Source organism: Gilliamella sp. W8123, assembly GCF_016101085.1.
Classification (GTDB): domain Bacteria; phylum Pseudomonadota; class Gammaproteobacteria; order Enterobacterales; family Orbaceae; genus Gilliamella; species Gilliamella apis.
This window is the reverse complement of the sequence record NZ_JACFRE010000002.1, coordinates 230,685-288,355: the sequence shown is the minus strand read 5'-3', so window position 1 is coordinate 288,355 and position 57,671 is coordinate 230,685. Positions and strand designations below refer to the sequence as shown.

Annotated in this window: 57 protein-coding genes, 2 tRNA genes and 1 pseudogene (2 of these 60 cut by a window edge); 32 read left to right on the top strand and 28 right to left on the bottom strand. The window is 33.3% G+C overall.

The annotated features are described in order from the left end of the window. Positions 1-111, bottom strand: partial view of a cyclase family protein gene (locus H3T56_RS04160; RefSeq protein WP_086356948.1) — the 5' portion only. It extends 627 nt beyond the left edge of the window; the window shows 111 of its 738 coding nt (coding positions 1-111); the start codon lies at positions 109-111; its stop codon lies beyond the left edge, outside the window. Between the two features lie 322 nt (positions 112-433). Here H3T56_RS04160 and uvrA point away from each other — a divergent pair, with 322 nt between their 5' ends. The 8 genes from uvrA (at position 434) to H3T56_RS04120 (ending at position 8,210) form a co-directional block, all read left to right on the top strand. Then, positions 434-3,274, top strand: a complete 2,841-nt coding sequence (gene uvrA / locus H3T56_RS04155; protein ID WP_086361182.1) for an excinuclease ABC subunit UvrA — start codon at positions 434-436, stop codon at positions 3,272-3,274. Positions 3,275-3,311: 37 nt separating this feature from the next. Continuing rightward, positions 3,312-3,911 carry a glycerol-3-phosphate 1-O-acyltransferase PlsY gene (gene plsY / locus H3T56_RS04150; protein ID WP_199283269.1) on the top strand — a complete coding sequence of 200 codons (600 nt, stop codon included), beginning with the start codon at positions 3,312-3,314 and terminating at the stop codon, positions 3,909-3,911. Between the two features lie 200 nt (positions 3,912-4,111). Further along, positions 4,112-4,717: a recombination mediator RecR gene (gene recR / locus H3T56_RS04145; protein ID WP_198192101.1), complete on the top strand. Its 606-nt coding sequence runs from the start codon at positions 4,112-4,114 to the stop codon at positions 4,715-4,717. Between the two features lie 86 nt (positions 4,718-4,803). Beyond that, positions 4,804-5,622 (top strand): pyridoxal phosphatase, encoded by an 819-nt coding sequence (locus H3T56_RS04140; protein ID WP_198192100.1) that lies wholly within the window; start codon positions 4,804-4,806, stop codon positions 5,620-5,622. Between the two features lie 19 nt (positions 5,623-5,641). Next, positions 5,642-6,352: a tRNA pseudouridine(65) synthase TruC gene (gene truC / locus H3T56_RS04135; RefSeq protein ID WP_198192099.1), complete on the top strand. Its 711-nt coding sequence runs from the start codon at positions 5,642-5,644 to the stop codon at positions 6,350-6,352. 225 nt (positions 6,353-6,577) lie between these two features. Beyond that, positions 6,578-6,991: a DUF4878 domain-containing protein gene (locus tag H3T56_RS04130; RefSeq protein WP_198192098.1), complete on the top strand. Its 414-nt coding sequence runs from the start codon at positions 6,578-6,580 to the stop codon at positions 6,989-6,991. Positions 6,992-7,114: 123 nt separating this feature from the next. Then, positions 7,115-7,528 (top strand): DUF4878 domain-containing protein, encoded by a 414-nt coding sequence (locus tag H3T56_RS04125; protein WP_086320116.1) that lies wholly within the window; start codon positions 7,115-7,117, stop codon positions 7,526-7,528. Positions 7,529-7,691: 163 nt separating this feature from the next. Further along, entirely contained in the window at positions 7,692-8,210 is a 519-nt protein-coding gene (locus H3T56_RS04120; protein ID WP_165596300.1) for a YiiX/YebB-like N1pC/P60 family cysteine hydrolase, read from the top strand. Between the two features lie 151 nt (positions 8,211-8,361). Here H3T56_RS04120 and H3T56_RS04115 read toward each other — a convergent pair whose 3' ends face one another. The 7 genes from H3T56_RS04115 to H3T56_RS04085 form a co-directional block, all read right to left on the bottom strand. After that, positions 8,362-9,426 carry a tyrosine-protein phosphatase gene (locus H3T56_RS04115; RefSeq protein ID WP_198192097.1) on the bottom strand — a complete coding sequence of 355 codons (1,065 nt, stop codon included), beginning with the start codon at positions 9,424-9,426 and terminating at the stop codon, positions 8,362-8,364. Positions 9,427-9,435: 9 nt separating this feature from the next. Beyond that, entirely contained in the window at positions 9,436-10,251 is an 816-nt protein-coding gene (locus tag H3T56_RS04110; RefSeq protein WP_086356944.1) for a PTS system mannose/fructose/sorbose family transporter subunit IID, read from the bottom strand. Next, positions 10,248-11,042 carry a PTS sugar transporter subunit IIC gene (locus tag H3T56_RS04105; protein ID WP_065578903.1) on the bottom strand — a complete coding sequence of 265 codons (795 nt, stop codon included), beginning with the start codon at positions 11,040-11,042 and terminating at the stop codon, positions 10,248-10,250. The genes H3T56_RS04110 and H3T56_RS04105 overlap by 4 nt, the downstream gene beginning before the upstream one ends. A 42-nt stretch (positions 11,043-11,084) precedes the next feature. Beyond that, positions 11,085-11,558, bottom strand: a complete 474-nt coding sequence (locus tag H3T56_RS04100; RefSeq protein ID WP_065578902.1) for a PTS sugar transporter subunit IIB — start codon at positions 11,556-11,558, stop codon at positions 11,085-11,087. Between the two features lie 11 nt (positions 11,559-11,569). Beyond that, positions 11,570-12,001: a PTS sugar transporter subunit IIA gene (locus H3T56_RS04095; RefSeq protein ID WP_065612890.1), complete on the bottom strand. Its 432-nt coding sequence runs from the start codon at positions 11,999-12,001 to the stop codon at positions 11,570-11,572. A gap of 200 nt (positions 12,002-12,201) precedes the next feature. Next, positions 12,202-13,053: a MurR/RpiR family transcriptional regulator gene (locus H3T56_RS04090; RefSeq protein WP_086356941.1), complete on the bottom strand. Its 852-nt coding sequence runs from the start codon at positions 13,051-13,053 to the stop codon at positions 12,202-12,204. A gap of 248 nt (positions 13,054-13,301) precedes the next feature. Next, the gene (locus H3T56_RS04085) at positions 13,302-13,601 is read right to left on the bottom strand and encodes a DUF6694 family lipoprotein (RefSeq protein ID WP_065578899.1); all 300 of its coding nucleotides are present in this window, start codon (positions 13,599-13,601) and stop codon (positions 13,302-13,304) included. Positions 13,602-13,999: 398 nt separating this feature from the next. Here H3T56_RS04085 and H3T56_RS04080 point away from each other — a divergent pair. From H3T56_RS04080 to yegQ, 4 genes are all read left to right on the top strand, one after another. Next, a tRNA-Cys gene (locus H3T56_RS04080) sits at positions 14,000-14,073 on the top strand. A gap of 114 nt (positions 14,074-14,187) precedes the next feature. Then, positions 14,188-14,631, top strand: coding sequence for a hypothetical protein (locus H3T56_RS04075; protein ID WP_086319667.1), 444 nt, complete (start codon positions 14,188-14,190; stop codon positions 14,629-14,631). A 209-nt stretch (positions 14,632-14,840) separates the two neighbouring features. Next, positions 14,841-15,053, top strand: a complete 213-nt coding sequence (locus H3T56_RS04070) for a thermostable hemolysin delta-VPH (protein WP_065612892.1) — start codon at positions 14,841-14,843, stop codon at positions 15,051-15,053. A gap of 278 nt (positions 15,054-15,331) precedes the next feature. Beyond that, positions 15,332-16,669, top strand: a complete 1,338-nt coding sequence (yegQ, locus tag H3T56_RS04065) for a tRNA 5-hydroxyuridine modification protein YegQ (protein ID WP_065613457.1) — start codon at positions 15,332-15,334, stop codon at positions 16,667-16,669. A gap of 70 nt (positions 16,670-16,739) precedes the next feature. On the opposite strand, the gene proA is transcribed toward yegQ, so the two are convergent. The 5 genes from proA to gpt all read right to left on the bottom strand — a co-directional run bounded on the left by proA (position 16,740) and on the right by gpt (position 21,760). Continuing rightward, a complete protein-coding gene (proA, locus tag H3T56_RS04060; RefSeq protein WP_086356940.1) occupies positions 16,740-17,993 on the bottom strand; it encodes a glutamate-5-semialdehyde dehydrogenase in 1,254 nt (417 codons plus the stop codon). 10 nt (positions 17,994-18,003) lie between these two features. Next, on the bottom strand, positions 18,004-18,534 hold the full coding sequence (locus tag H3T56_RS04055) for a hypothetical protein (RefSeq protein ID WP_198192096.1): 531 nt from the start codon (positions 18,532-18,534) through the stop codon (positions 18,004-18,006). A gap of 270 nt (positions 18,535-18,804) precedes the next feature. Continuing rightward, the gene (gene proB / locus H3T56_RS04050; RefSeq protein ID WP_086361057.1) at positions 18,805-19,914 is read right to left on the bottom strand and encodes a glutamate 5-kinase; all 1,110 of its coding nucleotides are present in this window, start codon (positions 19,912-19,914) and stop codon (positions 18,805-18,807) included. 26 nt (positions 19,915-19,940) lie between these two features. Further along, the gene (gene frsA / locus H3T56_RS04045) at positions 19,941-21,197 is read right to left on the bottom strand and encodes an esterase FrsA (RefSeq protein WP_198192095.1); all 1,257 of its coding nucleotides are present in this window, start codon (positions 21,195-21,197) and stop codon (positions 19,941-19,943) included. Positions 21,198-21,226: 29 nt separating this feature from the next. Next, the gene (gpt, locus tag H3T56_RS04040) at positions 21,227-21,760 is read right to left on the bottom strand and encodes a xanthine phosphoribosyltransferase (protein ID WP_081298886.1); all 534 of its coding nucleotides are present in this window, start codon (positions 21,758-21,760) and stop codon (positions 21,227-21,229) included. 150 nt (positions 21,761-21,910) lie between these two features. Between gpt and H3T56_RS04035 the strand changes: the two genes are divergently transcribed. From H3T56_RS04035 to serC, 6 genes and pseudogenes are all read left to right on the top strand, one after another. After that, positions 21,911-23,374: an aminoacyl-histidine dipeptidase gene (locus H3T56_RS04035; RefSeq protein ID WP_198192094.1), complete on the top strand. Its 1,464-nt coding sequence runs from the start codon at positions 21,911-21,913 to the stop codon at positions 23,372-23,374. 199 nt (positions 23,375-23,573) lie between these two features. After that, positions 23,574-24,584, top strand: a complete 1,011-nt coding sequence (argC, locus tag H3T56_RS04030) for an N-acetyl-gamma-glutamyl-phosphate reductase (protein WP_065651219.1) — start codon at positions 23,574-23,576, stop codon at positions 24,582-24,584. A 73-nt stretch (positions 24,585-24,657) separates the two neighbouring features. After that, positions 24,658-25,437 (top strand): acetylglutamate kinase, encoded by a 780-nt coding sequence (gene argB, locus H3T56_RS04025; RefSeq protein WP_065651218.1) that lies wholly within the window; start codon positions 24,658-24,660, stop codon positions 25,435-25,437. A 107-nt stretch (positions 25,438-25,544) separates the two neighbouring features. Continuing rightward, positions 25,545-26,759 (top strand): annotated as a pseudogene (locus tag H3T56_RS04020) (argininosuccinate synthase); the annotation flags it as partial. 243 nt (positions 26,760-27,002) lie between these two features. Beyond that, positions 27,003-28,379, top strand: coding sequence for an argininosuccinate lyase (gene argH, locus H3T56_RS04015; RefSeq protein ID WP_086361052.1), 1,377 nt, complete (start codon positions 27,003-27,005; stop codon positions 28,377-28,379). Between the two features lie 156 nt (positions 28,380-28,535). Beyond that, entirely contained in the window at positions 28,536-29,621 is a 1,086-nt protein-coding gene (gene serC / locus H3T56_RS04010; protein WP_198192092.1) for a 3-phosphoserine/phosphohydroxythreonine transaminase, read from the top strand. Between the two features lie 60 nt (positions 29,622-29,681). On the opposite strand, the gene H3T56_RS04005 is transcribed toward serC, so the two are convergent. After that, a complete protein-coding gene (locus H3T56_RS04005) occupies positions 29,682-30,041 on the bottom strand; it encodes a DUF4156 domain-containing protein (RefSeq protein WP_065612902.1) in 360 nt (119 codons plus the stop codon). A 220-nt stretch (positions 30,042-30,261) separates the two neighbouring features. Between H3T56_RS04005 and H3T56_RS04000 the strand changes: the two genes are divergently transcribed. From H3T56_RS04000 to H3T56_RS03990, 3 genes are all read left to right on the top strand, one after another. Then, positions 30,262-30,338, top strand: a tRNA-Ile gene (locus H3T56_RS04000). Between the two features lie 188 nt (positions 30,339-30,526). Next, a complete protein-coding gene (locus H3T56_RS03995) occupies positions 30,527-31,750 on the top strand; it encodes an integrase arm-type DNA-binding domain-containing protein (RefSeq protein WP_198192091.1) in 1,224 nt (407 codons plus the stop codon). An 87-nt stretch (positions 31,751-31,837) separates the two neighbouring features. Then, the gene (locus H3T56_RS03990; protein WP_198192090.1) at positions 31,838-32,815 is read left to right on the top strand and encodes a DUF2806 domain-containing protein; all 978 of its coding nucleotides are present in this window, start codon (positions 31,838-31,840) and stop codon (positions 32,813-32,815) included. A gap of 68 nt (positions 32,816-32,883) precedes the next feature. On the opposite strand, the gene H3T56_RS03985 is transcribed toward H3T56_RS03990, so the two are convergent. The 3 genes from H3T56_RS03985 to H3T56_RS03975 all read right to left on the bottom strand — a co-directional run bounded on the left by H3T56_RS03985 (position 32,884) and on the right by H3T56_RS03975 (position 35,309). After that, positions 32,884-33,951 carry a helicase RepA family protein gene (locus H3T56_RS03985; RefSeq protein WP_198192089.1) on the bottom strand — a complete coding sequence of 356 codons (1,068 nt, stop codon included), beginning with the start codon at positions 33,949-33,951 and terminating at the stop codon, positions 32,884-32,886. Between the two features lie 2 nt (positions 33,952-33,953). Further along, positions 33,954-34,154: an AlpA family transcriptional regulator gene (locus H3T56_RS03980; RefSeq protein WP_144187629.1), complete on the bottom strand. Its 201-nt coding sequence runs from the start codon at positions 34,152-34,154 to the stop codon at positions 33,954-33,956. A gap of 165 nt (positions 34,155-34,319) precedes the next feature. Beyond that, entirely contained in the window at positions 34,320-35,309 is a 990-nt protein-coding gene (locus tag H3T56_RS03975; protein ID WP_198192088.1) for a hypothetical protein, read from the bottom strand. A gap of 388 nt (positions 35,310-35,697) precedes the next feature. Between H3T56_RS03975 and H3T56_RS03970 the strand changes: the two genes are divergently transcribed. Next, the gene (locus tag H3T56_RS03970; protein WP_198192087.1) at positions 35,698-36,159 is read left to right on the top strand and encodes a hypothetical protein; all 462 of its coding nucleotides are present in this window, start codon (positions 35,698-35,700) and stop codon (positions 36,157-36,159) included. Positions 36,160-36,229: 70 nt separating this feature from the next. On the opposite strand, the gene H3T56_RS03965 is transcribed toward H3T56_RS03970, so the two are convergent. Then, positions 36,230-36,535, bottom strand: a complete 306-nt coding sequence (locus tag H3T56_RS03965) for a hypothetical protein (RefSeq protein ID WP_198192086.1) — start codon at positions 36,533-36,535, stop codon at positions 36,230-36,232. Positions 36,536-36,560: 25 nt separating this feature from the next. Next, positions 36,561-37,193, bottom strand: a complete 633-nt coding sequence (locus H3T56_RS03960; protein WP_144187638.1) for a histidine phosphatase family protein — start codon at positions 37,191-37,193, stop codon at positions 36,561-36,563. Positions 37,194-37,419: 226 nt separating this feature from the next. Between H3T56_RS03960 and H3T56_RS03955 the strand changes: the two genes are divergently transcribed. The 7 genes from H3T56_RS03955 to H3T56_RS03925 all read left to right on the top strand — a co-directional run bounded on the left by H3T56_RS03955 (position 37,420) and on the right by H3T56_RS03925 (position 44,710). Continuing rightward, complete coding sequence (locus H3T56_RS03955; protein WP_144187640.1) at positions 37,420-37,683, top strand: helix-turn-helix domain-containing protein; 264 nt, start codon at positions 37,420-37,422, stop codon at positions 37,681-37,683. A 559-nt stretch (positions 37,684-38,242) separates the two neighbouring features. Continuing rightward, complete coding sequence (locus H3T56_RS03950) at positions 38,243-39,310, top strand: acyltransferase (protein ID WP_198192085.1); 1,068 nt, start codon at positions 38,243-38,245, stop codon at positions 39,308-39,310. A 482-nt stretch (positions 39,311-39,792) separates the two neighbouring features. Then, positions 39,793-40,254: a hypothetical protein gene (locus H3T56_RS03945; RefSeq protein ID WP_198192084.1), complete on the top strand. Its 462-nt coding sequence runs from the start codon at positions 39,793-39,795 to the stop codon at positions 40,252-40,254. Positions 40,255-40,437: 183 nt separating this feature from the next. After that, positions 40,438-40,911, top strand: a complete 474-nt coding sequence (locus H3T56_RS03940; RefSeq protein WP_198192083.1) for a hypothetical protein — start codon at positions 40,438-40,440, stop codon at positions 40,909-40,911. Between the two features lie 339 nt (positions 40,912-41,250). After that, positions 41,251-41,457: a hypothetical protein gene (locus tag H3T56_RS03935; RefSeq protein WP_065578823.1), complete on the top strand. Its 207-nt coding sequence runs from the start codon at positions 41,251-41,253 to the stop codon at positions 41,455-41,457. A 416-nt stretch (positions 41,458-41,873) separates the two neighbouring features. Next, positions 41,874-43,787, top strand: a complete 1,914-nt coding sequence (locus tag H3T56_RS03930; RefSeq protein ID WP_198192082.1) for a hypothetical protein — start codon at positions 41,874-41,876, stop codon at positions 43,785-43,787. A 488-nt stretch (positions 43,788-44,275) separates the two neighbouring features. Beyond that, a complete protein-coding gene (locus tag H3T56_RS03925; RefSeq protein ID WP_034903049.1) occupies positions 44,276-44,710 on the top strand; it encodes a hypothetical protein in 435 nt (144 codons plus the stop codon). 156 nt (positions 44,711-44,866) lie between these two features. Here the strand turns inward: H3T56_RS03925 and clcA are convergent, their stop codons facing one another. The 7 genes from clcA to nikA all read right to left on the bottom strand — a co-directional run bounded on the left by clcA (position 44,867) and on the right by nikA (position 52,723). Further along, positions 44,867-46,243: a H(+)/Cl(-) exchange transporter ClcA gene (clcA, locus tag H3T56_RS03920; RefSeq protein WP_370545495.1), complete on the bottom strand. Its 1,377-nt coding sequence runs from the start codon at positions 46,241-46,243 to the stop codon at positions 44,867-44,869. Between the two features lie 149 nt (positions 46,244-46,392). Continuing rightward, a complete protein-coding gene (locus H3T56_RS03915) occupies positions 46,393-47,718 on the bottom strand; it encodes an MATE family efflux transporter (protein ID WP_198192080.1) in 1,326 nt (441 codons plus the stop codon). A 3-nt stretch (positions 47,719-47,721) separates the two neighbouring features. Next, positions 47,722-48,501 carry an ABC transporter ATP-binding protein gene (locus H3T56_RS03910; RefSeq protein ID WP_065578820.1) on the bottom strand — a complete coding sequence of 260 codons (780 nt, stop codon included), beginning with the start codon at positions 48,499-48,501 and terminating at the stop codon, positions 47,722-47,724. Then, positions 48,501-49,367, bottom strand: coding sequence for an ABC transporter ATP-binding protein (locus H3T56_RS03905; protein ID WP_198192079.1), 867 nt, complete (start codon positions 49,365-49,367; stop codon positions 48,501-48,503). The genes H3T56_RS03910 and H3T56_RS03905 overlap by 1 nt, the downstream gene beginning before the upstream one ends. Continuing rightward, on the bottom strand, positions 49,360-50,187 hold the full coding sequence (opp1C, locus tag H3T56_RS03900) for a nickel/cobalt ABC transporter permease (RefSeq protein ID WP_065651264.1): 828 nt from the start codon (positions 50,185-50,187) through the stop codon (positions 49,360-49,362). The genes H3T56_RS03905 and opp1C overlap by 8 nt, the downstream gene beginning before the upstream one ends. A gap of 2 nt (positions 50,188-50,189) precedes the next feature. Further along, complete coding sequence (opp1B, locus tag H3T56_RS03895) at positions 50,190-51,134, bottom strand: nickel/cobalt ABC transporter permease (protein ID WP_034903040.1); 945 nt, start codon at positions 51,132-51,134, stop codon at positions 50,190-50,192. 23 nt (positions 51,135-51,157) lie between these two features. Beyond that, positions 51,158-52,723 (bottom strand): nickel ABC transporter substrate-binding protein, encoded by a 1,566-nt coding sequence (gene nikA / locus H3T56_RS03890; protein WP_086361203.1) that lies wholly within the window; start codon positions 52,721-52,723, stop codon positions 51,158-51,160. Positions 52,724-53,000: 277 nt separating this feature from the next. Here nikA and rhlE point away from each other — a divergent pair, with 277 nt between their 5' ends. Together rhlE and H3T56_RS03880 are read left to right on the top strand one after the other, a co-directional pair. Then, complete coding sequence (gene rhlE, locus H3T56_RS03885; protein ID WP_198192077.1) at positions 53,001-54,305, top strand: ATP-dependent RNA helicase RhlE; 1,305 nt, start codon at positions 53,001-53,003, stop codon at positions 54,303-54,305. Between the two features lie 27 nt (positions 54,306-54,332). Continuing rightward, the gene (locus H3T56_RS03880; RefSeq protein WP_065651175.1) at positions 54,333-54,674 is read left to right on the top strand and encodes a YggL family protein; all 342 of its coding nucleotides are present in this window, start codon (positions 54,333-54,335) and stop codon (positions 54,672-54,674) included. A 65-nt stretch (positions 54,675-54,739) separates the two neighbouring features. Here the strand turns inward: H3T56_RS03880 and H3T56_RS03875 are convergent, their stop codons facing one another. Further along, a complete protein-coding gene (locus H3T56_RS03875) occupies positions 54,740-56,332 on the bottom strand; it encodes an ABC-F family ATPase (protein ID WP_198192076.1) in 1,593 nt (530 codons plus the stop codon). Positions 56,333-56,590: 258 nt separating this feature from the next. Between H3T56_RS03875 and H3T56_RS03870 the strand changes: the two genes are divergently transcribed. Then, complete coding sequence (locus H3T56_RS03870; RefSeq protein ID WP_110447914.1) at positions 56,591-57,448, top strand: carboxylate/amino acid/amine transporter; 858 nt, start codon at positions 56,591-56,593, stop codon at positions 57,446-57,448. A gap of 7 nt (positions 57,449-57,455) precedes the next feature. Here H3T56_RS03870 and H3T56_RS03865 read toward each other — a convergent pair whose 3' ends face one another. Then, positions 57,456-57,671, bottom strand: partial view of an AEC family transporter gene (locus tag H3T56_RS03865; RefSeq protein WP_198192075.1) — the final stretch only. It continues 744 nt past the right edge of the window; 216 of the gene's 960 nt are visible here — the last part of the coding sequence; its start codon lies off the right edge, out of view; the stop codon is at positions 57,456-57,458.

Here is a 57,671-nt window from a genome sequence, read left to right as displayed (position 1 = left end):
GGCTGGATTAAACATAAAAAAATGTGGTGAATTGTGATCAAATGCATGGGTCAAATCAATCCATTTTTTTGATTTTAATAAATTTAAAGCTTGTAATACATCGTTATTCAAAACTATTCCTCACACTATAAAACACAATTACTTGTTTATTGTAAAATGGTTATATTTGTTAAACAAATAATTTTAAGTTATAGAAATATAATTTTTAGTTCTAATCTATTAAGAAAAATTTTGAGGAACGGGGTTTTTGAATGATTAAAAAATACTTTATTTTTGTTATTTAATGAACAAATTTGGTTTATATTATTGAAATTCTAATAACCGACCCTATTGAGCTATATAGTTGTATATTTAATCACTCCATACTGGTATAATATACAGTTAATTTTTTGTCAATTTATCTAAACACTCATATAAGAAGAGATCTATGTCAATTAAAGATATCGATATTCGTGGTGCAAGAACACACAACTTAAAAAATATCAATGTAGTTATCCCAAGAGATAAATTGGTGGTAATTACAGGTCTGTCTGGTTCTGGTAAATCATCACTAGCGTTTGATACCTTATATGCTGAAGGTCAAAGACGATATGTTGAGTCGTTATCAGCTTATGCTCGTCAATTTTTATCACTAATGGAAAAACCTGATGTTGATCATATTGAAGGCTTATCGCCAGCTATTTCAATTGAGCAAAAATCAACATCACATAATCCACGATCAACAGTCGGCACAATCACTGAAATTTATGACTATTTACGTCTGTTATTTGCTCGAATTGGTGAGCCACGTTGTCCAAATCATAATTTACCATTAGCTGCGCAAACGGTTTCGCAAATGGTTGACAGTATTATGGCATTGCCATCTGAAAACCGGTATATGTTACTTGCGCCAGTAGTCACTGAGCGTAAGGGTGAGTTTGTGAAATTATTCGAACAACTTGCTGCCAGCGGTTATATTCGCGTTCGGGTTGATGGTGATGTTTATGATCTCTCCGATCCTCCGACACTTGAGTTACAGAAAAAACATACTATTGAAGTGGTGGTGGATCGTTTTCGTATTCGTGATGATTTGAAACTACGCTTAGCTGAATCAATTGAAACAGTACTTTCAATTACCAATGGTATTGTTAAAGTCGCGAATTTGGATGATCCTAAAGCCGAAGAGCATCTATTTTCTGCCAATTTTGCTTGTCCAATATGTGGCTATAGTATTTCTGAACTTGAACCAAGATTGTTTTCATTTAACAATCCTGCTGGTGCTTGTCCTGAATGTGATGGTTTAGGGGTACAACAATATTTTGATCCAAAACGAGTTGTACAAATGCCAGAAGTTTCTTTAGCTGCAGGCGCGATTAAAGGTTGGGATAGACGTAATTTCTATTACTTTCAGATGTTAAAATCGTTAGCTGAACACTATAAATTTGATATCGATCAACCATATCAAAAATTACCTGAAAAAGTGAAAGATATTTTACTAAATGGTTCAGGTGGTGACGAAATACAATTTGTTTACACTAATGATCGTGGTGACGTTGTGAAGCGTAAACATGCTTTTGAAGGTATTATCAATAATCTTTCTCGTCGCTATAAAGAAACCGATTCGCAAACTATTCGTGAAGAGTTAGCTAAATATATTAGCCATCGACCTTGCCCATGTTGTGAAGGCTCAAGGTTATGTAAAACAGCCCGACATGTTTTTATTAATGATACTAATTTACCAACTATTAGTAATTTAAGTACCCAACAAGCGAAGGACTTTTTTGATAAGTTATCATTGACTGGACAACGGGCACAAATAGCTGAAAAGATTTTAAAAGAAATTAATGATCGGCTGCAATTTTTGATTAATGTCGGTTTAAATTATTTAACCTTATCACGTTCTGCTGAAACCTTATCTGGTGGTGAAGCGCAACGTATCCGACTGGCTAGCCAAATTGGTGCAGGATTAGTTGGTGTGATGTATGTTCTTGATGAACCGTCGATTGGTTTACATCAACGTGATAATAGTCGTTTAATTGATACATTGACTCACTTACGCGATTTAGGTAATACCGTTATTGTCGTTGAACATGATGAAGAAGCGATTATGGCTGCTGATTATGTTATTGATATCGGTCCTGGCGCAGGTGTTCATGGTGGTGAAGTTGTTGCACAAGGTACGCCACAACAGATTATGCAATGTAAAAATTCATTAACCGGTAAATACCTTTCTGGTGAAGAAAAAATTGAAATTCCTGCTGAGCGAACCAAAATCGATAAGAAAAAAATGTTATCAGTAATTGGTGCGACGGGAAATAATCTTAAAAATGTTACTTTGAATATCCCAGTTGGCTTATTTACCTGTATTACTGGTGTCTCTGGTTCGGGTAAATCAACTTTGATTAATGATACTTTGTATCCTTTAGCCCAAAATGAACTTAATGGTGCGGAAAAAAGTGACATTGCGCCTTATGAAGCAATCAAAGGATTAAATTATTTTGATAAAGTTATCGCAATTGATCAGAGCCCTATAGGTCGAACACCACGTTCAAACCCTGCTACATACACAGGCTTTTTTACTTCGATTCGTGAACTTTATGCTGGTGTGCCAGAAGCTAGAGCACGAGGTTATAATCCAGGAAGGTTTAGTTTTAATGTCAAAGGTGGACGCTGTGAAGCTTGTCAAGGTGATGGTCTAATAAAAGTCGAAATGCATTTTTTACCGGATATTTATGTACCTTGTGATCAGTGCCATGGTGCAAGATATAATCGTGAAACATTAGAGATTAAATACAAAGGTAAATCGATTAATGAAATCCTAAATATGACGGTTGAAGAAGGGCGAGAGTTCTTTGATGCAGTACCTATGATTTCACGTAAATTACAGACTTTAATTGATGTTGGTCTTGCTTATATCACCATTGGTCAATCAGCAACTACTTTATCTGGTGGTGAAGCACAACGGGTGAAACTTGCAAAAGAGTTATCTAAGCGAGATACTGGTAGCACACTTTACATACTTGATGAGCCAACTACAGGTTTACATTTTGCCGATGTAAAACAATTGCTCGCTCAATTACATTCTTTAAGAGATAAAGGCAATACTATAGTCGTGATTGAACATAATTTAGATGTTGTCAAAACTGCTGATTGGATTGTCGATCTAGGTCCTGAAGGAGGAAGTGGTGGTGGTGAGATCATTGCTGAAGGTACCCCTGAAGATGTTGCTAAATCGAAAAAATCCTATACAGGTCAATATTTAAAACCATTATTGCAACGACAAAAAGATAAATAATCTGGACTAAAACTACGGTAACCATAGGAGAGTTATTTTGACATTACAAATTATATTAATGATCATCATTGCTTATCTCTGTGGTTCACTGTCTGGTGCCATGATTATTTGCCATGTGATGAAGTTACATGATCCTTCCTTGCATGGCTCTCATAATCCGGGCGCAACCAATGTATTAAGAATTAATGGCCGTTTACCTGCCGTTATCGTATTAATATTTGATATGTTAAAAGGAGCGATTCCTGTTTATATTGCTTATCGACTAGGGATATCACCTTTCTTTTTAGGCATAATTGGTATTTCAGCTTGTCTTGGTCATATTTTCCCTTGCTTCTTTCATTTTCGTGGTGGTAAAGGCGTTGCGACTGCTTTAGGCATGATGGCGCCTATTGGACTTGATTTTACTGGCTGTTTTCTTTTAACGTGGTTTTTGGCGTTAATTATTACTGGCTATTCATCAGTGGCTGCAATTGCCGGCTTTCTTTTTGCGCCTTTATTTGTCTGGTTTTTCAAGCCCGAATTGACGTTACCTGTGACAATGCTCTCTTGCTTAATCATTATTCGTCATAGTAGTAATATTATGCGACTATTTAAAGGTGAAGAGCCAAAAAGCTATACTAGGCATAACAAAAAATAGCTTAATGGGATATTTATTTTTAACAGCTAATCATTATTAATGATGAAAATTTAAAAAGTATAAAACAAGTAATTTCACGTTAGATTTTTTAAAGTTTAATTAATTTGGAATTGAAATAATAGAATATTTCTTGTTTTATACATAATTGAAACAAGGTATTATTGATTAATTATTATAACTATATGGTAACAAAATAATTCATGCAAATCAGTCCTTTACTCGAATCACTTATTAGTGCACTGCGCTGTTTACCTGGTGTTGGTCCAAAATCAGCACAACGAATGGCTTATCATCTATTACAACGAAACCGTCAAGCAGGACTTCATTTAGCTCATGAGTTAAATGAGGCAATGAATAACATTGGCCATTGTAAAGCATGTAGAACTTTTACTGAGCAAGAGATCTGCACTATTTGTGCTAATGTTCGCCGTCAAAGTAGTGATCAGCTCTGTGTGGTTGAATCTCCAGCAGATATTTTTGCCATTGAGCAAACTGGGCAGTATAGTGGTCGTTACTTTGTTTTACTTGGCCATTTATCGCCACTAGATGGCATTGGACCAAGCGATATTGGTCTTGATTTACTAAAAAACCGATTAGCGTCAGAATCAATTCATGAGGTTATTTTAGCAACCAATCCAACAGTTGAAGGTGATGCAACAGCTAATTACATTGCTCATATGTGTAATGAGTTTAATATCGTTGCGACTCGTATTGCCCATGGCGTTCCTGTAGGTGGTGAACTTGAAATGGTGGACGGAACTACCTTATCGCATTCATTTGTTGGTCGACAAAAGATAGATTTTTAGGGTTATTTTATGGTTAATATCAATAGATAAATAGATTATTTAGTAAATATTCGTGGATTTCAGCAAAAATTAGAAAGAGAGATGTTATGAAATATAAAGCAGTTGCTTTTGATATGGATGGTACTTTACTGGCGAGTAATCGTTTAATCCTTCCTGAAACAGTAGAGATGATCCAAAAAATTATGGATAAAGGCATTAAAGTTATTTTAGTCTCTGGTCGTCATCATACGGTAATACATCCTTATTATTATCAACTCAAATTATTAACACCGGCAATTTGTTGTAATGGATCTTACTTATATGATTTCAAACAACAACAAAATTTTGCTGCAAAACCGATGACTAAACAGCAAGCAAAAACTTTATTGAACTTAGTCAATCAGTTTGGTATTCATACCATGATTTACACAGATCAAGTTATGAATTATGAAATTCTTGATGATCATTTAGAAGGATTCTTTGGATGGTTGAACTCATTACCAGAATTTTTACAACCAGAAGTTAAAAAAGTTGATAATTTTGAACAAGTCATTGAACAGGCCAATATGATTTTCAAATTTGCTACCAGTAGCCATAATTTATCTGCCTTAAAACAATTTTCAGATGCAGTTGATGCACTTGATGAGTTCTCATGTGAGTGGTCATGGTCTAATCGTGCCGATATTGCGGTTAAAGGTAACACAAAAGGTAATGGTTTAAAGCATTGGGCTGAACATGAAAATATTAAATTAAGTGAAATAGTTGCTTTTGGTGATAGTTATAATGATATCAGTATGTTTGCTATTGCTGGACTAGGTATTGCTATGGGCAATGCTGATGATGAAGTTAAAGCCAAAGCCAGTTATACAATTGGTGATAATAATAGCTCCAGTATCGCTAATGAGCTTAAAAAATTATTTTTATAGACAAATGGATTAATTAAAAATGGTTTTTGAGGTTCTTTATCAGGACAATAATTTAATAGCAATAAACAAGCCAGAAGGGTGGTTGGTACATCGTAGCTGGCTTGATAAAAATGAAACAGTGGTTGTGATGCAAACGTTACGTGATCAAATTGGACAACATGTTTATCCTATCCATCGTTTAGATCGACCAACCTCTGGGGTATTAGTTTTTGCCTTATCTAGCGATATCGCTCGTTTATTGTCACAACAGTTTGCGGAAAAACAGATCGAAAAAACTTATCATGCTATTGTGCGAGGTTATATTGATGGCGAAGATACTATTGACTATCCATTAGTTGAAGAGTTAGATAAAATTGCTGATAAATTTGCCAACAAAGATAAGCCTGCCCAAGAAGCAATAACCTTTTACAAAGGTCTTAGTAAAATAGAATTACCTATAGCGGTAGGCAAATACCAAACGGCAAGATATAGTTTTGTTGAGTTAAAACCGCAGACCGGTCGAAAACATCAATTACGTCGTCATTTAAAACATATTTTCCATCCAATTATTGGTGATAGTAAACATGGTGATCTCCATCAAAATCGTGCTTTTAATCATTATTTCGATATTAAACGTCTTATGTTACATGCTAGCACTATCAAAATGATGCACCCCATCACCTATGAACCATTAACTATCCATGCAAATTTAAGTGAAGAGTGGTTAACAATATTAAAAAACTTTAGATAAAATTAATGGCTTTATTGATAATTAATTTGATTTTATTAGTGGTATTTGATTTTTTATGTGCAAAACAAATTTTATTGCATTATTGATTTAGTTACTATAACCTTAAGCCGCATATCTAAATATTAAACAATATCTGCAGAGTACTTATCACCATGCTTTCAAAATATTGTTAACATTTTCAAGTATTAATAATAGTTAAATTTAGTAAATTATTTAGGAAAAACAATGAAACGATTAACTCAGTATGTAAGTATCTTCTTTTTAACTTTATTCGCTATCGCGTGTTCATCAGGTGAAAGTTCACTAGAAAAAGTCGCAGAAAAGTATGTATCAGCCATGTATAGTGGTGATGCTGATGCAATAATAAAAATGATTTATATGCCAGATGAAGAGAAATCTTCGGATGCGAGCACGATGATTAAGGGTAAATTGCAAGATGCAACAATAAGAGCCAAAGCTTATGCTGAGCAACACGGTGGTATTGCTAAAGTTGAATATCAACCAACTAAATATCTAAATGATGATAAAAGTCGTGCTATTATTGATATAAATGTAATATTCAAAGATAATACCAATAAAAATGAAGATCTTAAATTAACCAAAGTTGATGGAAATTGGTTTATTGAAGTCGGTTTTTAATTTTAAACATAATATATTACTACTCGTTTAAATATAAAAAAGAGTAAAGTAGCTTTTACTCTTTTTTGTTGTTCAATGAGAATACCAATTTATTGGATAAAAAATCAAAAAAGGAAATAAAATATGAAATTGTTAGTTAAATTTTTAAGTGTGTTTTTATTAGCATTAGTCGTTACTGCTTGTTCTTCAGATGATAATACACCTGAAGTGGCTGCAGAGAAATTTATTAAAGATTCTTACAGTGGTAATGTTGATGGTATTCTCGATGCTTTATATATTCCTGATGAATTAAAAACTAATGGTGTAGATATTAAAGTATTAATGAAAAGTAAAATGAAAGTAGCTATTGATCAAGCTGTTGCCACTGCAAAACAAAATGGTGGATTTGATCAAGTCAAAATATCTTCAACTGAATATAATAATGATAAAACTCAAGCTACTATCAAGACAATCATTATTTTTAAAGATGGAACTGAGAATAATTCAGCATTATCATTAATCAAAGTTGATGGTAAATGGTTAATTAATATAAAATAACTCTTATAATTATTTGATAACCTAAAGAGGTGATTCTATCCTTTTTAGGTTATAGATAACCAATCTAAATTTTATGAAATTTTCATATTATATTTTTATTTTTTTCCTCTTTATCATAAATCCAGTTTATGCTCAAGAATTAGCAAATTCCGATAATTCCTATATGGAAAAGACTTCATTAATTAATGTTGGTGATTGGATTTTTCGTAGTGGTGTTCAGACAGATAGTTTTATCGTTAAAAAACTTGATGGTGGTATATTTTCTCATATAGGCATGGTTGTCGCGATTGAACCGGAAATAAAAGTTATTCATGCCACGACAACTGATGATGAGAATATTCCAAATCAAGTTATTATTTCAAGTTTGGCTGATTTTACTGCTCCAGAATTAGCTGAGAAATATGCCATAGCGCGACCAAACTTTTTAACAGATGAGCAAAAGTTACAAATTATTGCCGAGTTGTTAACTAAACAAGGAGAAGAGTTTAAACTTGCTTCTCGTGAGGAAGACCATCTATATTGCACAACGTTATTGTATGACGTTATTATCAAATATAAATCTGATTTTAACCCAGAATGGAAATATGCTAATTTCCCTTTATTGCGTGGTCATTATCTATTTCCGAGCGCTTTTGCCAATTATTCAGATGTTACTTGGATATATAGTTATCCGGAAAACTAACTAAGTAATTGCTGGAAGGTTTATAACAAAATCAAGATTAATTAATCACGATTAAGTGCATTTATGATTAAAAATTTGCCTTTGGCTAAAGACTAAAGTGGTTCTAAAAAAGCGTAATGGGTTATTACGCTTTTTGATTAAGGGTATTAAGTTAGGATTCTAAATAAATAGCCTGCATTTTTTCAAAATCTTGATCGGTGAAACCAAGTTCTTGTTTAATGTAATTGCTTGGTGTTCCAGCAACTTTTTTCATCGTATTGAGTATTTCTAATACGAAACTTTCACGAGTATCAATTAGACTTAGCAGATATCCTAAAACATCCTCATTATCGGTTATTTTTCGATAAGCTTCCATTTTGATTTTATTGCGCTCTAAACGGTTATCATGAGTTAGCATATAATCATAAATAATATCTGACTCAGATACTCCTAACATTATCTGAATAAGTAATACGCCATAGCCAGTCCTATCTTTACCACCACGACAGTGTTGAATACTTGGACTATTGTGGCCATCTAATACCACTCTCAACATTTGTCGATAAGCATTTTTTGACTTTTCACTCAATACAAAGTTACGATATTGTTCAAGAACTTGGGTGCCTTCACCATTGACTAATTCTTTCGGAATATCTCTTAACACACTCTCAATTAAAGCTTGATCTTCATTGCTTGGCTCGGCTGCAAATTGAGCTGCAAGTTCTGCTGTTTGTGCTGAAGCATCAAAATTAAAGGTTTGTTTTTCACCAATTGAAGAATTCGGACTAGTTTTAATCTCATTTTCACAACGATAATCTATAATTGTTTGGATGTTTAATGTTTTAATATATTGTTGCGCATCTGGTTTTAAACCATGAAGATGATTAGAACGATATAATAATCCCCATTTTACCCGTTTCCCATTTGCACCAATATAACCACCAAAATCACGGAAATTATTTAGACCTGTAATTGGTAAAGTTCGTTCAGCAACTAAATATGAGAAATCATTACCAATTTGTAAAATCAGATAAATACGACGTTTCGCTTGTAAAGGATCTTCAAAACTAAACGGCGATTTTATATCTTCACTGATTAATGTTTTATTTGTTGTATTAACATTTGCTTCTTCTGTCCAGTATAAATCTACACGATGATCTGAATTGTTTTCAAATGAGACAGTTAATTGACCTTGCTTATTTCGTTTTAATGAAGCTGTTTTAATTTTAACTACCATATTTATTCCTTACTTTAAAATACCATACATTGAAAATATTACGCCAATCACCATTACCGCCAGTATTAAGCTAACTGTGTATTTTCCTTGAAACTTCCTAACGATGAAGAATGTGGCTAATGCAAAAAGTAAGGTTAAAAAATTTGGCATGACTTTGTCGAACATTTCTTGAACTTTAATTGATTGTTCGCCAACATTTATTGTTAGTGGTGTAGCAACTTTGACCGTTGATGCAATGAGCGAACCCAAGACCATGACACCAACAACATTAGCCAAGTTACTTATTCTTTGAATAATGTTTGAATTTTTTGATTGCTCAATTAAATCTACACCCTTGTTATAACCATAATGAATAAAGAAATATTTGCTTAACACATTAACAAGGTTATAAATTAAAAACATTAATATAGGGCCAATGATATTGCCTTGCAACGCAAATGCTGCGCCAATACTGCCGCAAATCGGCATCCAAGTGAATTTAAGTAAACTATCACCTAAACCTGCAAAAGGTCCCATTAAGCCAGCTTTAACAGAGACTACCGCATCTTTTTCTTCTTCACTGGTTTTCTCTTCCATTGCGGCGGTGACGCCCAAAATTAAAGCGCCAGCATTAATTTGTGTATTGAAAAACTCTAAATGGCGTTTCATTGCTCGGATACGAGTTTCTTTATCTGCATCTTTATATAGTCGATCTAGTACAGGGATCATACAATGAGCAAATCCTATCATTTGCATTTTTTCATAGTTATATGAAAATGACATTGTTTGTAAGTTCCAAAAGATACGATTCAGATCTTTTTTGGTAATTTTATGTAGAGTACTCATAGATCATATTCCTCTTCAGTGTTGCTATTCATTGATGTTTGGTTATCGGATTCATTATTATTACTGTTTCTGCTATTAGTTGACGCCATGTCATATAGGACTGCGAAAGCTAGAGCGATAAAGGTCACAGGAATAATTGGTAATTTTAAATAGGTAGTTAGCATGAAACCTAATAGGAAAAAGAACCACATTCTGCCTTTGAGTAACATCAGTAATAAAATACAAATACCCACTGCTGGAATTAATTTGGAAGCAACGCCCATACCATCAATAATGCTTTTTGGAATCGCATCTAAAATAGTTTTAACTAAATCACTACCAAAATAAATTGCAATAAAACAAGGGACTGCACGAATTAAAAACCAAACTGGTGTTGAGAAAAAGTGAACTTTAGCCAGCGCTTTATAATTACCATTTAAAACAGAACGTTCTGCCCAAGGATTTAAAAAACATGCGAATGAACGCCATATAATGAGTAATTGTTGACATAACAATGACACAGGCACGCCTAACGCAATACCAGTAGCAATACCTCCGCCAGTGGTGATACCTAGTGAAACCCCGATAATGGCACCGGCAACAATGTCTGGTGCTGAATATGCCCCTACATTACCAATACCCATCCACATTAATTCAAGTGTTGCACTAATTGCTAACCCTTGAACCATATCGCCCATAATAATACCTGCAATGGTACCTGTTAATAATGGGCGACGTAACATCTGCGGACCAACATCATCCAAAGAACAAATTCCCGCCCAAATGGCGACAAGAATAGCTTGTGTTAACATATGTTAACCTCCAAATTAAAAATAAATATTTCAATAGATTATTTAGTTAAGTAATGATTTCAGATCGACTATTGGATCTTTAGGAACCATCTGCACCTCAACTGGAATATTCTTAGCAATAAGATTTTTGAATGCTTGTTCCTCTTCTGGTGTTACCGAAACCGCTCTTGATAATTGATGTCGGCCATCTTGCATTCTCATTCCGCCTACATTCACTTTTTCTAGCGATAGTCCACCTTCAACTAAAGCATTAACATCAATACTATTCGTGAAAAGTAACATGGTTCTTTTTTTGATAGGGGTCTTTTTTAGAATTTCGATAAATTGTTGTACCCCAAATACTAAAACTTTTAGACCAGGAGGTGCCGACATAGTGAGTACCGATTGCTGAACTTTATCTTCAGCGACTTTATCATTAATAACTAATACTTGTTCAATGTCATAGTTTTTTACCCAAGTAGTAATAACTTGTCCATGAATCAAGCGATCATCAATTCTTGCTACATTTATTGGCATTAGTCTTCTCCTTACAACTCATTAGATTGTTCTTGTTGAACATTTAGAATCTGCCGAACATCTTTACAGCTTTCGGGAAAAGTTTCCTCAATAGCCAATTTGGCATCATTTAATGTCCCTTCACGATTATTTAAAACTTCAAGTAATACCGGAATATTAAAACCACAAAATAACAATACATCGTCATGTGATATGAGTAGTTCGGTGGCTAGATTGCAGGGTGTTCCCCCCATGATATCCACCAATATAATTACGCCATTACCTTGATTTAGTTTTTTGTAACTACTTTGCATTTCTTGACGTAGATTATCGATATTACTATCAATTAAAACTGATATAACATGAACATTGTCTTGTTCTCCCATAAGCATTTGTGCACACTCTAAAGCGCCTTGAGCAAATGGGCCATGACTGGCTAGAATGATGGGTAAAGGTTGTGGCATAGAAATTTCCTTGTTTTGTAATTTTATTACTAAATATTTTTATTTATTTAGTAATAAAGTTACATCTACAGGGGCAAATAGTCATCTATTTTTTAAGAAATTTTTATGATTTTGTGAACGAGATCAAATTTATGCAAAGAAAGATGATGGTTATAACTGACGAGTTAGAGCTAAAGTACTTGTGTTTTCGTTTTTTGTGTTTATTTTGTTGTTTTGGCTGGATATTTACGTTTTTCTCTATTTTGAGTTTGTAAGAGTAAACGTTCATCATATTGGCGAATAAATAAGTTAGTTAAGAGCATATTTACTACAGATATTTGAGAGATTTTAGATCGTATTGGTATTAATCTTGAAGCATGCTCCATCGATGTAGTATGTAACACTAAGGTGGCTAAGGATGAAATCTGACTTTGTCCCATTTTAGTGATAGCAAGAGAAGGAACCGAAGATTGACCTGCTAGTTTTAATAACTCAACACAATCAGGCGTTTCTCCTGAGTGTGAAATAATAATAACAAGATCATTTTTATCTAATGTACTGATGAGACTTCGAGTAATGTGAGCATCGAAGTGACAATTGACATCTTTCTTTATTTTGATAAGTTGATATTCCAATTCTTTACCAACTAAGCCACTACTGCCAACACCAAATATAACTATTTTTTGACAATTAATAATTAAATCAATGGCACTATTTAATGCATGAATATTAACGATAGAGTGGGTTTCATCAATTGAGGATTTTTCCATTGCTTGGACTTTACTATTCACATCAGCAAGAGAATCGTTCAAATTGATATCATCTTGTAATATCTCATTATTAAGTTTTTTAGGGATTGAGCCAATCAGATCGACCTTGAAATCACTGAATCCTTTATATCCTAATTTATTACATAAACGTAAAATAGTGGTGGTACTTACGTGATTGAGTTTTGCTAAAGTTTGGATGCTCATATTCTTGAGTGCTTGGATATTATCAATAATATAGTAAGCAACTTTAAGCTCTTTAGTTGATAAGTCTTTTTTTACTTCTCTAAGCTTTAACTCAATCACTAGATACCTCAAATTTACTGTTCTATTGCTATAAGTATATAAAAATTGTTCAGGAAATTAAAAAAAAAATTAACTTCAATAGACTAAATTATATACAAATCAAGTTGTCATAATCAAAAGTAATTCAATTAAAATAATGGTAATTGGGTATATAACGATATGTATTATTAAAAATAAATTACGTAATGAGGTGAAATTTATTTATAAAAAAACCCGCTTATGCGGGCTTTAGCGCTAATCAGTTAAAATTATTTATCAAATTCGCTGATAATTTCTTTAGCTGTTTTACCATTAAGTTTGCTTTTAAGATCTGCAGTTACTTTAGCTTCATCGCCAGCATTAGCTGGATTAGTTGCCGCAGCAGTTGTTGCTTTAACAATGGCACGAGCAAAAGCAATTTTATCGTTATCACTTAATTTTTCACTAGCTGTTTTTACAGAACTAGTAAAAGTTTCTTGTGTTGTAAAATCAATTTTAGGTGCATCACCACCACCACAACCAATTAACGCAAAACTTAATAATGATACAGCTAATAGTTTTTTAAACATTTCCATTCCTTAAAAATAAATATTATAAAAGCAGAGCTATTTTTATACTAAAAGAGTTAATTTTCAAGCAATAAATGTCTTTTAATTGAAAATAATTTATAACGTTGTCAGTTTGAATTTTAAGATTGTGAATTTAGTGCAGCATATGTTTTTTTATGATAAATAAAAGCGTTACTGGAAATTATGTCTCATTTTACCCTTAAAAAAGCCCGCTCCTCAAAATTTTTATGATTTTAGTTGTAAATAAGCTATATAAATTTAACTCATCCTTCTTATTGATGTCCTATATTTAGGACATTTAAAATATTCTATGCGACTGCTGTATTTATAACCTATTAAAACTTGACGATAAGGTAAGCCAATGCTAATATTTGCCACCTATTCAGATAGACCTCTTCGGCGCGTTGGCAGAGTGGCCATGCTGCGGATTGCAAATCCGTCTACCTCGGTTCGACTCCGGGACGCGCCTCCATTAAAAATCGATAAGTTACCTACAGTATTTGCTCGAATAAACTATCAAGTTAATAGAGATATTTATTCTTTATATGATATAGTTAATGATAATTATAGCGAATTGAGTATTATTATGACGGTAGAAAAACTTAGATATTGGTTATCATTTATTATTGCTTCAGTAGCAGTTTTCTTTTTTATTAATCAATTTGACCTATTTGATAAAAAAAATATTGAAAAGCAGTTAGTTACCATGTCAAAAGAAATAAATAAAAATACTCCATATCAGTTAGATCAGTTTACCATTTTAGATTCAACTATGGCATATAAAAATACAATAGTTTACAAAATGACAATTTTTAATATTAATTTTGAAGATTTAGAAATGGGTTTTGTTGAAAATAAACTTTTTTTGACGGTAAGAAACCTTCTTTGTACTGAAGAAAGTACAAAAAAAGCAATAAATAAAGGGGCGATTTTTAAATACATGTATAATGAAGAAAATAATAAATATTTATTTTCTTTTACTATAGATAGTAAAGACTGTTTGGAAATGTTAAAAGATGAATCAAAATAACCATTCTTTAGTAATCTTAAAGCTGAATATCATCATTAAAGTCCATTTGTAGTTCAGGTATTTTTGTAATTGTAAAAATATTTTCGATTTTTAATGTTATTTATTAAATCATTAGTCAATTAAACAATCAAAAAAGTACCCATCATTTATTGTAAACCATTGATTCAGTTATGCCCACTTATAACGTTTATCAAGAAACAGGATAAAACATGGCATATTTTAATTATCATGCTAAAGCCAAAAAACTGATCTCACAAGGGTATTTGATACACTATGAGTTTGTCGATAATTGGAATGGTATCAAACCCGCATTAGTTTTATATTTTGACAATGCTAACCCAATGCCGATAAGGGAATATCGTTGGCAAGAATATTTACCATTGATTGGACTAGTTACCGAAGACCTAGACAACTCAAATTAATGGTTTGGGTTAGTCATTTTAGGTTATAAATCACCAGTGAATATTTCTGACAAAAATAAAGACCATTTACCTTAATGATTTAACAATTAAGAGAAGATAACAGGTAATTATTAAGAACTTTTTCTAGACTGTTTTGCTCACTATTAAGCTGTTATTGATTGTTATAACAATAAATTTGCCAATCTGATAGCTAAAGCGTAAAATGCCCATCCTATTTTGCTTAACCTATTACCTATAAGGTAATACTGACTTGAAATCAGAGGCATTTGTTAATGACAATGTTATATCCAAAACCAGAATTACTTTCACCAGCTGGTTCACTTAAAAATATGCGTTACGCGTTTGCTTATGGTGCTGATGCAGTTTATGCCGGGCAGCCACGCTACAGTTTGCGAGTGCGCAATAATGAATTTAATCATGAAAATCTTGCTATTGGCATCAACGAAGCTCATGCTCAAGGCAAAAAGTTTTATGTGGTAGTTAATATTGCCCCTCATAATTCAAAATTAAAAACCTTTATTCGTGATTTAGAACCAATTGTTAACATGAAACCAGATGCATTTATCATGTCTGATCCGGGTTTAATCATGTTGGTTCGTGAACATTTTCCGGAAATGGAAATTCACTTATCTGTGCAATCCAACGCGGTTAACTGGGCGACGGTAAAATTTTGGCATAAGATGGGATTAACGCGTGTTGTGTTGTCACGAGAGTTATCCATCGATGAAATCAAAGAAATTCGAGAAAAAGTGCCGGAAATGGAACTTGAAGTTTTTATTCATGGTGCGCTTTGTATGGCCTATTCAGGACGCTGCTTGTTATCTGGTTATATTAATAAACGTGACTCAAATCAAGGTACCTGTACTAATGCTTGTCGTTGGGAATATAAAGTATCTGAGGGCAAAGAGGACGAAGTAGGGCAGATAGTCCATAAATGCGAGCCGATTCCTGTACAACAAATTGAACCGACATTAGGTATTGGCTCAACAACCAATCAGGTCTTTATGTTAGAAGAGTCTGGTCGTCCTGGCGAATATATGCAAGCTTTTGAAGATGAACATGGTACTTATATCATGAATTCAAAAGATTTAAGAGCGGTTGAATTAGTCGAAGATTTAACTAAGATCGGCGTACATTCACTTAAGATTGAAGGGCGAACCAAATCGTTTTATTACTGTGCAAGAACCGCTCAAGTCTATCGTCAAGCTATTGATGCCGCCAGTGAAGGTAAACCATTTGATCCACGCTTATTGGCTGAACTTGATTCTTTGGCTCATCGAGGATATACCGAAGGCTTTTTACGTCGCCATAAACATGAAGATATGCAAAATTATGTGCACAGTCATTCTGTATCTGATAGACAACAATTTGTTGGTGAGTTTAGTGGTCAACGTCTAAATGGCTTAGCTGAAATTATTGTTAAAAATAAATTTTCAGTAGGGGATAGTGTTGAAATGATGACCCCTAAAGGTAATATGACCTTTATTATTGAACGAATGGAAAATAAAAAAGGTCAACCAGTTCCAGCAGGACTTGGTGATGGTCACATTGTTTATATTCCAATCGCCGAAGATATTGATTTAAATTATGCGCTTTTAATGCGTAATTTTGATTAATCTATTTAACTTATATAACTAATAACTATATAACTAACTGTTCTGGGTTATGAACAGTTAGTTGTTATCATTACTGACGAACTAAATCTTCGCCATAACCAATCCATTTATACGTTGTTAAGGCTTCAAGGCCCATTGGTCCTCTGGCATGTAATTTTTGCGTACTAACTGCAACTTCAGCACCTAAACCGAATTGTGCACCATCGGTGAATCGGGTCGATGCATTAACATAAACTGCAGCAGCATCGACTAAGTTAACGAATTGTTCTGCATTTATAAGGCTTCGCGTTAAAATGGCTTCTGAATGACCACTACCATATTCGCGAATATGTTCCACCGCCAATTCCAATGAATCAACAATGACAATATTCAGATCTTTGGAAAGCCACTCTTGTCTTAGTTCATCATCCTCAACGGCAAAAACATTTGCCACTCCAGCATTCAAAATCTTATAAGCATCGGGATCGGCATGCAATATCACCTGATTATCGGCCATGATTTGACTAAGTTTTGGTAAAAAAGTATTGGCAATTTCAGTATGAACAAGTACTGTTTCAACAGTATTACAGGTACTTGGTCGCTGAGTTTTTGCATTAAGTATTATTGATAGCGCTTTATCAAAATCAGCACTTTCATCGACAAAAATATGGCAAACACCAATTCCACCAGTAATAACAGGTATGGTTGAATGTTCTCGACAAAGTTTGTGTAATGCTGCGCCACCTCGAGGAATAATCATATCAACATATTTATCAAGTTTAAGTAATTCAGTGATATATTTGCGATCAGGATTATCGATAGATTGAATTGCTGTTTCAGGTAAACCGACTTGTTTTAAAGCTTGCTGAATGATAGCTATAATAGCAGCATTGGTATTAATCGTCTCTTTACCACCACGCAGTATCGCTGCATTGCCGGTTTTTAAGCAAAGAGCCGCAATATCAATAGTCACATTAGGACGAGCTTCATAGATAACACCAATCACACCTAATGGCACCCTGTGACGTTGTAACTTTAATCCGCTTGCTAATGTCGAACCATCAATAACTTGGCCAATTGGATCGGTTAAAGAAACAACATTTCGAACATCATTAGCAATAGATGATAATCGTTCGGAAGTTAATAACAGACGATCGAGTATTGCCTCGGTCAATCCTTGTTCTTTTGCCATAGCCATATCTTTTTGATTAGCATCAAGAATCTTGTCAGCATTTAGTTCTAATAAATCGGCGATATGAATTAAAGCCTGATTTTTAATTTTTGTTGCGCATTGTGCTAATTGATATGAAGCAAGTTTGGCTGCTTTACCCATTTCGTTTATCATTGCTTAACCTTTATTGATTTTGTCCACAAAGTTTTTTAATAGATTGCATTTTTTCTAAATATAACTGCTTTTCTGACTCCAACATCATATTTAGGTCGATAACATAATCCTCAATAGTATCGTTTGTCTTATATTTTATTATTATGGTATTAGGATTTTTTTCTGAGATATTAATAATATTCTTAAATAGGATACAGGTCATTTTATTTTTATCTTTTCTTTTTAAAAAGACATAAACAATAAAAAACATGGTAAACAAGATAAGATCCGTAACGGTAAATTGACTATTCCTAATACTAATAAATGTTTTACCCAAAATGATATATTTTTCAGCCCATTGTAATAACAAAAAAACAATCATTAATAATAAAATGAGACCGAGGTGAAAAGGGATTTCGATTATGTGAGAGAAAATAAAGAATGCTATAAAGCAGGCAAGTAAAATTATTATAAGTGGTTCAATATATTTACGTCGATAAAACACTAAATCCTGATCATCTTTTTGCCATTTTTCGCGATAGCTATTAACTTCAATACTCAATTTTATAAACCTTTTATCTTATTCATCTATTTTTTTATTTATCGATAAGATAGGTAATCTATCCAGAACTCTATGTTATATATTAAATCATCAATATATTTTTATATTATAAAAATATAAACATGCCAATAATAACCTTCTCTGATGTTAGTTTTTGCATAGACAAAAGCTTGATTGTAGGCATTATTATTAATAAAGGATAATACTGAACACAACGCTATAGAGTAAGTTTTTGTAACGATTTGGCCGAATGTCTCTATCCTAAATCTATTATTTAATCAGCATATCATCTCGGTGTACGGCAACAGGACCATATTCATAGCCAATTATTTGGCTAATTTCTTGTGAATGATGTCCTGCTATTTGTCGTAATGCATCACTATTATAACGGCTGACTCCTCGAGCTATTTGCATACCAGATTTATCACAAATATTAATGACTTCACCACGTGAAAAATCTTTTTCGACTGCGATAATGCCTTTTGGTAATAGCGAACTACCATTATTTAAAATGGCGTTAATCGCACCATCATCAAGTATCACTTTGCCTACGTTTGGTGCGCCATATAGCCAGTGCTTTCGATGTTCTAATGGGGTTTTTTGCGGTAAAAAACGGGTACCAACCGATTGATTATTGACTGCATCAACAATCACATTGGCTTTATTTCCTGCAGCTATAATTACTTCTATGCCAGCACTCCCAGCTACTTCGGCAGCTTGAATTTTTGTGCTCATGCCACCGGTTCCTAAACCTGAAACACTATCACCGGCGATACTGCGCAGATCATCATTAATCTGACTTACTTCTTTTATCAATTGTGCATTGCTATCGCTTCTTGGATCGGCTGTATATAAACCTTCGATATCGGTAAGCAATATCAATTTATCTGCTTCAGCTAAAATTGCGGCAAGTGCTGATAAATTATCGTTATCACCAACTTTAATTTCAGCAGTAGCAACTGCATCATTTTCATTAATCACTGGGACAATATTATTCTCTAGCATTGCTTTTAATACATCTTGAGCATTTAAAAAGCGTTCGCGATCTTCAAGATCTGCGCGAGTTAATAGCATTTGTCCAATATAAATTTTATATATCGAAAACAGCTGTTCCCAAAGTTGGATTAATTTACTTTGACCAACTGAAGCAAGTAATTGTTTTGTGGCAACAGTATTGGGTAGGTTAGGATAGTTGAGGTATTCTCGACCAGCAGCAATAGCACCCGAAGTCACGATAATAATTTTATGACCAGTTTGATGTAAATAAGAACATTGTCGAATCAGTTCTACTATTCTCGCACGGTCTAACTGTTTAGTTCCTCCAGTTAAAACACTGGTACCGAGTTTAACAACGACAATTTGTTGTTTTTTATTATTCATAACAATACTCTTATTCAGATTAGTTATTACAAAATAGACTCCATCCATTTAACTGATTGAGTAAAGGCGTTTTGTAAACCTTTTTGCAATGGTGTTTTGGGGATTGTGACAATTTTGCTTTGTTTTGTTGATTGAATTAATTTTACTTCACTCAAATTACTTAATTTATCATCTTCAAAGATAATATTCATAACCGGTACAGGACAAGAATGGGTTAATAACCCTTGATTTTTAAGAGAAAAATAATTCAATTCGGCCGCTAATTGTTGATTTGATACAGAAGTTAAACCTAAACGACTGGCCAGCATATCTTTATAGCTATTAGGTAGATTTTGTTGTAATGCCTTATCAACAAAGAGTTGGTGTATAAATGGAGTAAAATTAAATAACCCTTTTATTTTATTAGGCATTAAATAGGCAAGTCGTGTTGCAATATGTGAACCAAAGCGGAATCCAGCAACAATCACTCGATTACTATCAACCCATGGAACCGATGGTAGTTGTTCGATCACTGCTTGATGAATTTGGCTACTATTTTGGCTCAATACAAAATTACGACTATATCCAACGGTTGGTAAATCGACAGTTAACATAGCAAAACCTTGTGGAGCAAGATATTCACTAAAGTAACGATAATAATCAATTTGTAAATTACCTAAACCATTGCAGATTAAAACGACAGGACAAACACCACTATTACTATTGTTTGGTAAATGCAAAATGGATTTGATAACCCGATTTTCAACCTTAAACTCTAACTGCTTGGTTGAATAAGGTGAATATTCAAGTGCCTTCATATATGATTGATAGGCACAGGTTTGAGCATACATCGCTAGCTCATCATTCTTAAAATGAGGATAACTGGCAATGCTGGCGTATTCGCTGGCAATGAGATAATCCTGATGTAAACTATTTTTTGATTCTTCAGTTAAATTAGATTGAGCGGCATTATCAGCTTTAGCTTGCCACATTGCAGCCTGATTTAAAAATTCATATATCCAGTTGCCAGATTGATAACCAATAACTGAATCCAACCATTTATCATTAGTATGGCGCTTAGTTGAAATAGCGATTCTTGATAAAACCGCTTCGATTTCTAACTTAGGAAGGCCGCGCCAATACCATAAAAGAGGGTTAATGATTCGATACCATTTTGAATCAATTTCACCATCAAGAGGACTAATACTGCTGCCATTGCTGCTGTCAAGACGATTGATTAGCGATGATGTTTCAGGGTAGTCATATTGTGGTTTGAATATCTTTTCAGAAAGGTTTTCAGTCATAACCATAGCAACCTATTTATATTAGATGATTATTTATTATCACTAATTGGTTTAACAAACATGACACCAGTATCCCATGGTTGTTCAATCCATGTATCTTGTGCGATGTCGACAACATAATCATCAACTAATGGTTTACCTGCTGGTTTAGCAAAAATAGTGACAAAGTGAGCCTTAGGATACATCTCACGAATGGTATGTGCAGTGCTACCAGTGTCAACTAAATCGTCAACAACAATAAAGCCTTCGCCATCACCGTTTGCTTGTTTTAAAATTAATTTTTCACGTTGATGATCATGATCATAGCTAGAAATACAAACTGTATCGACATAACGAATACTAAGTTCACGAGCTAAAATAGCTGCTGGTACTAAGCCACCACGACTAACTGCAATGATGCCTTTCCATTGATTGGCGGGTAATAATCTCTCAGAAAGCTGACGACCATAAGCTTGTAGCATTTCCCAAGTGACATTGAATTTTTTCTTTTCAGCGATAATCTCTGCTTTATGCTGTTTTTTGGCTTTGATTTCTTCTTCTGTTAAAGTTTGTTCTATTGACATGTGTAACCTGCAATTTTAATCGAATATACGAATTTAATAAATTAATATTAATGGGCTAAAAATAGATGTAAAATTGCACCTTATTATAGAGTGGTTAGATAAAAAAAACCACTTATTAATTCATTACCCACCTAATATTGAGGATAAAATATGCTATCGACCTTAAATCCAAAATTTGTTTGGCAGATTTTTAATGATATTTGTAAAATTCCCCATCCTTCTCATCATGAACAAATGATAACTAAATATATAGTCGATTTTGCAACTATTCATCATATTGATTGTCAGCTAGATAAAGCTGGTAATGTTTTACTGCGTAAAGCTGCTACTAAAGGGATGGAAGATTGTCCATCAATCGCTTTGCAAGCTCATATGGATATGGTTCCGCAAAAAAATGAAGGTACCCAGCACGATTTTCTTGTTGATCCAATTCAAGCTTATGTTGATGGTGATTGGGTCAAAGCTAAAGGAACCACATTAGGTGCAGATAATGGCGTAGGTTTGGCATCAGCCTTGGCTGTATTGATTGATCCTTCAGTTGAACATGGACCTCTTGAAGTATTGGTTACAACTTCGGAAGAGACGGGGATGCATGGCGCTTTTGGTCTACAACCAAATTGGTTGAAAAGTCATTATTTGATTAATACTGATTCTGAAGATGAAGGCGAAATATTTACTGGCTGTGCTGGTGGTGTTGATTTTACGACCAGTTTTGCCATCACATATGCGGTAATGCCAGAAATACATGATTGCTATATTCAACTCTCGCTAAAAGGTTTGAAAGGAGGACATTCTGGTTGTGATATTCATCTTGGCCGTGGTAATGCAATAAAATTACTAGCAAGATTTTTAGCGGAATATGGACAAGATCTCTCATATCGATTAGCAGATATAAGAGGGGGTTCTTTACGTAATGCAATACCTCGAGAAGCATTCGCTGAATTAACCTTAAATAAACAAGATTTGCCAAAACTAGAACAGATTGTTAACCAATATAATTCTGTTTTACAAAATGAGTTTGGACAGGTCGAACCCAATATAGAATTAACCCTAAAAGAGGTTAATAATGATCACATAAAACGAGTCATCGCCGTTGAACAGCAAAGTAAAATTGTCAATTTATTAAATGTTGCGCCAAATGGTGTGGTGAGTATGAGTACGCAAATTCATGGTGTTGTTGAAACATCTTTAAATCTAGGTATTGTAAATATTAGCGATAATCAACTAAACGTTAATTTCTTAATCCGTTCTCAAGTTGATAGTGCGAAAGATGCTGTCGTTGCAACATTAATCTCGTTAAGCCAATTAGTTAATGCCAATTACGAAATTAGTGGTGGTTATTCGGGCTGGGAGCCTAATTTAAATTCCAGTCTTTTACAATTAGCTAAAGATAAATATCAAGAGATTTTCTCAAAACAAGCAAAAATTATGGTGATTCATGCCGGCTTAGAATGTGGTCTATTTAAACAGTCTTATCCTGATATGGATATGATATCAATAGGACCGACCATTGTTTCACCTCATTCACCTGATGAAAAAGTTAATATTCAAAGTGTTTATCGTTATTGGGAACTACTTATAGCAATCTTAAAATCCGCCTGTTATTTAAAATAAACATTAATCGTCCTCCTACAACTCTTATATGTAGGAGGACGACATTTTCACCTCACTGCTAACGTTAAAATCGTGGCAGTAATTGTCTTTTTGAAAATAAATTCACAAAAAGTGAATAAAAATTCAATTTTCTCTTGTTTTGTTGCTTTAAATCGCCTACTATACTGCATAAAAATCTGAATGATAGATAAGGAAAGATATGTTAAAAGCAATAATTGTTGGGGCGAGTGGTTATGCAGGTGCAAAATTAGCTTACTATTTAACAAAACATCCAAATATTGAATTAGTCGCTTTAACGGTATCAGAAAATAGCCTTGATGCGGGTAAACTTATTTCTGATAGATTTTTATACCCGCAATTGAAAGGTGTTGTTGATTTACCTTTAATTGCCACGGCTGATTATTCTTCTCTTGTCAAAGATATTGATATTGTATTTTTAGCTACTGAACATTCTGTTAGTCACGATATCGCACCATTCTTTCTTGAAAATGGTTGTACAGTATTTGATTTATCGGGTGCGTTTCGAGTCAACTCTCCCTCGTTTTATACCCAATTTTATGGTTTTGAACATCAGCACCAACAGTGGTTAGATAAAGCTGTTTATGGTCTAGCTGAATGGAATTTTGATGCGATAAAAAATGCGCAATTAATCGCTGTACCTGGTTGTTATCCAACCGCATCGCAACTGCCACTAAAACCATTAATTGAAGAAGATTTACTAGACAAAAGGCAATGGCCTGTCATTAATGCTGTGAGTGGCGTTAGTGGTGCAGGCCGTAAACCTTCTACAAATAATCTATTTTGTGAGGTTAGTTTACATGCTTATGGCATATTTACTCATCGTCATCAACCTGAAATTGCGATACATTTAGGGCAGGAAGTTATTTTTACTCCACATTTAGGTTGTTTTAAAGATGGTATCCATGCCACTATCACCTGTCAGGTGAAAGAAGGGGTGAGTGAGGAAGATATTCTTACCGCTTTAAATAAATATTATGATGATAAACCATTAGTAAGAGTTTACCAAAAACAATGGCCAGCCCTAAAATCGGTAATTGGCTTACCTTATTGTGATATTGGTTTTGTGCTTAAAGGCCAACATCTGATTTTAATTTCTGTGGAAGACAATTTATTAAAAGGTGCAGCTGCGCAAGCAGTACAATGTATGAATATTCGATTTGGTTTTGATGAAACAACAGCCTTATTATAAAGATAGATACTAATTTGTTAATAATGACAAGTTTATATCAGTGAACTTTTATTAGAGTGAATAGGAAATAAAAATGAAACCATTGATTATTAAGTTTGGCGGTGTATTACTCGATAATAAAGATGCATTAAGTAAATTATTTATTGTTATTAGCGAATACAAAAAAAATTTTAAACGTCCTTTAATTATTGTTCATGGTGGTGGTAGTGTGGTTGATTCATTAATGGATCGGCTCTCCTTACCTGTCGTTCGACGTAATGGTTTACGCGTTACACCGGCAGATCAAATAGATGTCATTGTTGGTAGCCTTGCTGGTAGTGCGAATACCACAATTTTGTCAGAAGCTAAAAAATTACAAATAGCCAGTATTGGACTCTGCTTAGCCGATGGTGATAGCGTAAAAGTTAAGCAAATTTCTGAAGAATTAGGTTATGTAGGTGAAGCTGAACAAGGCGATCCGGCCTTAATCAATTTACTCCTTAATAATGGTTATTTACCTATTGTTAGTTCAATTGGGATTACCGATGAAGGCAAGATGATGAATGTCAATGCCGATCACGCAGCTGTTGCCTTGGCAAAAACTTTAAATGCAGATTTAATTTTACTATCTGATGTATCTGGTGTGTTGGATGAAAACAAACAATTAATCGAATCGTTAACACAAGCTGAGGCAGATCATCTAATTGCTCAAGGAATTATTACCGATGGAATGATCGTGAAAGTGAATTCTGCATTTGAAGCGGCTAAAACATTAGGTCGACCAATAGATATCGCTAGCTGGAAAGAATCAGATAAACTCATTGAATTATTTAATGGAAAATCAGGCATAACGGGTACAAGAATTATTGCTTAAATATAAATCAGTCAGTATATTAAACAAGTATATTTATTGTTAGATATACTTGGATTAGTGTTTAAAACATTTATTTTTTTCGTCAGTAAATTATGAAAGGGTATAACATGAAAAAAAGTGCAACAAAAAAAGTAGTTTTAGCCTATTCGGGTGGCTTGGATACATCAGCTATTATTCCTTGGTTGAAAGAGAATTATGGCGATTGTGAAGTTTATGCTTTAGTCGCCAACGTTGGACAAGATCCTAAAGAACTAAAAGATGTGGAAAAAAAGGCCAAAGCATCTGGCGCAGTAGCGTGTAAAGTTGTCGATTTACGAGAAGAATTTGTTAAAGATTATGTTTACCCTGTTTTAAAAACTGGTGCGTTATATGAAGGAACTTACTATCTTGGAACTTCAATGGCTCGCCCAATTATTGCGAAAGCGCAAGTTGAATATGCATTAGAAGTTGGCGCCGATACCCTTTGCCACGGTGCAACAGGTAAAGGTAATGACCAAGTTCGTTTTGAAACAACCTATACCGCTCTAGCTCCGCAACTTAAAGTTATTGCACCTTGGCGTGAATGGGATTTACGTTCACGTGAAGCTTTAATTGATTACTTAAAAGTACGAAAAATTCCAACGACTGCAACAGTTGAGAAAATCTATAGCCGTGATGAAAATGCCTGGCATATTTCTACCGAAGGTGGTGTGCTTGAAAGTACTTGGAATCAGGCTAATGCAGATTGCTGGGCATGGACTGTGTCACCCGAAGATGCACCAAACAAACCGGAGTTTGTTACTATTGGTATAGAAAAAGGTGAAGTTGTTTCTGTTAATGGTAAAAAATTATCACCATATAACTGTGTTGCAACGCTGAATAAAATTGGTTCAAAACATGGTGTAGGTCGAGTAGATATTATTGAAAATCGTTTAGTCGGCATCAAATCTCGAGGTTGTTACGAAACCCCTGGTGGAACTATCATGATGACAGCGTTACGTGGTTTAGAACAACTGATCTTAGATCGTGATAGCTTCAAATGGCGCGAACAACTTGGTTTAGAAATGGCTTACGTTGTTTATGATGGTCGCTGGTTTGCACCATATCGCCGTTCTCTTCAAGCCGCTGCAGAAGTGTTAGCAGAAGATATGACTGGTGAAGTTGTAGTTAAACTTTATAAAGGTAATGCAACCGCAGTACAGAAGAAATCACCAAATAGCTTATATAGCGAAGAGTTTGCAACCTTTGGTGAAGATGAAGTTTACGATCACAGTCATGCCGGTGGTTTTATTCGTCTATTCTCCCTATCTTCACGTATCCGTGCTTTAAATGAAGGTAAGAAAAATCAGCCGACTAAAAAAGCTAAATCGTCAGCGAAAGAAACCACAAAATCAAAAAGTAAAACTAAAACTAAAAAGTAATTTTTAAGACTTTTTAATTAGATATAAAACATAATATATACAGACTTTGGTCTGTATATATTTTTCGATAGTATTGTTGTAGATAAACTTATCATTAAAATTATTAAAAAAACAATAAATTTTAATTGTTTAGGACTGATTTGAAATAAAACATTTGAGGTGATTATGGCATTATGGGGTGGGCGTTTTAGCCAAGCAGCAGATCAACGATTTAAACACTTTAATGATTCTCTGCGCTTTGACTATCGGCTTGCAGAGCAGGATATCATTGGATCAATTGCATGGTCTAAAGCATTGGTCACTGTCAACGTTTTATCTCATGATGAACAACAACAGTTAGAACAAGCGTTAAATGAATTATTTAGTTCGGTACAACAAGATCCGCAGCAGATCTTGCAAAGTGAAGCTGAAGATATTCATAGTTGGGTTGAACAAAAACTAATAGAAAAAGTTGGTGATTTAGGTAAAAAACTTCATACAGGTCGCAGTCGTAATGATCAGTCAACCACCGATCTGAAATTATGGTGTAAAGATGAAATTGCTCATCTTATCTCTGCTATCAATCAATTACGTAAAACACTGGTGTTAACTGCAGAACAACATCAAGATGCGGTTATGCCTGGTTATACTCACTTACAACGCGCTCAGCCTATAACTTTTGCGCATTGGTGCTTAGCGTATTATGAAATGTTAACGCGTGATGAAAGTCGTTTACAAGATACTCTAAAACGCTTGGATGTTAGTCCTTTAGGCTGTGGCGCTTTAGCGGGGACAGCTTATCCTATGGATCGTGATATGTTAGCCAACTGGTTAGGTTTTGCAACTGCAACCAACAATAGCTTGGATACGGTGTCTGATAGGGATCATGTACTTGAACTACTCAATAATGCATCAATCGGAATGGTTCACCTATCACGTTTTGCTGAAGATTTAATTATTTTTAATAGTGGTGAAGCGGATTTCGTTGAATTATCTGACCGCGTTACCTCAGGCTCTTCATTAATGCCACAGAAAAAAAATCCAGATGCATTGGAATTAATTCGTGGTAAAGCAGGGCGAGTAATTGGCGCACTAACTGGAGCATTAGTTACATTTAAAGGATTACCGCTGGCATATAATAAAGATCTACAAGAAGATAAAGAGCACTTATTTGATGCACTTGACAGTTGGCAAGAGTGTTTAGATATGGCGGTATTAGTACTTGAAGATATAAAAATCAATTATCAAAATTGTCAAAATGCTGCTAAACAAGGTTATTCTAATGCGACAGAACTTGCTGATTATCTGGTTGCTAAAGGTATTCCGTTTAGGCAAGCTCATCATATTGTTGGTGAGGCGGTAGTAGCAGCGATAGCTAAACAAAAAGCATTAGAAGAGCTAACTATAGATGAATTAAAACAATACAGCCAAGTCATTGAGGGTGATGTTTATCCTATATTATCTTTAGAATCTTGCTTAGCAAAACGATCTGCAAAAGGTGGCGTATCACCGCAACAAGTAAAATTCGCCATCGAAAACGCTAAACAGCAACTAGCTCTCTAAATTTCATTTTCTTTGCGACAAATGCCGACTAATGTCGGTATTTTTATGCTTCAAAAACCCCGTTCCTCAAAATTTTTGCTAAAAATCTGATTGTATATTGGTTCATAGAGTGTAAAAATAGATTTTCTATTTTTTGATGGATGAAAGTGAATCGCAATGAGTAAAAGTTATAATTTTAGTGCAGGCCCAGCCAAACTACCGGCGGATGTTTTAAAGCAAGTACAAGCTGAATTATTAAATTGGCAAAACACCGGTGCATCGGTGATGGAACTAAGTCATCGAGGTAAAGAATTTGATGCATGTGCGATTGAAGCAACTAACGATCTTCGTGATCTTTTAAATGTACCAGAAAATTATAAAATCTTATTTTGCCAAGGTGGAGCTAGAGCTCAGTTTGCTGCTGTACCATTAAATATTTTAGCTAATAATACTCACGCTGATTACATCAATAGTGGCTATTGGAGTCAGTGTGCAGCGAAAGAAGCGGCAAAATATTGTAATGTAATTGAGCAAAATGTAGTTATCAAAAATGCAGGAATAACCTCGATCAAACCGATGTCTGAATGGCAATTAAGCGATAATAGTGCTTATGTTCATTATTGTCCAAATGAAACCATCGACGGAGTTGAAATATTTGAACAACCTGACTTTGCCGATAAAACTGTCGTAGCAGATTTATCTTCTTGTATTTTATCACAACCTATCGATGTTAAGCGTTACGGTATTATTTATGCCGGTGCACAGAAAAATATCGGCCCATCAGGAATTACTATTGTCATTGTTCGTGAAGATCTGATAGGTTATGCGCAAAAAGTGTTACCTTCAGTACTTGATTACAAAATATTATTAGATCATGATTCAATGTTTAATACTCCACCAACTTTTGCCTGGTATATGTCAGGTTTAGTCTTCAAATGGATTAAGAGTTTAGGTGGCTTAAGTGCGATGCAACAACGAAATCAAGCAAAAGCACAATTACTTTATCAATTTATTGATCAGTCAGATTTTTACCGCAATACTGTAGCGGTTGAGAATCGTTCTATTATGAATGTAACCTTTTTATCGCCAAATGAAGAACTCGATAAAAAGTTTGTAAGTGAAGCTACTCAAGCAAATATTATCGGTATTAAAGGTCACCGAATTGCAGGCGGAATGCGCGCATCAATTTACAATGCAATGGAAATTGAAGGAGTCAAATACCTTATTGAATTTATGCAACAGTTTGAAAAGCAAAATGGCTAATTATTTTGGCAAATTTTACTAAAAGGGATATCAAAATATCCCTTTTTATTTGCTAATTAGCTATTTACAGCTGAAAACTTCACCAACCATAACTGCATCTGTCGGGGCAATATCGGAAACATATTGTAAAGATGCATCTTGAGCATTATAAATTACGTTACCACCCATAGCTGCAGCCTTATTCATTAAGTCAGTTGCTGCATCACGGATTAATTCACTATGCGTTTTTAAGCCAGAAAAGAAAGTACTACGACGGCCTTCAGCTTTACCAATAAATTGACAAGTTGCGGCTGGTTTAGTATCAATAAATTGAACTTGGCGACCAGCAGAGGTAGCTTGATAATCTGAACTACTACAACCATTTAAAAATAATGTCACTGACAGTGCAGCACTAATAAAAAGAGTTTTTTTGATAGACATAATATTTCCTCAACCAATAAAAAAACATTAGTAATAATAATATAAAACATTGTATCAGGATAATTGATTAAAAAATATCGCTTATTATAAATGATGCTATTATGACAAATGTCAGCTTAATAATTAACCAAATCAACCTATTTAGTTAATTAATTGTAGCAAATTAATTTTAACTCTATTATAATCGCAACCCTACTAAGTCAGTAGCACATCAGAACACGGCCCCTTAGCTCAGTTGGTCAGAGCAGTCGACTCATAATCGATTGGTCACTGGTTCAAGTCCAGTAGGGGCCACCATTCAAGATTTCATAACCATTCTTTTGTTTTTATTTTAATTATTAAAATCATTGCGTTACATTAAAAATAGAACATTTACTGTTCATTTTAATTCATGCTAATTTGCCGTATATCACCATTTTTAGTAATATATTTAGTAATAGACATCACATATTACAATAGCTGTATTACTAAAATCGAGGTGATTTATGGCCAGAATAGTAAAACCTTTAACTGATAAACAAATTCAATCGTCTAAGTCGCAAGAAAAACAATATCAATTATCTGATGGAAAAGGTCTTTTTTTATTGATAATGCCTACTGGTGCTAAATTATGGCGTTTTAATTATATTAATCCTATCAGCGAAAAAAGAACGGCATTGGGTATTGGATCTTATCCTGAGTTATCTTTGGCTATGGCAAGGCAAATTAGAGATGAATATCGAAAATTATTAGCCAATAAAATTGATCCTCAAGAAAACAATAAGCAGATACAAGATAGTAAAATAACTAATCAAAGTAATACCTTTTATAAAATGGCTGAGCAATGGAAAAATAAAAAAGCTTCGCAAGTTAAAGAATATTCAATTAAAAAATCTTGTGAGAGACTTGAAAAACATGTTTATCCTTATATTGCAAACGTTCCAGTTAAAGAGTTAAATCGGCAACAGATTATTGATTTTTTAAGGCCGCTTGAAGAGTGTGGGAAATTAGATACGTTAAAACGAGTTGTATCGCTAATTAATCAAATACTCGATTTTTCAGTTGATTGTGGCGCTATTGAATATAATCCTTGTTTAAGAATAATTAAAGCCTTTGCAGTACATCAAGAACAACATTTGGCCACTATTTCATATAAAGAACTCCCTGAATTTTTAGAAAAGCTTCATTCAACAGATAAAGTGAGTTTTGTTGTTAAAAATTTAGTCATGTGGCAATTATTAACGATGGTTAGGCCAAAAGAAGCGGTTAGTGTTGAATGGAGTGAAATTGATTTTGAAAAACAAGAGTGGACTATCCCTGCTGAAAAAATGAAAGGGAAAAAAGGGCATAATAATTATCACGTTGTTCCATTATCAAAACAGGCACTCATTATCTTGTCGGAATTACGGCCTTTTTCTGCACATAGTAAATTTGTGTTTCCAAATAGAACTAAGCGCAATGATCATATGAGTTCTCAAACTGCCAATATGGCAATAAAGAGAGCAGGGTTTGAGGGGCGTTTAACTGCTCATGGACTGAGAGCCTTAGCTAGTACAACACTAAATGAAAAATCAAGTGAGTTAAATTTTAACCCTGATGCGATTGAAGCATGCCTAGCTCATAAAATAGCCGGAGAAGTCCGTAAAGCCTATAACCGCTCAACCTATCTAGATGAACGGCGTAATATTATGGATTGGTGGGGCGATTTTATCTATTCAACTGATACATAATAAATATATAAAGTAATTGATTTATGCTAAATAACCCGATATTTTAATTAAATATTATGATTTTTATTAAGATATTGTGAGGAATATATGGGAGATGATTCTAAAATAAACGTTGATATAAAAGCTGAAGTTAAAGCCGATTTTCAACCAATTTTAAAAAAAACACCAAATGCTATTAAATCGATTTGTTATCTTATATTTGGAGATAAGCTTATTAATTCTGAAAGAAAGCGTATATTGGCCGCGGCTCAAAATGAGGCTGATAAAAAGAATATTTTATCAGGAAAAGCGATCTTTAGTTCTGAAACAGGGAAGTTATCTTCTAGTAGTGACAATAATATTATTGACATTATCTCTGCAACAATAAAAACAGATGAAGTAAAAAATATTATAAAATGTATAGTTAATTCATTTGATTATATAGAAAGTGCTAATGATACAGATGAAACTCCTACTGATGATTTTTTGAATAGATGGAGAAATGAGGCTAAATTTATTTCTGATGAGACACTTCAATATATTTGGGGACGAGTTTTATCTGAAGAAATTAATGAACCTAAAAAAATAAGTTTAAGAACACTTGACGTAATTAAGAATCTTTCAAAAGCTGAAGCTGAATATTTTTCTCAATTATCTAGTTATATAATTTTTGGTAGTTATCTTTTAAATCCTAAAATAAACGATACATATCTATTCAAAGATGAACTGTACTCATTGAGAGATGCTGGGTTAATGGTCTCTTTTACTCCTGGACAGTATGTATCTTATCCGTGGCCTACAATTTTATTAAATGGAGAGAAAATTTATTATGTTACTAACTCTACTCACATATTTTTTGTGTATGAAAAAGATGTAGCTAAAACACCAAAATTTATTGCTTGGGAACTGTCTAAAGCAGCAGAGAATATTTATTCTATTACATTAAGTGAACAAGCTAATAAGGATGCAGTGAACAACATAATTGAAATTTTATTAAAATATAATAGTCTCAATAAAATATATTATGGTAATTGGGATTCAAACAACAAGGAAGTAACGTGTATAAATAAGATTTTGAACTACTAATTTAAAGATAACATCACTTTTCACAACTATAGGTATACAAAAAGTGATGTTGTTTGTTTTTAAAGTTATTATTTGATTAATTCAATAGATTGATTGTCTATGATGGAAATTTTAATAACATCTTCTTTAATCAATTTTTCCAACCATTTATAATAACCTCCATCAATATTTTTGATGCCTTGTTTTTTTAACGATTGTTTAATAATATTTTTTGTACATATTTGGTTTTCATTAAGTTGCTTTTTTATCGTTTCAAATAAAACAACGTGGTTTTTAGTTAAATTATTAATTCCTTTTAGCTCATTAGGTAACTGTTGTGTTCTGGGTTCATAAGGCTCATCGACAACGGTAAGAGATGAAATTAACTCTTGGTCTTGATCATAATAAAGCTCAATATTTTTTAATGCATAAGCTTTTCTTGGTGGTGGTTCCATGTCTTTCATCTTTGTACATTCAACAATCAAAGATTGATTGTTGCCATTTTTACCATCTTTTGAAATAAAAAACTCACAATCTAAAGAGGCGGTTAAAGCACTTGAACCTCTGGCTCCTCTCGATTCATCTTTGCCAGTATGATGAACAATTAAAATAGAAGCACCTGTATCTCCCTTCAATTTGTCACAGCCTGAAATGAATGCTCCCATATCTTTTGCGGAATTTTCGTCAGCAGAGCCAAGACATCTGGCCAATGTATCTATAATAATGAGTGATACTTTCATGCCAAATTCATTTTCAGCATCTAAACAAGCAAGTTTTAATTCATCTACATCTTCTTTCACTAATGGAAAAACGGGGCGATTTATAACAAAAAGGGGAATTGAACTATTTATATTATGATAATCAAACCATGCTTTAATGCGTTTAGGAACACCAGTCCCACCTTCTCCTGCAATATACAATATTGCACCTTGTTTTACTTTGTTCCCTGACCATTCTTTACCACAGGCAATACTACATCCTAAAGATATAGCCAAAAATGATTTGAAAGTGCCACTTTGCCCATAAATACAACAGAGCGATTGCATGGGTAAAATATTTTTTATGATGTAATTTTGGATTGAGTTGTATCCCTCAAAACCAATAGATATAGGTAATGATGATTTTCTTTTATAGCCTGATTTAGTAACTATAGACATGACTATCTCCTCGCCTTATTAGCATCAATCCATGCTTCAATTTCAGCTAAATCCCAACGAATACAATTTTTTGCGAAACGTATTGGCTTTGGAAAATTAGGAGATTCCATTAAATAATATAGTTTTGTTCTGCCTAATCCTATTTTTTCTAATACTTGCTTTGTGGTAATTAGAATAGTGTTATTACTTCCAATATTAGTCATATTAATCCTCATATAAATCAAATTTAAGTTTGATGAAAGCTAATGATTTTCTTATCCATTTCATTCATTAGCTGTTGCATGAGTTGATATCAACACGAATATTGGAACATGTTTTGTTATGGTATTTTGGAAATTTCCAGCAATTTCCAGATATTGTTTGAATGCCTATTTTTTTATGAAAGGTATATCAACATTCTTAAGCCAACTTTCTACTGTTTTACCTGATACATTCACATCAATTCTTTTTTTATCAAATGTTTTCTGTATTACTCCATCTTTTCCTGATCCAGAAGATTGATCATATATTTCTTTTCTAGGTGAGTTAGCAACGTTTTCATCATAATGAACATAAAGCAGTGATTTTATGAAAACTTTCATTTTGTTGCTGGTAGATTTATTTTCTAGTTGTTCTAACTTCTTTTTTAATTCTTCATTTTCTTTTTTTAGTTGGTCTATTTCGTCTTCGTCATTAATTGTTTTTTTGAAAGATATTTTATGATTTTTCATAAATCGTAATAGCTCATCTTTGGCTATATATATTTGAGAGAAATCTAATTTAATAATCGGTAATGTAGTTTGATTCTTGGTTGTATTTGGTGTGGCTAGACATAAATTAATCGATATATCATTAGATTTTGTAGTACTAGAAAAATGTGTAAAAAAAACATTATCAAAATTAATAGAAAGTAGGTTGTTATATAAATCACAATTTTGCAAATATGTTTCATAAGGAATATCAAATAAACCATAAAATTTACAATTTGCCTGAGATAATCCCCAAGAAATATCAAATTTATCATTTAATCGTAAATCTTTAAACTCTGATAAATTTTGAACTCCTAAAAAATCAATTTTGATAAATGAATCTTCTAACGAGCAAGTATTAGGGTATTCATTTTTAATTAATACTTTTTCATTATAGGCAAGCCAAGAAGGTGATTTAATTATAGGTAGGTGATTATCTAAATAAGATGATCCTATTTTTGTTATAAACTCCGAATTACCTTCAACCATAACCATAGTATTTAAATTTTGATTTTGGATATAATATATTAGTTCCTTTAATGAAATAGTATTTACACAATTAGATAAAAGTTTCATGATTTCATCGATAGAGTAATAATCACAAATTAAATTTTCTTTTTTTATTGTCATATCACACCCATAAAATAAAAGTTAATAAAAAAACTAACGCCCTTCGGTTGTTCAACGCTTAAAACTAATTAAAACAAGTTTAATCAGTTTTAAGCGTTTTATGATTTTAGTTTTGTGTCTAATTTAAGCTCGTAGAGATTATTCGGTTTAAAAGGGCACCTTTTGCACCATCGACTATAAAAATTGAAAATTTTGTATACAGTCGGTAACGTGCCTATTTATTAAGTTCTTTTTTATAATTTTTTAAACCAAAATAACAACCTATGAACAACAGACGTTTGACATACATCAAAAGGCATTATAGCCTATTTTATCATTATAAAATATACAATTAGCTTACAAGTGAATAACTTATAACATACAATCAACAGACAACTAAGGAATGTTAATGCTAAAATCGGAATTAAACGAATTAATTAATGATTTAAATAATACTCACTATATACAGCGTTGTTTTGATAATCATTTCGATAAATTACACATCTTAATGAAAGTGGGGTATAGACGAAAAAAAATTTATTTGGCTTTATCTAATGAATTGGATTTTGAGTTAAAAGAACCAACATTTATAACTTCTATGGATAGAGCCAAAAAGAAATTTCACAAAAAAATAATATCAAAAATTGAACCTAACCTAACAGTTGATTTATCCAATGAACAAGAACCGAAAAATTATTCAGATGATTGGAGTAAAATCTATTATTTACAAAATTCATCACTCATAATAGATCTTCAAAAGGCAGGGTATACACCAGAAGATGTTTTGTCATGGAATTTACTTACAGAAAGAGCGTTGAGAAATAAATTAACTGATTTAATATCTCAAAACAAGAAATCAAAATTTCGGTAATTGGTTAGAAGAGGATGAAAGGAATTTTGTATTCCTTTCATCTCGTTTTAAATAACCGTAAAACGATTTATTATTTCTTAGTCCACAATACCTTTTTATTATTACCTAAAGCAAGTTCTGTAGGTGAGACTAAAGTATACTCGATACGATTACTGCTTTTAGTTCTTAAATAATCACCATCTTCGGACACATCAAAAGTGGAATCTCTTCCAAGCATAAGATCTACATGATGTACTTCATAATGATCGCCTTTATTAGTAATTGTCACTGTGCTAGTTGGTTCAACCCATTGCCCAGAAAATTTGCCGGACACTTCGTCTTTACAAGCAGATAATATTATTGAAAGTAGTAATACCATAAAGATTTTTTTAAACATTTTAAGTCCTATCGGTTAGCTGTAATTACATGAAATTATCAATATATTTCAATTTACAAAATTGCAAATCATCATTCCAAATAAAATGGTAAAGAGCTGTGTTAGGTATAGGTAATCCTAGTTGAAATTTTCTAAATAGCTGCATTTCTGTTGCTCGTTCACATTTATTGCTAAAACCAAGTTGTTGCCAGATATAAAGAGCTAACCACATGCCATGACCAAAGATAACACTATTATTAGGGATATGTTTTATTTCTTTATTAAATGAAGATACTTGTTGATAAAACTCATTAAAAGTTTGTGCGGTTTCTCCGTGTCTTAAATCTGGAATAGAATCTTGCCAATATTTTATTGTAATGGGTAATCTTTCTTCTCCATTAAGTCCGTTAATAGCTTTGTGACATAGAGTATTGAACTCATTTAAGCAAGGTAATACAGTAGCTGATAAATGATGTTTTTGTAGTAGTGGTGCTGCTGTTTGTTGAGTTCGGTAATACTCGGAAGTGAAAATTTCTGTTGGGATAACATCAAAATTTTGAGCAATTTTTTTTGCTTGTAACATTCCGTCTGCCGTCAGATTTATTTCTTTGTTTGGTTTGGTTATACCTCCAGTATTTGCTTCACTTTGGGCATGACGTATAAAATAGATATTTTTCATGTTACCTTCTAATTATTTTCTGATTCTAATGGAAAGTATTTTACTTAAAAATAAAAATTTATATAAGTTACCTAAACTTTCCTTTCGTATTATTGAATATTCTATTTAATTGTAAGTATAACTAAAATCCCATTCTAATTATTTTATCTTAATACTACGATAAGCGTAGTATGCAAGTCAATAAAAAATTACGATTATCGTAGCTTCTAGATAAAAGGAAGCTACAGTGAAGAATGAAAATAAATATCGTCAAATTTTTTGCAAAAGACTTAAAGAGGCTAGAGTTACTAAGGGATTATCTCAAAAACAGCTGGGTATTGTAGCTGGCATTGATGAATTTGTTGCAAGCACAAGAATTAATCGTTATGAAAAAGGAATATACGAGCCGGATATTGAAACAGCAGGGAGGTTAGCTGAAGCTTTAGATATTCCTTTAGCTTACTTATATGCTGATGATGGATTAGCCGAAATCATAAAATGCTCTTCGTGATTTTTTATGACTTACCGATTTGTTATGGAAAAAGAAAAAATTAGATAATTATTAGAATAGCAATATGCTTAACTTGTCCAATGCTAAATCGCGGGGTTCCCTTCCAGGGTTCCGATTTAGTATTTGACAACTCACTATAATTATTATGGATGTAATGATGAAAGGAATACAAAATTCCTTTTATCTTGGTGAACAATAAAAAAAACTATAAATTTATGAAACCATTTTTAGTAATATATTTAGTAATACAAATAAATGTAAATTTGATTAATTTATTGAATTTTAAAAACTAATTAATCAAAATTAAGTCCAGTAGGGGCCACCATCACGTAATTCAAGACACTTCACTAAACATCAATGAAATTCAACGAGATTTAAAATTTTTAGTTATACGGTGTTAATATAACTCAAATCCGTATAACTAACACGATATAACTATGGCCAGAAAAACCACAGTAAATCAGATTTAGTTTTTTAACACGGTCAATAAAATAAACGCTTGAGTTAATATTATGAATAGCTTAATATTTTGGCACTTTAATTTTATGTAAATGTTACAATGAATAATATAACATCTTTTAATAGTTTAAGATTTTTGTTGGCTTTGTTTATTTGCTTATTTCACACTCAAGTAATACTAGCTAATGGAACAGGATATAAAATTTTTAGATCGGCTTATTTGGCTGTTGACTGTTTTTTTGTTTTATCTGGTTTCTTGCTGGCTAGGACGTATTATTTAAAATCGCTATATACAGAAAACCCAAAAGGGTTAATAGATTTTTTTATATCTAGAATAAAACGGCTGTATCCAGAATATTTATTTTGTATGATTTTATTATTTACTTTAATGAGATGTTTAAACGTTAACATGGGTAGCGGTAAAGCGTTTTTTTTAAATTTTATTATGATTACTGATGTTAGCGGAATTGAGACGATGTTGCTAGGTGCTTGGTACGTTGTTGTCCTATTTTGGCTTAGTTGTTTATTGTATGCATTAATGTACTTTTTTAAAGAAAAGGCACTCCAATTATATATCCCGTTATTATCATTTTTTTGTTTATTTGCTATAACATCAAACACAGGTCCAGTTGTAGGTTTAGGTTATTCTGTACCAATGGTATTAGGTTTTTTGTCACAAGATATGGTAAGAGGTTTTTTAGGTCTGTCGGTAGGTATTTTTGCTTATATGATTTCAGATTATATAAATAAAAATGATTGGAACTGGATAAACCAAAAAAAGCTTCATTTCATTCTGATTCTTATAGAGTTACTATCTATTGTAGGGCTATTGATTCTATTGTGTAGTAGTAAAAAAGATAGTTTTCAATATTTTAATATCTATTTCCCATTTGCATTTATTATAATATTGCTCTTTTATAAGAAAGAATTTTTTCTGCGATTTTTATCTAATCCAGTTCTGGCAAAAATTGGCAATATATCATACATACTGTACTTATCACATATTACACTAATGTTTTGTTTAAAAAAATACTCAGTATTTTCAGGTATAAATGTTGTATTACTATTTGTTTTATCAATTATTATTAGTATGGTTTTTGCGACAATTTTATATTTTTCTTGTAGATTCTTGAAATCATTTATAATAAAACAACTTGTTATAAAATAGAGTATTTATAACTACAGGATTGCTGAATTGCGCCTGTAGTTACTATTTAATATATTGAGTAGTAATCTATATTCCGTATCTATCTTCAATTTACAATATTCAATGGCGTCATAGCGTCACAAAATCTGCGATATCAAACATTTTTTTATCATTTTGATAGAACACGTAATTGTGATTGTCACGTCATGACTATTTATTATGTAGCATTTTATTAGTTAGAATAATTTTGCCAATTCAAAGGGCTGCAAGACAGAAACTTGCAGCTCAATCTTAAACAAAAACAAGTAAAAATTTGCTAGGGGCTATTTTGTTTGCACACTATCAGTGACAGTAATTTTTTAAAATATAGATATCAATTTCACCATATCTAAATTGCTTTTTGAATAATATTAAAATATTCTAAATCCTTAAAAAAAACATTATTAATAAACAATTCTCCAACGGATTAACAGGAAGTTTAATGATATTTTCAAGGATTAGGTGTGTTAAACGTTATTAAATATTTGCTTAAAGATTCTGTATTGATCGTTCTCTTCTTCATATTCTACTTTAGTATGGACATAACATATTATGTAGTTTTAGAAAATCGCCACTCGTTTATTAGCAATATAGGTAAGCCAATTGTTGATGTTTTATTTGCTATAGCGGTTGTAGTTGAAATTATTTTCTTTCTCTCAATGTTGATAAAACTATTTGTTGTTAATAGTACACATTGGTTAACCTCTTATTTAGGATTAATATTTGGGTTAGCATTTTCTTTTGTTTGGCTATTTATTTTATATGTTTATTTCAACCAATATAATGGTGGGGGATGGGATGGTTTAGGGTTTCTCGTTTGGGCGTTTTTGCCTGCGATTGGCAGTTTTATGAGTTATATTATTTTAATACTTATCAGAATGTTATATTTTTTATCTTGTGTTTTATTTGTTGAAAGTTCTAAATAATATTTTTTTTATTAACTGTTATTTTTAGATATTGCTTGAGAGAATTATTTAGCCATCTAAAGTAGAATGCATAACTGATTATTAAGTAGTTAAATATTAATTTTATCAGAGTGTCACCATATCTAATTGGATGGATTTTTTAGGTTAGCAGTAAAGTTAACTTAAGTTTTTAAGGAATTAATTATGCCAACAGTTATTAAATATTTATCTAAAGATAAATTATGGATCTGTCTTTTTTGGGTTACTTATTTGGCATTTATAATTACTTATAATATTTTTTCATTAAAAAGCATATTCTATAGTAGTCATGTAGCTGAATATGTCCTTCAGATAATATTTTGTATAACAATAGTTTTTGAAATTGTTTTTTTCCTAATACAATTAATAAAATTATTTATTACACCTCGGACACATTTATTAACTTCTTTTATAGGATTATTTTGTGGATTAGTTTTCTCTTTTGGCTGGTTTGGTTTTTTAAATTTTTATTTTGATTATTTTGATTATGGTTATAACAATGATTTGGGATTCATCCTTGCGGCGTTTATTCCTGCGCTAGGTTGCTTTTTAGGTTACATTATTTTAGTTTTGATTAAAATTTTAAGATGTTTATGTTGTTTTTTGCTTGTTAAACAATCCAATGATTCTTATCCATAAAGTAAAATATATTAAGAAAGCCTTTTAAAAAATTAGCTGCATTTTATTAAGTATTCGTCAGTTATTTTAAGATGATTGAGTACTTTTTCTTATTTGTTATTTGTTAATTGCTTTTAATACGCCATTATTATCAATTTGAGATAAGACAGAATTACATTGCTCATTTTATCGAGTATTTAAACTTAAAAATCTAAATTTTTTATATTTTAAAGCTCTTTTAGCGAAGATACTGAGAGTTTATTCAATCTTGACTTGATTTTTGTTTCAATCAGCGTTTATATATAACTGTAATAAGCTAATCGGCTTATTATTTTTAACATTTTACTGGAGGAGCTTATAATGGTACAAAAATTTGCTGCATACGGTAGTGATGTTTCAGCTGGCACTTATAAATGTGCTGATTGTGGCTATGTATATTCAAACCAAAGTAAAAAATCGTTACCCCCTTGTCCTGATCATAATAAAAAACCGCATAGTAAGAATGGTTGGTATGTGGTGAGTGGTCAAGGTGATTCAGTTAAAGATCCTCATCATACTAAAAAATAGCACTTGTTCTATGTTGTAACTTTGAAAGGTAACACTAAGTGTTACCTTTTTGGTTATTAAGTATCGTTATTAAATTTTATTCTCGAATTTTTGGCTTTTGCCAATAAGTTTATTTTGAAATTGTGATCTTTATCACGTCGAAAAATAAAAGCAATATTTCATTCATTGCTAACCCTACCTTTCATTATTACCTATGGCTAATTTAGAAATGACTTGATTTATGGTAATAAAAAACTAGTTGTAATCATTTCCCGCCAAATATATGTCTTTCAGTAAAAAGGAAATTCAGTCATTTTTTGGCAATTTAGCGATTCTAATAAACTGCAAAGAAGATCACAATTTCATCAATATTTGATGTTTATACTAAGTCTAATATGTGCTTATTGAAAAAATTGTTTGTCCTTCAGGAGGTAATAATGAAAAAAAATATGAAAAAATTGGTTGTGTTAGGTGTGTTATCTGCATTGTGTTTACCAACAGGTGCAGCTTGGGCCAAAGATTATCAATTATCAGGAAAAAATGCTCAAGTTAAATTAGCTAAGGATGACAGTCAAAATAGTATTACAGCACTAAATATTATCAATCCAGTGACTAATGATTCGGTAAAAATTGAAACGTTGTTTGAAATTGTTTTGGCATCCGGAGATAAGTTAACCGATAAAGATTTTTCACTGGATAAAGTGCAACAACAAGATACAGGCATGACATTAAATTACACTGGTCATGATATGTCGATTGAAACTGTCGTTAATCTAAATGATGATAAACATTTTGCGAGTTATGAATTAAGAATCACGCCTAAAAATAAAGCACTTTCAATGTCATCAGTTTCATTAATGCCATTCCATTCACAGGCACCATTTGTGTATGGTTCAGTAGTAAGTTCACCGATTATTAGTGATACTTTTTTTATCATTCCAGAAAATCCACTAACCAATACCGTTGCTTATGAAGGTGGTGTATCACAAAAAATTCCACAAGCTATTCCATTACAAGCTGAACATACTTTAAGTTATAAAACTTACATTGGTACTTATGAAAAAGGTCAGTTAAGACGTAACATTAACCAGTTCATTGATAGTGTTCGTCAACGTCCATATAGTCCTTATTTACACTATAACTCATGGCTAGATATAGGATTCTTTAATCCTTATACTGAAAAAGAAGCCTTATTGAGAATCGATCAATATGGTGAGGAATTGGTAAAAAAACGTCAGGTAAAATTGGATGGATATTTATTTGACGATGGTTGGGATAATCTAAAAGGGAACTGGGGATTTAGTGCGAATTTCCCTAATGAATTTAATAATTTGAAAGCAGCTTCTGATAAGTATCAAACGGCACTCGGGATTTGGTTATCACCATGGGGCGGTTATAATAAACCACGTGATAAACGTGTTGCTAACGCGCCTGAATTTGGTTATGAAACTATGGACGGTAAATTAGCCTTGTCAGGGCCAAATTATTATACTAACTTCCATAAACGAATCCTCGAATTGATTAATAACCAAAACATAACCATGTTTAAACTTGATGGAACTGGTAATGCTGATAAGGTTATTGCTGGTAGTCAATTCACTAGTGATTTTGATGCTGCTATCCATTTAATTGAAGATATGCGCAATGCTAATCCAAATCTCTACATCAATTTAACCACCGGTACTCAAGCAACGCCTTCATGGTTATTCTATGCCGATTCAATATGGCGAGGTGGGGATGATGTTAACTACTATGGACCTGGTAACAAAGTGCAACAGTGGTTAACTTATCGTGATGCAGAGACTTATCGTTCTATAGTTCTAAAAGGCCCTCTATTCCCGCTTAACTCCTTAATGTTGCATGGTATTGTCTATGCAAAACAGGCGAAAAATCTTGATAAAGAAAGTGAAACAGATTTTGCCGATCAGGTATGGAGCTACTTTGCAACAGGTACCCAATTGCAAGAAATGTATATTACTCCTGAATTATTAACGACCCAAAATTGGGATACGCTAGCTACAGCCGCAAAATGGGCAAGAACTAATAAAGATGTTTTATTCGATAGCCATTGGATAGGTAAAGACCCGACAAAATTAGGAGTATATGGTTGGGCTGGTTGGAGTAAAGATAAAGCAATTATCACTTTACGTAATCCATCTGATAAACAGCAAGTTTACTATCTAGATTTACAAAATGATTTAGAATTACCAAATAATGCAACTGATCGTTTTCAAATTAAAATTGATTATGCTAGTAAGTTACATGCAAAGAAACCAACAACTATTTCGAAAACAGCAATGTTAACGCTTGAACCTTTTGAAACAGTTATCATGTCATTAACCCCACAATAACCTATAAAGTGCCTTACTATGTAAAGGTAAGGCACTTAATTTTCAAGATTTTATTTGGAATTATGTTTACTATCAATAGATAAATTTAGTAAATAAATTTTGTCAAAAAAAAATTCAATTTATCCTCTATAACCTATATATTTAGGTATCTCAAAATTAAAGCTTAAAAATCCCCATATCTAGTTAAATTTTGGTTTAAAGATTATTAAATTCAGGAAAAATTTTTGCTGAGTAATTGGCATTAGTGATAAAAATATTCAAAGTTGAAATGATCAATATTTGTTTAATTTCATTTAAATTTTTACAATAAATTGTTAAGTTGGCTTTTTTTATCAGAAATATTGTGTAAGATAGCAGATATTTTTATTAATCATTATTATTTAGACCATTAAATAAATTAAAATATTTAAGATAACAATAAAAATATAATTATTTATTAATAGTTTTGATTAGAAATAGAGTTATAAGGTATAGAGTAAGGAAAAATGATGAAAAAAGTTATTAAATTGACAGTGTTGCTTTCAAGCCTTTTTATGTTTACGACCGTAAATGCAGCTACAGCCGATAAAAATACGGGAGTAAAGGTTACTAAAGCATTAGCAGATAGTGCAAAACGCTCATTGTTAGGAGAAAAAGGTAAATTTCCTATTCAAGTAGAGGCCGGTTATGAAGTTACCAATATTACCGCGAATATTAATAATGTGGTTTTTGAATATAAAATGCCTTCAGATAGCCAAAATACCCCTTTGAATGATTTTATGGAGAATGTTAGATTAGGGCTTAATAGTCAATTTTGTGATAAACCTGATGTCGTAAATGTCTTAAAAACTTATGACATTCGTTTTATTTTCCGTTTCCAATTTTCTGATGATCGTAATATTCCTACCACTTTATCAATCAAAGAAATCTGTGAGTTAGATTAGGTAAATATTAGATTATTAGCTATTAGATGAATTTTAGTAATGAATCGAAACGTTGAGGTATTAATTTTGATTCATTACTAAGTTAATGGCTTAACTCAAATCTTGTTCTTATTTTTCAATCATCCTCAACAGCTAGTTTACTTATGCTGTAATTTATCAAGAATTACTTGCCGTTAGCTGAGTAGTGTTATCTGATTGAAGTTTGTTTCTTAATAAGATTTTTTCCAAAATAGACGTATATAATGGCATTCCTCCTAGCGCTTGCGCTATGAGTGTCGCACCTAAGCAAGTAATAATCATCGGTAAAATAAGCTGATAGTTATCTGACATTTCCATTACCAAGACAATCCCTGTGAGGGGCGCACGTACGGTTGCTGCAAATAATCCTCCCATTCCAATGATAGCGCAAGCACCAAGTTCAATATGATAATTTGGGTAAATTTGTTGCGCAATCACCCCAAAAGCGATCCCAACCGTTGTCCCTAAGGCTAAGGTAGGGGCAAATATGCCACCTGGCGCACCGGAACTAAAGCATAAAACGGTAGTGATAAAGCGTAAACATAAAATAATCATCAATGTATTGATAGCGTAATTGCCAGAAACGGCATCGGGAATAAAATCAAAACCACTACCAGTTATTTCAGGGAGGATGAAGCTTATAACTCCAAATAACCCTGCCAAACAAAATCCAGTGATAACAAAGTAGTATTGATTAAATTGATAAAATTGTTTGAATCGCTCTTGTAAGGTCAATATGCACTTATTTGATAAAACACCAATAACGCCAAAAAAAGTCCCTAACAAGAGATAGAGCCATAAAGATTCAATAGGAACGGCATTAAAGTGGCCGATCTGAAAGACTGATTCCTGATTATATAAAAATTGATACATAATGCTGGCCATAATCACGCCAACAAAAATGGCTTTTATTGAGGTCAAATTGTAGCGAAACTGTGGTCGCATCTCTTCAATAATAAACAGTATGCCTGCTAAAGGTGCATTGAATGCTGCAGTAATGCCTGCGGCGGCTCCGGTTGCTAAAAAAGTATGTCGATAAGCTTTATTTTTAATTTTGAGCAGATCGGAGACCATGGCACCAATATTACCACCGAGTTGAACAGTAGGGCCTTCACGACCTAACACCATACCTGAGCCCAAAGCACCAATGCCACCAATAAATTTAACTGGTAGGACGGATCGCCAACGTACTGGACGTAAATCAAGTAATGCACCTTCAATTTCTGGTATACCTGAACCGCCAGATTCAGGGGCAAAACGTTTGACTAAATAGTAAGCTAACCCGCCCATTGTTCCTGTGATAGCAAAGATTAATAGATAATTAATTACTAGATTGTCGACCAGATTAAATAATAATGTTTTACGCAGCGAGATAACCCAATTCACCGCATACTGAAATAATACGCCAACAATACCAGTGATAGTGCCGATAACACCGGCAACTATTAGTACGATTAGTGGAGCTTTATCCTGAAAACTACGTATTTTATGATAAAGTTGAATTCTTTTTTTGATAGCAGAATAACTAGGCACAATATTGACTGTAATTAGAACAATGAAGGCAAATTTTACGCCTGTTTAATCGAAAAAGATAGTTTCAAATTTGCACTAAAATACTTGCTACTAGGACGATTATCTGATTGAAAACCTGCGATAATTCGCCATTAAGCAGTAATATAGCTGCGCGATTTTTTAATCCAAATAACTAAAAATATTGTTCGGCCAAAACTAAATAAACTGTAAGACAGCCATAATCCATGATTTCCCCAAACTGGTACTGCAAAATATTGTGTTATCAACCAAAGCAATAACGCTAATAACATTGAATCACGGATGGATGAAGTGTAACTAATACCGGAAAAAACACCATAATAGATCAATCCTCCCGCGGCAACGATAGGGAATATAATTAACCATGTTTGATATTGCAGAGTTAGATTTATAATTTCCGTTTGATTAGTAAGTAGCTTGATAATTGAGGTGTCAAACGCCAACCAAATAGCAATTATTATAATTGGGCAAATAAAACAGGCTTGCAATGACCAGCGTAAAGTTTGGTTATAGAGCTTCATACTTTTATTGCCCTTCGCGCGACCACTAAATACACTTGATGCATTAGCAAAACCATCAAACAGATATGCCATCATATAATGGATCTGAAATAACACGGCATTAGCGGCTAATACTTCGGTATCGAATGTTGAGCCAATCGAAATAAAATGATTGGTGACTATTAATAAACAGATAGTCCTTATCATAAGATTGGTATTGACTAAAATGACCCCTTTTAATGATTGCCATGACAAAATAGCTTTTAAGTCGGTTTTTTGATGCGTTTTCGGTAGATATCGATAGATGAACAAAATCCCGATTAAAGAACAACTTATTTGGGCGATTAACGTTGCGAATGCGACTCCTTTGATGTCCCAACGAAACCACCAGACAAAAAGCATCGCCATTATGATATTAAGTACATTGATGAAAACTTGCAAAAATAATACTGCTTTCACTTTAGAGATACCCATTAACCAACCAACTAACACATAATTGATAAGCACAAAAGGAGCTCCCCAAATTAATACGGAAAAATAGCTATCAGCATAGTGTTGAACTTCTTGATTAGGATTAATGATCTGCATTGAAGCAGAAAAAATGAACTTTTGAAAAATAATAAATACCAAACCTAAAAAAATCGCAATAAAAAGGGGGCGAATAAGCGAAGATTTTAGTAATAATGCGTTATCCAAGGCTTGAGCTGCGAAACCTGTGGTACTGACTCTTAAAAAGCCAAATAACCAGTAAATGGTATTGAATATTACTGTTCCTATGGCAATGCCAGCAATAAAAGCAGGATTAGGTAAATGACCAACTAAAGCAGTATCAACTACGCCAAGCAGGGGAGTGGTGATAGTTGACAGTACAAAGGGAATCACTAATTTAAGATAATCAATAAACTGATACTGTTGATTTGATATTGATGCGTTTGCCATTTTTTAAAAACCTAAAACTGATTCGAGAAGTTGGATAGAGTAAGGGTTTTTGACTTGATTAAGTTTGTCTATACTATCAATATATTCAATGATCTCACCTTTATAAAAAAATGCCACTTTGTTACAAAGATAAGTAATGGTCGTTAGGTCGTGGGTGATAAAAATACTGGTAAGATTTAATTGCTTTTGTAAATCGGCAAGTAGTGACAATATTTGGGTTTGTACTGAGATATCTAATGAACTCACAGCTTCATCAAATAAGATAAATTGCGGAGAGCAGGCAATTGCTCTGGCAATGCAAACACGCTGTAATTGACCACCACTCATTTGGTGTGCAAAACGATTATAAAAAGAGCTGTCTAAACCGACTTGTTCTAATAAAGCGTTAATACGCAGCTTACGGTCATTTTTGGCTAGTTTTTCATAGATGTCAATCGGTTCAGCAATAATCTGGGCTGCAGTAAAATACGGATTGACTGAGGCATTATAATCTTGAAATACCGCACTGATATCTTTACGCATTGCTGACTTTTTCCAAGCCCGTTTAGCTATATCCTGACCATTAAAATAGATGTTACCACTATCAGGTTTTTCTAAACCTAAAATCAGTTTACCTAATGTGCTTTTACCACTACCACTTTCGCCAATAATGCCAAGACATTCACCTTGTTTTAGTTCGAATGAAACGCCATTGATGACGGTATTCTTTTTTCGGCTAAACAGATTTTGATTCGGTTGTAAAAAAGATTTTTTTACATTTTCAACTTGTAATAACGGTGGCATTAAGTTGTCTCCGTGATCAAATTTGGATTATTGAAACCAATAATAGCATTGAACTTATTTAATAACTGTTTACGTGTGTCTATCAAGTAACGAGTATAGTCATGTTGAGGATGGTAAAAAATTTGTTCACGACTACCTGATTCCACAATCTTCCCTTTATTCATCACAATAATATCATCAGCAATATGATGAATCACACCTAAATCATGAGAGATAAAAATCACGGTTGTTTTCGAGTTCTGTTTTATCTCGGTAAACATTTTTAAAATATGAAATTGGCTAATTGAATCAAGTGCTGTAGTGGGTTCATCAGCAATGATGAGTTCTGGTTCAAGCATTAATGCCAAACCAATCATTATTCTCTGTAACATGCCACCACTTAATTGATGAGGATATTTTTTATAGATCTCTTGTGGATTATTAAGGCCAATATTTTCAATCATTTCTAACGCTTTTGTCATGGCTTGCTTTTTGTTAATATCTTGATGTGCTTGCAGTGTTTCAACTACTTGCTTGCCAATACAATACAGTGGATCAAAAGCACTCATAGGATGTTGTAATATTATCGAAATTACCTTACCACGTATCTGCTTTAAGGTTTGTTTATTCTGTTGTAATAGATCACCATTATTAGCTAAGGTTAGTTTAGCTTGGTGTGGCTTAAATAATATTTGACCTGACACATCAAAATAGGGCTCTAACAATCCGATAATGGCTTTACATGTTAAACTTTTGCCACTGCCACTTTCACCAACGATACCTAAACATGAATGACGATTAATTGTAAATGAGACATCATCTAATAGCTTGTTACCATTGTCGAGGGTAACCGTAAGTTTATTCACTTCTAATAGCGAGCTACTCATGCTTTTGGTCCTTAGGATCTAAAATATCTCTTAAACAATCACCTAACATATTAAATGCGGCAACGACAATTAAAATTGCAATACCAGGAAAGACCATCTGCATCGGATGTTGGGTCATGACATTTTTCGCTTCGCTTAACATTAACCCCCACTCGGCAGTAGGTGCTTGAACACCTAATCCAATAAAGGATAGTGCTGAGATATTTAAAATTACCCAACCTGTATCTAAGGTTGCTAATACCACCAGCTCTGACATAACATTAGGTAGTAAATGACGGCAAATAATAAACGAATGTGGTGCGCCAATTGCACGTGAAAAAAGGATATAATTTTTTCGGCTATATTTTATGACTGAACTACGAATCATGCGGCTATACCATGCCCATTTAACCACAATATTGGCGATAATGACGTTTTCAATACCTACGCCTAATACACCAACAATCGCTAAAATCATGACTTGGCTAGGAAATGACAGCATAATGTCACAAAGGCGCATAATGCATTCATCAAGTTTGCCTCGTTGATAACCTGAGATAAGGCCGATCAGACTACCAACCACGATAGTAATGATCATGGTAAGTAAGGATAAAAACAGGGTAGATCGGATACCATAAAGCAAACGCGATAAAATATCGCGACCAAGATGATCACAACCAAGCCAATGTTGACTAGACATGGCGGCATATTTACGCACAATACGAACTTTATTGGGATCATACGGTGCAATATAAGGTGCTAAAATACCTAATATAACGATTGTGGTGATGATGATTAAACAGATTAAAGCTGTTTTATTGTTAATCAATTGTTTAGCTATATTCATACGGCACCACCATTATCTCGTAATCGTGGATCTAACCATTGATGAATGATATCAACAATAAAATTACAAACTACAAATAGAATAGCCATGATAAGAATATAAGCTTGAATGACCGGATAATCACGGTTCATGATGGCCGCGATACATAAACGACCAAGTCCTGGCCACGAAAAGATATATTCGACGACAAAAGATCCAGCTATTAATTGCGGAATAGTCATACCTAAAGCCGTGATAGTCGTATGCAGAGAATTAACTAACACATGCTTAACAATTATCGTTGTTTCTTTTAAACCACGGCTACGAGCATAAAACACCGAATAATTATGCATATTTTCCAACATATTATTACGGATAAAACGAATATAAGTTGAGATATAGACAAATGATAAGGTTAAGGTAGGTAAAATGAGATTTTGCCATGTTCCGTAACCGTTGGTTGGCAGTAAATCTAAATAATTGGCAAACAGCCAAATAAATAGCAAACCTAACCAATAACTCGGCATTGCAGTACCTAGAAAGATAATGATACGAACAATATGATCGAATGCTGAATTGGCAAAGATGGCACATAAAACACCTAAAATTAAACTGATGATAAGTGTTAATGCAAATGCCGACATCGCTAAAATTAATGTTGGAATTAAACTGCGGATCATCTCATCCCAAACGAGTCTATCTCGATGAATAAATGAACGACCAAAATCAAGATGTAAAACATCATATAGCCAAATAAAATAGCGTTCTAAAAAAGGTTTATTCAATCCCAATTCTTGACGCATACTTTCAATAGCATCTGGTGTTGGCATGATTTCGTTTAAGCGTAATGCAACTTCTGCAGGATCGGATGGAGCTAAATTAATAAGAAAAAAAGCGATAAAAGAGATACCGAATAATATCGGTATCATCATCATTAAACGTTTAATAATATAATTTAACATTATTCGCCAATAATATTAGTTTATTAAAAATGCATTTTCTCAAATGGAATATCAAATTGAGAAGGGGCGAACTCAATTCCTTTTAGAGATTTAACCGCAATCGCACGATTACGCTCATAAGTCAGCGGAATATAAACCGCTTCATTATGCAAGGTTTCTAGCACATAACGGAATAGATCTTGTCGCTCTTTTTCATCAGTTGAAATTAATGCTTTACTAATACTCGCATCAATTTGTGGTTTTTCTTGCAAGCCTTGTTGCGCCATATAATCACCATAAACCGGTAATTTCATTCCTGACAAAAATGATTGCGGATCATATGGTGTTCCCCATGAAATATCGAATACCATATCAAAATCACCCGCTTTTTGGCGATCACGATAACCTTGCTCTTCTTCACCATGAATATTAAGCTTTAATCCCACTTGCTCAAATTCGTCTTGCATATATTGGGCAATAGTTTTTTGAGAGGCAGTATTACTATCATAATAAAGAGTGATCTCAAACGGTTTACCATCTTTTTGGCGATAATCTTCACCTTTAACTTTTAGCCAGCCAGCTTTATCCAGTAGTGTTTCAGCTAATTTTGTATCGTAGACATAAGGTTTTAAACCAATGTTGGCATAAGGAATATTGGTTGCCATTAACGTATCCGCTGGTGCTTCGCTATTATTAAAAATACCTTCTGAGATATCTTTCTTACTGATAATATGTTCAATAGCTTGGCGGACATTAACATCACTCAATTGGTTTCTCGTCGTATTCATTAAAACAATTCGACTGGAAACCGGTTTAGACATTAAGGTTTGAAACTTATCCATGCTAGAAAAACGCTCAAATGAATCCGCATCAACCATATTTTTACCATAAATCAGATCGATTTCACCTTTTTCAAGAGCCATTAGTCGACTTTGATTATCTGCGATTACTTTCATAGTCACTTTTTTCAGTAACGGTTTAGTACCCCAATAAGTTGGATTGGCATTAAATACTGCATACTGATCTTTCTTATGATCACCTAAAACATATGGGCCGGTACCAATATAAGATTTCACGCCATTTTTAGTTTCACCATCAATCATAGAATTTGGGGAAATAAATCGCATAGGGCGAGTGACGGCAATTTCAATCATGAAAGGGTAGTAAGGCTCAGAAAGATTAACCTCAAGAGTATAATCATCTACCGCTTTGACTTCAGTTATTAAACGCACCATTTCTAACCAAGTATGACGAACTTTGTTAGATAACACGGCATCCCAATTCAGTTTGGCACTGTGCGCATCAAATTTTGCTCCATCACTGAATGTGACATCTTTTCTTAATTTGAAGGTGTAAGTTTTACCTTCGTTAGTGATAGTCCAGCTTTCTGCCAGCCATGGAGAAAAAGTGCCATCTTCATTATAGTGAACTAATGATTCATACAACATATTTTGTGCCCACATTTCACCTGAATATAAATGTGGATTTAAATCACGAATATCACGAAAATTTGCGAAAGTAATATCATCTTTGGCTAAACAATTAAGGCTAAAGCAACTTAATATCAAGACGATAAGTAATTTTTTTAAATGAGGAAAGTTAAAAGACATACCTATTCCATAAAATAATTATATTTTGGGGTAGCAACAATACAATAAACGATAATGATAATCAATATCACCTATACAATTTGCTTAAAATATAAGCAAAATACTATGAATAAATTTTAAGCAACAAATAACTCTAAACTTTATAGGATTATTTACTAAAATGGTAGCATATATTAAATAACTAGCAATGAAAAGATAAAATAATCAGACAATTATTATCAAATTGCTTTATAATGTTTACGATTATTCATTTTTTCGATTATTTAGGAATCATTACATGTCATTTGACTCTCTTGGCTTAGATGCCAAGATTTTAAAAGCTATTGAAGAGCAACACTATACCGATCCCACTCCTATCCAACAACAAGCTATTCCCGTAATACTGTCAGGTAAAGATTTAATGGCTAGTGCCCAAACTGGTACCGGTAAAACTGCTGGTTTTGGTTTACCAATATTGCAAAAATTGCATCAAATGCAATTAAGAAATTCAGCTAAATCAGAACCGAAAAAAGGTAAACGCCCTTTATATGCCTTAATTTTAGCTCCAACACGTGAGCTAGCCGCGCAAATAGGTGAAAATATTCGTGATTATAGTCGTTATTTATCTATTCGTTCATTAGTAGTATTTGGTGGTGTTAGTATTAATCCTCAAATGATGAAACTTCGCGGTGGGGTGGATATTTTAATTGCCACTCCAGGACGATTATTAGATTTAGTGCACCAAAATGCTGTCGATCTTTCGCCAGTAAAATTTCTAGTTCTTGATGAGGCTGATCGTATGTTAGATATGGGCTTTATCCATGATATCCGCCGCGTGATTGCTAAATTACCGAAAAAACGCCAAAATTTACTTTTTTCTGCCACCTTTTCTGACGAGATAAAAGGATTAGCGAATACCATCTTAAATTCGCCTGAATCGATTGCTGTGGCGAAAACCAATAGTGCATCTGAGCAAATTACGCAATATGTGCATCGGGTGGATAAGCGTCGTAAGCGTGAATTGCTCTCTTATTTAATTGGCAAAAATCAATGGCAACAGGTGTTAATTTTTACGCGAACCAAATATGGCGCTAACCATCTAGCAGAACAGTTAACCAAAGATGGCATTAAAGCATCAGCAATTCATGGTAATAAGAGTCAGGGCGCCAGAACGAAAGCGTTAGCTGATTTTAAGTCGGGACAAATACGAGCATTAGTCGCTACAGATATCGCCGCCAGAGGATTGGATATTGAGTTATTACCTTATGTTATTAATTATGAGCTGCCACAAGTAGCAGAAGATTATGTTCATCGAATTGGTCGAACAGGGCGAGCGCAAAATCAAGGCCAAGCTATATCGCTGGTTTGTATTGATGAACTTCCTCAATTAAAATCAATTGAGAAATTACTTAGAAAGCCGATTCCAGAAATTTTTACTCAAGGATTTGAAGTCGATCCTCGAATTAAAGCGGAGCCAGTCAAAAAAGCGCCAGCCAGACGAGCTCCAACAAAAAGAAGAAGTGCTGATAAATCTCGAACTTCTAAAAATCATCAGAATAGTATGAAGCAATCAAGCCATCATACACATTCTAAAACTAACTAAATTATTAAAAAGCAGAAGGATATTATTATGGCTAAGGTTAATCGCAGTCGTCGTTTAAGAAAAAAATTACATATTGAAGAATTTAAAGAGTTAGGTTTTACTGTAAGCTGGTCATTTGACGAAGGTACCAATGAAGAAACCATCGATAACGTTGTCGATCAATTTATCGTTGAAGCAATACAAGCTAATGGTTTGGCTTACGAAGGAAGTGGTTATTTGACTTGGAAGGGAATTATTTGTACCCAAAAATTAGGTAATTGTACTGAAGAGGACCGTGACAATGTCACTAAATGGCTTGAGAGTCATGGTTTAAAAAATGTTAAAACCAGCGCTTTAATCGATATTTGGTGGGATGAATTAGATTTTTAATTCTTTAATTATCATGAATAAAAATAGCCACTTATGTGGCTATTTTTATTGATTTGCATGCTGCTTTATTCTATGCCTTGACTTCGTAAGTAATCTTCATAGTTTCCGGTATAATCAATCACTTTTTCTGGCGTGATTTCAATAATACGGCTAGCCAGTGAGCTGACAAATTCACGGTCATGCGATACAAAAAATAACGTTCCTTGATAAAGCTCTAATGCCATATTTAATGATTCGATCGATTCCATATCAAGGTGATTGGTAGGTTCATCCATGACAATGATATTTGGTCGTTGCATCATCAATTTGCCAAACAGCATACGGCCTTTTTCACCACCAGATAGAACTTTAACTTGCTTTTTAATATCATCTTGGGTGAACAATAATCGACCTAAAATACTTCGTACCGCTTGTTCATCATCATTAGGTTGTTTCCATTGACTCATCCATTCAAATACAGTTAAGTCCTGTTCAAACTCATATTCATGATCTTGCGCATAATAACCAATATTGGCATTTTCTGACCATTTTATATCACCTTGTTCTGGCGTTAATTCATTCATCAATGTTTTGAGTAGGGTAGTTTTACCGATACCGTTAGTCCCTAAAATTGCTACTTTTTCGCCAACTTCTACCATGAGATTAAGATTTTTAAATAAAGGACCATTGTCGAAACCTTTAGTGAGGTTTTCTACCACTAGTGCATTACGAAATAGTTTTTTATCTTGCTCAAAGCGAATAAATGGGTTTTGTCGGCTGGATGCCTTGACTTCTTCCAATTTTATTTTTTCAATTTGTCTTGCTCGTGATGTTGCTTGTTTTGATTTAGCGGCATTAGCGCTAAAGCGACTGACGAAGGATTGTAATTCACTTATTTGTGCTTTCTTTTTCGCATTATCAGCTAATAAACGTTCTCTTGCTTGAGTAGCAGCAGTCATATAATCATCGTAATTGCCAGGATAAATACGAAGTTCACCATAATCCATATCGGCCATATGGGTACAGACCATGTTAAGAAAATGGCGATCATGCGATATGATGATCATGGTGCTTTCACGTTCATTTAAGGTATCTTCCAACCAACGGATAGTATCAATATCTAAGTTATTGGTTGGTTCGTCGAGTAATAAAATATCCGGATTTGAAAATAGCGCTTGGGCTAATAATACCCGTAGTTTCCAACCTGGAGCAATTTCACTCATTAGGCCATAATGTTGTTCGATAGGAATACCAACTCCAAGCAATAATTCACCAGCTCTCGCCTCCGCACTATAACCATCCATTTCGGCATATTGGGTCTCTAAATCAGCGACTTTAAAACCGTCTTCCTCACTCATTTCTGCTAACGAGTAAATGCGATCACGTTCTTGCTTGATTTGCCATAATTCTGTATGTCCCATAATTACGGTATCGAGAACAGTAAACTCCTCGAAAGCAAATTGATCTTGGCGTAATTTACCCAATCTTTCATGTGGATCAAGCGATACATTGCCTGAAGTTGGCACTAAATCGCCACCAATAATTTTCATAAAGGTGGATTTACCACTCCCATTGGCACCAATTAATCCATAACGATTACCATTACCAAATTTGACAGAAATATTTTCAAATAGTGGCTTACTGCCGAATTGCATTGTGATATTGCTTGTTGTTAACACTGATAATTACTCTCGAATTGATTTGCAACTAAACCATAAAGCTCTTTATGAGATTTAAAGTAACTGGCAAAAATGTGATATAGCTCACATTATGCCATAATAATGACTTTTTTAGCAGTTTAGTTGTTAATTTGTACTTAAAAAGGTTTGTTCAGCAAAATTTTTTACCATTGGTAAACATTTGGTTTTAATTATTGTTTACATTATTAAAACGAATTGTTACCATGCCTGACTTTTTATTTTCGGTACAAGTTTGCTATGTATTACCTTATTTTTGTCACCATTGTTTGGTCGTTTTCATTTAGTTTTATTGCGGTTTATTTAAGTGGTCAAGTTGATACTTGGTTTGCGGTAGTCATGCGCGTTTTGCTGGCTTTTATTACCTTTATTCCTTTTTTACGTTTTAAAAATGTCTCTGTAAAGCAGATGTTGCTTTTGATGGGAGTAGGTGCATGCCAATTAGGAATTATGTACTTCTTTTATTACAACTCATTCCAATATATTTCGGTACCAGAGGTTTTATTATTTACCATTTCAACACCAATTTATGTCACTATTATTTATGATTTACTGCAAGGGCATCGACTAAGACTTAATTATTTATTAACGGCCATTATAGCGGTCATTGGTGCGGCAATTATCCGTTATGACCACATCAGTCGTGATTTTATCATTGGCTTTTTATTAATTCAGGGTGCCAATATCGTCTTTGCTTTAGGGCAAGTCGGCTATAAACGTATTATGGAACTCTATCCATTACCGCAACATCAAGCTTTTGCTTGGGTCTATTTTGGCGCAATAGTTGTAGCAACTATTGGTTGGTTATTATTTGGTAATGCTGACAAACTGCCTACCACTCAATTACAGTGGGGGATTATTATTTGGTTAGGTGTTGTGGCTTCGGGATTATGTTATTTCTTATGGAATTTAGGCGCGACTAAAGTCGATTCTGGTACACTGGCGATTATGAATAATTTGGTTATTCCGGCTGGTATTTTAGTTAATGTTGTTATTTGGCACCAATCAATAGATTGGGGCCGATTCACTGTTGGTAGTGCGGTTATTGTTTTTGCTTTGATTTTACACCATAAGTTCAAAAATTTTGCGGTGAAATAAGTTTATCTTAAGCAAAAGGTAACTGTAACATTATTGATAGAATTAACGGTGTTGTTATCGATGACAACGCCGTTGATATCAATAAGCTAGATGCGATAGGTCCTTGTAATACCTCAAACTGTCTTGCCATCATATAGCAATTTATAGCTATTGATACTGAACTTAATAATACAATAACTTGTAGCTCTAAAACAGGTAATCCTAACAATTTACCTAGTATATA

Bases quoted from the DNA above. Each gene is read 5' to 3' on its own strand.
- H3T56_RS03975 (WP_198192088.1), bottom strand. From the start codon at position 35,309: ATGACAATAAAAAAAGAAAATTTAATTTGTGATTATTACTCTATCGAT.
- H3T56_RS03930 (WP_198192082.1), top strand. From the start codon at position 41,874: ATGAAAAAAAATATGAAAAAATTGGTTGTGTTAGGTGTGTTATCTGCA.
- H3T56_RS03985 (WP_198192089.1), bottom strand. From the start codon at position 33,951: ATGTCTATAGTTACTAAATCAGGCTATAAAAGAAAATCATCATTACCT.
- frsA (WP_198192095.1), bottom strand. From the start codon at position 21,197: ATGACTGAAAACCTTTCTGAAAAGATATTCAAACCACAATATGACTAC.
- yegQ (WP_065613457.1), top strand. From the start codon at position 15,332: ATGTTATATCCAAAACCAGAATTACTTTCACCAGCTGGTTCACTTAAA.
- truC (WP_198192099.1), top strand. From the start codon at position 5,642: ATGGTTTTTGAGGTTCTTTATCAGGACAATAATTTAATAGCAATAAAC.
- opp1B (WP_034903040.1), bottom strand. From the start codon at position 51,134: ATGTTAAATTATATTATTAAACGTTTAATGATGATGATACCGATATTA.
- H3T56_RS03925 (WP_034903049.1), top strand. From the start codon at position 44,276: ATGAAAAAAGTTATTAAATTGACAGTGTTGCTTTCAAGCCTTTTTATG.
- H3T56_RS03915 (WP_198192080.1), bottom strand. From the start codon at position 47,718: ATGGCAAACGCATCAATATCAAATCAACAGTATCAGTTTATTGATTAT.
- serC (WP_198192092.1), top strand. From the start codon at position 28,536: ATGAGTAAAAGTTATAATTTTAGTGCAGGCCCAGCCAAACTACCGGCG.
- proA (WP_086356940.1), bottom strand. From the start codon at position 17,993: ATGATAAACGAAATGGGTAAAGCAGCCAAACTTGCTTCATATCAATTA.
- H3T56_RS04085 (WP_065578899.1), bottom strand. From the start codon at position 13,601: ATGTTTAAAAAACTATTAGCTGTATCATTATTAAGTTTTGCGTTAATT.
- H3T56_RS04105 (WP_065578903.1), bottom strand. From the start codon at position 11,042: ATGTTAACACAAGCTATTCTTGTCGCCATTTGGGCGGGAATTTGTTCT.
- nikA (WP_086361203.1), bottom strand. From the start codon at position 52,723: ATGTCTTTTAACTTTCCTCATTTAAAAAAATTACTTATCGTCTTGATA.
- H3T56_RS03990 (WP_198192090.1), top strand. From the start codon at position 31,838: ATGGGAGATGATTCTAAAATAAACGTTGATATAAAAGCTGAAGTTAAA.
- H3T56_RS04140 (WP_198192100.1), top strand. From the start codon at position 4,804: ATGAAATATAAAGCAGTTGCTTTTGATATGGATGGTACTTTACTGGCG.
- H3T56_RS03910 (WP_065578820.1), bottom strand. From the start codon at position 48,501: ATGCCACCGTTATTACAAGTTGAAAATGTAAAAAAATCTTTTTTACAA.
- H3T56_RS04100 (WP_065578902.1), bottom strand. From the start codon at position 11,558: ATGCCAATAAATGTAGCAAGAATTGATGATCGCTTGATTCATGGACAA.
- H3T56_RS04070 (WP_065612892.1), top strand. From the start codon at position 14,841: ATGGCATATTTTAATTATCATGCTAAAGCCAAAAAACTGATCTCACAA.
- H3T56_RS03980 (WP_144187629.1), bottom strand. From the start codon at position 34,154: ATGACTAATATTGGAAGTAATAACACTATTCTAATTACCACAAAGCAA.
- H3T56_RS03960 (WP_144187638.1), bottom strand. From the start codon at position 37,193: ATGAAAAATATCTATTTTATACGTCATGCCCAAAGTGAAGCAAATACT.
- H3T56_RS03870 (WP_110447914.1), top strand. From the start codon at position 56,591: ATGTATTACCTTATTTTTGTCACCATTGTTTGGTCGTTTTCATTTAGT.
- H3T56_RS03950 (WP_198192085.1), top strand. From the start codon at position 38,243: ATGAATAATATAACATCTTTTAATAGTTTAAGATTTTTGTTGGCTTTG.
- H3T56_RS03905 (WP_198192079.1), bottom strand. From the start codon at position 49,367: ATGAGTAGCTCGCTATTAGAAGTGAATAAACTTACGGTTACCCTCGAC.
- H3T56_RS04035 (WP_198192094.1), top strand. From the start codon at position 21,911: ATGCTATCGACCTTAAATCCAAAATTTGTTTGGCAGATTTTTAATGAT.
- H3T56_RS03970 (WP_198192087.1), top strand. From the start codon at position 35,698: ATGCTAAAATCGGAATTAAACGAATTAATTAATGATTTAAATAATACT.
- H3T56_RS03965 (WP_198192086.1), bottom strand. From the start codon at position 36,535: ATGTTTAAAAAAATCTTTATGGTATTACTACTTTCAATAATATTATCT.
- H3T56_RS03995 (WP_198192091.1), top strand. From the start codon at position 30,527: ATGGCCAGAATAGTAAAACCTTTAACTGATAAACAAATTCAATCGTCT.
- H3T56_RS04120 (WP_165596300.1), top strand. From the start codon at position 7,692: ATGGAAAAGACTTCATTAATTAATGTTGGTGATTGGATTTTTCGTAGT.
- gpt (WP_081298886.1), bottom strand. From the start codon at position 21,760: ATGTCAATAGAACAAACTTTAACAGAAGAAGAAATCAAAGCCAAAAAA.
- recR (WP_198192101.1), top strand. From the start codon at position 4,112: ATGCAAATCAGTCCTTTACTCGAATCACTTATTAGTGCACTGCGCTGT.
- H3T56_RS03935 (WP_065578823.1), top strand. From the start codon at position 41,251: ATGGTACAAAAATTTGCTGCATACGGTAGTGATGTTTCAGCTGGCACT.
- H3T56_RS04005 (WP_065612902.1), bottom strand. From the start codon at position 30,041: ATGTCTATCAAAAAAACTCTTTTTATTAGTGCTGCACTGTCAGTGACA.
- argB (WP_065651218.1), top strand. From the start codon at position 24,658: ATGAAACCATTGATTATTAAGTTTGGCGGTGTATTACTCGATAATAAA.
- H3T56_RS04130 (WP_198192098.1), top strand. From the start codon at position 6,578: ATGAAACGATTAACTCAGTATGTAAGTATCTTCTTTTTAACTTTATTC.
- H3T56_RS04095 (WP_065612890.1), bottom strand. From the start codon at position 12,001: ATGCCACAACCTTTACCCATCATTCTAGCCAGTCATGGCCCATTTGCT.
- H3T56_RS04115 (WP_198192097.1), bottom strand. From the start codon at position 9,426: ATGGTAGTTAAAATTAAAACAGCTTCATTAAAACGAAATAAGCAAGGT.
- H3T56_RS04110 (WP_086356944.1), bottom strand. From the start codon at position 10,251: ATGAGTACTCTACATAAAATTACCAAAAAAGATCTGAATCGTATCTTT.
- rhlE (WP_198192077.1), top strand. From the start codon at position 53,001: ATGTCATTTGACTCTCTTGGCTTAGATGCCAAGATTTTAAAAGCTATT.
- H3T56_RS04125 (WP_086320116.1), top strand. From the start codon at position 7,115: ATGAAATTGTTAGTTAAATTTTTAAGTGTGTTTTTATTAGCATTAGTC.
- H3T56_RS03940 (WP_198192083.1), top strand. From the start codon at position 40,438: ATGCCAACAGTTATTAAATATTTATCTAAAGATAAATTATGGATCTGT.
- H3T56_RS04075 (WP_086319667.1), top strand. From the start codon at position 14,188: ATGACGGTAGAAAAACTTAGATATTGGTTATCATTTATTATTGCTTCA.
- H3T56_RS03880 (WP_065651175.1), top strand. From the start codon at position 54,333: ATGGCTAAGGTTAATCGCAGTCGTCGTTTAAGAAAAAAATTACATATT.
- argH (WP_086361052.1), top strand. From the start codon at position 27,003: ATGGCATTATGGGGTGGGCGTTTTAGCCAAGCAGCAGATCAACGATTT.
- argC (WP_065651219.1), top strand. From the start codon at position 23,574: ATGTTAAAAGCAATAATTGTTGGGGCGAGTGGTTATGCAGGTGCAAAA.
- proB (WP_086361057.1), bottom strand. From the start codon at position 19,914: ATGAATAATAAAAAACAACAAATTGTCGTTGTTAAACTCGGTACCAGT.